The 49,087-nt window shown below is 44.5% G+C and carries 45 protein-coding genes and 1 other RNA gene; 21 read left to right on the forward strand and 25 right to left on the reverse strand.

Annotated features, from left to right (window positions below):
* Nucleotides 1-215 (forward strand): hypothetical protein (locus JHD45_RS20590; protein WP_233407972.1); only part of this gene is annotated, 215 nt, incomplete at its 5' end.
* Nucleotides 216-822: 607 nt separating this feature from the next.
* Here JHD45_RS20590 and JHD45_RS20595 read toward each other — a convergent pair.
* Nucleotides 823-2,316 (reverse strand): acetyl-CoA hydrolase/transferase family protein, encoded by a 1,494-nt coding sequence (locus JHD45_RS20595; RefSeq protein WP_199478396.1) that lies wholly within the window; start codon nt 2,314-2,316, stop codon nt 823-825.
* A 728-nt stretch (nt 2,317-3,044) separates the two neighbouring features.
* Between JHD45_RS20595 and JHD45_RS20600 the strand changes: the two genes are divergently transcribed.
* From JHD45_RS20600 to JHD45_RS20610, 3 genes are all read left to right on the forward strand, one after another.
* Nucleotides 3,045-3,602 (forward strand): hypothetical protein, encoded by a 558-nt coding sequence (locus JHD45_RS20600; RefSeq protein WP_199478397.1) that lies wholly within the window; start codon nt 3,045-3,047, stop codon nt 3,600-3,602.
* 138 nt (nt 3,603-3,740) lie between these two features.
* Nucleotides 3,741-4,430: a hypothetical protein gene (locus JHD45_RS20605; protein ID WP_199478399.1), complete on the forward strand. Its 690-nt coding sequence runs from the start codon at nt 3,741-3,743 to the stop codon at nt 4,428-4,430.
* 92 nt (nt 4,431-4,522) lie between these two features.
* Nucleotides 4,523-4,978, forward strand: coding sequence for a hypothetical protein (locus JHD45_RS20610; protein WP_199478401.1), 456 nt, complete (start codon nt 4,523-4,525; stop codon nt 4,976-4,978).
* Nucleotides 4,979-5,066: 88 nt separating this feature from the next.
* On the opposite strand, the gene trxC is transcribed toward JHD45_RS20610, so the two are convergent.
* From trxC to JHD45_RS20630, 4 genes are all read right to left on the reverse strand, one after another.
* Nucleotides 5,067-5,486, reverse strand: a complete 420-nt coding sequence (gene trxC / locus JHD45_RS20615; RefSeq protein ID WP_199478403.1) for a thioredoxin TrxC — start codon at nt 5,484-5,486, stop codon at nt 5,067-5,069.
* Nucleotides 5,487-5,617: 131 nt separating this feature from the next.
* Nucleotides 5,618-7,834, reverse strand: a complete 2,217-nt coding sequence (ppk1, locus tag JHD45_RS20620; protein WP_199478404.1) for a polyphosphate kinase 1 — start codon at nt 7,832-7,834, stop codon at nt 5,618-5,620.
* Between the two features lie 202 nt (nt 7,835-8,036).
* Entirely contained in the window at nt 8,037-9,026 is a 990-nt protein-coding gene (gene hemB / locus JHD45_RS20625) for a porphobilinogen synthase (protein ID WP_199478406.1), read from the reverse strand.
* Nucleotides 9,027-9,161: 135 nt separating this feature from the next.
* Entirely contained in the window at nt 9,162-11,087 is a 1,926-nt protein-coding gene (locus JHD45_RS20630; RefSeq protein WP_199478408.1) for an ATP-binding cassette domain-containing protein, read from the reverse strand.
* 246 nt (nt 11,088-11,333) lie between these two features.
* Here JHD45_RS20630 and hslO point away from each other — a divergent pair, with 246 nt between their 5' ends.
* On the forward strand, nt 11,334-12,209 hold the full coding sequence (hslO, locus tag JHD45_RS20635) for an Hsp33 family molecular chaperone HslO (RefSeq protein ID WP_199478410.1): 876 nt from the start codon (nt 11,334-11,336) through the stop codon (nt 12,207-12,209).
* Nucleotides 12,210-12,261: 52 nt separating this feature from the next.
* Here the strand turns inward: hslO and JHD45_RS20640 are convergent, their stop codons facing one another.
* Nucleotides 12,262-12,663 carry a CBS domain-containing protein gene (locus JHD45_RS20640; RefSeq protein ID WP_199478412.1) on the reverse strand — a complete coding sequence of 134 codons (402 nt, stop codon included), beginning with the start codon at nt 12,661-12,663 and terminating at the stop codon, nt 12,262-12,264.
* A gap of 454 nt (nt 12,664-13,117) precedes the next feature.
* Between JHD45_RS20640 and mqo the strand changes: the two genes are divergently transcribed.
* The gene (mqo, locus tag JHD45_RS20645; protein WP_199478413.1) at nt 13,118-14,596 is read left to right on the forward strand and encodes a malate dehydrogenase (quinone); all 1,479 of its coding nucleotides are present in this window, start codon (nt 13,118-13,120) and stop codon (nt 14,594-14,596) included.
* 164 nt (nt 14,597-14,760) lie between these two features.
* Nucleotides 14,761-15,030, forward strand: a complete 270-nt coding sequence (locus tag JHD45_RS20650; RefSeq protein WP_199478415.1) for a YfcL family protein — start codon at nt 14,761-14,763, stop codon at nt 15,028-15,030.
* A gap of 104 nt (nt 15,031-15,134) precedes the next feature.
* Here the strand turns inward: JHD45_RS20650 and JHD45_RS20655 are convergent, their stop codons facing one another.
* A complete protein-coding gene (locus tag JHD45_RS20655; protein ID WP_199478417.1) occupies nt 15,135-15,875 on the reverse strand; it encodes an NAD(P)H-flavin reductase in 741 nt (246 codons plus the stop codon).
* 137 nt (nt 15,876-16,012) lie between these two features.
* Complete coding sequence (gene rho, locus JHD45_RS20660; protein WP_067021009.1) at nt 16,013-17,278, reverse strand: transcription termination factor Rho; 1,266 nt, start codon at nt 17,276-17,278, stop codon at nt 16,013-16,015.
* A 499-nt stretch (nt 17,279-17,777) separates the two neighbouring features.
* Between rho and JHD45_RS20665 the strand changes: the two genes are divergently transcribed.
* Nucleotides 17,778-19,295: a Ppx/GppA phosphatase family protein gene (locus tag JHD45_RS20665; protein ID WP_199478419.1), complete on the forward strand. Its 1,518-nt coding sequence runs from the start codon at nt 17,778-17,780 to the stop codon at nt 19,293-19,295.
* Nucleotides 19,296-19,310: 15 nt separating this feature from the next.
* On the opposite strand, the gene JHD45_RS20670 is transcribed toward JHD45_RS20665, so the two are convergent.
* Nucleotides 19,311-19,607, reverse strand: coding sequence for a hypothetical protein (locus tag JHD45_RS20670; protein ID WP_199478422.1), 297 nt, complete (start codon nt 19,605-19,607; stop codon nt 19,311-19,313).
* Between the two features lie 259 nt (nt 19,608-19,866).
* Here JHD45_RS20670 and amt point away from each other — a divergent pair, with 259 nt between their 5' ends.
* Nucleotides 19,867-22,923, forward strand: coding sequence for an ammonium transporter (gene amt, locus JHD45_RS20675; RefSeq protein WP_199478423.1), 3,057 nt, complete (start codon nt 19,867-19,869; stop codon nt 22,921-22,923).
* Nucleotides 22,924-23,127: 204 nt separating this feature from the next.
* Nucleotides 23,128-25,152, forward strand: a complete 2,025-nt coding sequence (locus JHD45_RS20680) for a hypothetical protein (protein WP_199478425.1) — start codon at nt 23,128-23,130, stop codon at nt 25,150-25,152.
* Nucleotides 25,153-25,301: 149 nt separating this feature from the next.
* Here the strand turns inward: JHD45_RS20680 and JHD45_RS20685 are convergent, their stop codons facing one another.
* From JHD45_RS20685 to JHD45_RS20730, 10 genes are all read right to left on the reverse strand, one after another.
* A complete protein-coding gene (locus JHD45_RS20685; RefSeq protein WP_199478426.1) occupies nt 25,302-25,676 on the reverse strand; it encodes a Na+/H+ antiporter subunit G in 375 nt (124 codons plus the stop codon).
* A gap of 8 nt (nt 25,677-25,684) precedes the next feature.
* Entirely contained in the window at nt 25,685-25,954 is a 270-nt protein-coding gene (locus tag JHD45_RS20690; protein WP_067020951.1) for a K+/H+ antiporter subunit F, read from the reverse strand.
* Nucleotides 25,948-26,433, reverse strand: coding sequence for a Na+/H+ antiporter subunit E (locus JHD45_RS20695; RefSeq protein WP_199478428.1), 486 nt, complete (start codon nt 26,431-26,433; stop codon nt 25,948-25,950). Before JHD45_RS20695 ends, JHD45_RS20690 begins: the two co-directional genes overlap by 7 nt.
* Nucleotides 26,430-27,941, reverse strand: a complete 1,512-nt coding sequence (locus tag JHD45_RS20700; RefSeq protein ID WP_199478430.1) for a monovalent cation/H+ antiporter subunit D — start codon at nt 27,939-27,941, stop codon at nt 26,430-26,432. The genes JHD45_RS20695 and JHD45_RS20700 overlap by 4 nt, the downstream gene beginning before the upstream one ends.
* Nucleotides 27,942-28,325: a Na+/H+ antiporter subunit C gene (locus JHD45_RS20705; protein WP_199478432.1), complete on the reverse strand. Its 384-nt coding sequence runs from the start codon at nt 28,323-28,325 to the stop codon at nt 27,942-27,944.
* A gap of 2 nt (nt 28,326-28,327) precedes the next feature.
* A complete protein-coding gene (locus JHD45_RS20710) occupies nt 28,328-31,126 on the reverse strand; it encodes a monovalent cation/H+ antiporter subunit A (protein ID WP_199478434.1) in 2,799 nt (932 codons plus the stop codon).
* A 500-nt stretch (nt 31,127-31,626) separates the two neighbouring features.
* The gene (locus JHD45_RS20715) at nt 31,627-32,238 is read right to left on the reverse strand and encodes a Yip1 family protein (protein ID WP_199478435.1); all 612 of its coding nucleotides are present in this window, start codon (nt 32,236-32,238) and stop codon (nt 31,627-31,629) included.
* Nucleotides 32,239-32,585: 347 nt separating this feature from the next.
* Complete coding sequence (locus tag JHD45_RS20720) at nt 32,586-33,242, reverse strand: hypothetical protein (RefSeq protein WP_199478436.1); 657 nt, start codon at nt 33,240-33,242, stop codon at nt 32,586-32,588.
* Between the two features lie 261 nt (nt 33,243-33,503).
* Nucleotides 33,504-33,803 (reverse strand): hypothetical protein, encoded by a 300-nt coding sequence (locus JHD45_RS20725; RefSeq protein ID WP_199478437.1) that lies wholly within the window; start codon nt 33,801-33,803, stop codon nt 33,504-33,506.
* A gap of 131 nt (nt 33,804-33,934) precedes the next feature.
* Entirely contained in the window at nt 33,935-34,150 is a 216-nt protein-coding gene (locus tag JHD45_RS20730; RefSeq protein ID WP_199478438.1) for a hypothetical protein, read from the reverse strand.
* A gap of 43 nt (nt 34,151-34,193) precedes the next feature.
* Between JHD45_RS20730 and JHD45_RS20735 the strand changes: the two genes are divergently transcribed.
* On the forward strand, nt 34,194-34,646 hold the full coding sequence (locus JHD45_RS20735; RefSeq protein WP_199478439.1) for a helix-turn-helix domain-containing protein: 453 nt from the start codon (nt 34,194-34,196) through the stop codon (nt 34,644-34,646).
* Nucleotides 34,647-34,977: 331 nt separating this feature from the next.
* On the opposite strand, the gene ssrA is transcribed toward JHD45_RS20735, so the two are convergent.
* Both ssrA and smpB read right to left on the reverse strand, forming a co-directional pair.
* Nucleotides 34,978-35,339: a transfer-messenger RNA gene (gene ssrA, locus JHD45_RS20740) on the reverse strand.
* 116 nt (nt 35,340-35,455) lie between these two features.
* A complete protein-coding gene (gene smpB, locus JHD45_RS20745) occupies nt 35,456-35,935 on the reverse strand; it encodes an SsrA-binding protein SmpB (RefSeq protein WP_067020978.1) in 480 nt (159 codons plus the stop codon).
* A gap of 204 nt (nt 35,936-36,139) precedes the next feature.
* On the opposite strand from smpB, the gene JHD45_RS20750 reads away from it, so the two are divergent.
* Genes JHD45_RS20750 through JHD45_RS20760 form a run of 3 tightly spaced genes read left to right on the forward strand, consistent with a single transcriptional unit; the run spans nt 36,140 to nt 38,211 of the window.
* Nucleotides 36,140-37,498, forward strand: coding sequence for a sodium-dependent transporter (locus JHD45_RS20750; protein WP_199478440.1), 1,359 nt, complete (start codon nt 36,140-36,142; stop codon nt 37,496-37,498).
* Between the two features lies 1 nt (nt 37,499).
* Nucleotides 37,500-37,931: a type II toxin-antitoxin system RatA family toxin gene (locus JHD45_RS20755; RefSeq protein WP_199478441.1), complete on the forward strand. Its 432-nt coding sequence runs from the start codon at nt 37,500-37,502 to the stop codon at nt 37,929-37,931.
* Entirely contained in the window at nt 37,891-38,211 is a 321-nt protein-coding gene (locus JHD45_RS20760) for an RnfH family protein (protein WP_199478442.1), read from the forward strand. Before JHD45_RS20755 ends, JHD45_RS20760 begins: the two co-directional genes overlap by 41 nt.
* On the opposite strand, the gene JHD45_RS20765 is transcribed toward JHD45_RS20760, so the two are convergent.
* On the reverse strand, nt 38,208-38,525 hold the full coding sequence (locus JHD45_RS20765) for an outer membrane protein assembly factor BamE (protein ID WP_199478444.1): 318 nt from the start codon (nt 38,523-38,525) through the stop codon (nt 38,208-38,210). The two genes, JHD45_RS20760 and JHD45_RS20765, sit on opposite strands and share 4 nt — an antisense overlap.
* A gap of 69 nt (nt 38,526-38,594) precedes the next feature.
* Here JHD45_RS20765 and fur point away from each other — a divergent pair, with 69 nt between their 5' ends.
* Complete coding sequence (fur, locus tag JHD45_RS20770) at nt 38,595-39,005, forward strand: ferric iron uptake transcriptional regulator (protein WP_199478446.1); 411 nt, start codon at nt 38,595-38,597, stop codon at nt 39,003-39,005.
* A gap of 147 nt (nt 39,006-39,152) precedes the next feature.
* Here fur and recN read toward each other — a convergent pair whose 3' ends face one another.
* On the reverse strand, nt 39,153-40,823 hold the full coding sequence (gene recN, locus JHD45_RS20775) for a DNA repair protein RecN (RefSeq protein WP_199478448.1): 1,671 nt from the start codon (nt 40,821-40,823) through the stop codon (nt 39,153-39,155).
* 441 nt (nt 40,824-41,264) lie between these two features.
* On the reverse strand, nt 41,265-42,209 hold the full coding sequence (locus JHD45_RS20780; protein WP_199478450.1) for a LysR family transcriptional regulator: 945 nt from the start codon (nt 42,207-42,209) through the stop codon (nt 41,265-41,267).
* Between the two features lie 186 nt (nt 42,210-42,395).
* Here JHD45_RS20780 and JHD45_RS20785 point away from each other — a divergent pair, with 186 nt between their 5' ends.
* Both JHD45_RS20785 and JHD45_RS20790 read left to right on the forward strand, forming a co-directional pair.
* Nucleotides 42,396-42,731 carry a hypothetical protein gene (locus JHD45_RS20785; RefSeq protein WP_199478452.1) on the forward strand — a complete coding sequence of 112 codons (336 nt, stop codon included), beginning with the start codon at nt 42,396-42,398 and terminating at the stop codon, nt 42,729-42,731.
* Nucleotides 42,732-42,743: 12 nt separating this feature from the next.
* Nucleotides 42,744-43,715, forward strand: a complete 972-nt coding sequence (locus JHD45_RS20790; protein ID WP_199478454.1) for an esterase — start codon at nt 42,744-42,746, stop codon at nt 43,713-43,715.
* Nucleotides 43,716-43,841: 126 nt separating this feature from the next.
* On the opposite strand, the gene JHD45_RS20795 is transcribed toward JHD45_RS20790, so the two are convergent.
* Nucleotides 43,842-44,198, reverse strand: a complete 357-nt coding sequence (locus tag JHD45_RS20795; RefSeq protein WP_199478456.1) for a hypothetical protein — start codon at nt 44,196-44,198, stop codon at nt 43,842-43,844.
* A 692-nt stretch (nt 44,199-44,890) separates the two neighbouring features.
* On the opposite strand from JHD45_RS20795, the gene JHD45_RS20800 reads away from it, so the two are divergent.
* From JHD45_RS20800 to JHD45_RS20815, 4 genes are all read left to right on the forward strand, one after another.
* Nucleotides 44,891-45,817 (forward strand): LysR substrate-binding domain-containing protein, encoded by a 927-nt coding sequence (locus JHD45_RS20800; RefSeq protein WP_199478458.1) that lies wholly within the window; start codon nt 44,891-44,893, stop codon nt 45,815-45,817.
* Between the two features lie 127 nt (nt 45,818-45,944).
* Nucleotides 45,945-47,369, forward strand: a complete 1,425-nt coding sequence (gene tcuA, locus JHD45_RS20805; RefSeq protein ID WP_199478460.1) for an FAD-dependent tricarballylate dehydrogenase TcuA — start codon at nt 45,945-45,947, stop codon at nt 47,367-47,369.
* 42 nt (nt 47,370-47,411) lie between these two features.
* Entirely contained in the window at nt 47,412-48,545 is a 1,134-nt protein-coding gene (tcuB, locus tag JHD45_RS20810) for a tricarballylate utilization 4Fe-4S protein TcuB (protein WP_199478461.1), read from the forward strand.
* A gap of 233 nt (nt 48,546-48,778) precedes the next feature.
* Nucleotides 48,779-49,087, forward strand: a 309-nt coding sequence (locus JHD45_RS20815; RefSeq protein WP_199478462.1) for a hypothetical protein, incomplete at its 3' end; no start/stop codon positions are given.

The raw sequence follows: 49,087 nt of genomic DNA on the forward strand, positions 1-49,087 counted from the left end.
ACCTGATCCCATCTCGGAACTCAGAAGTGGCACTTTATTCGCCGCAGGCGCTTGCCATCGCCGATGGTAGTGTGGGCTTGATTGAATTAGAAAGTCATGTGAGAGTAGGTCGTTATCAAGATTTAATTAAGAGAAGCCCCATCCTGCTCAGCAGGGTGGGGTTTTTTCGTTCTGGAGCATCACCATTACCGATGGTCGTGTGGTGCTCTCTATGACAGACAAGCATGTGAAAGTAGGTCGTATCAAGATTTTAATAGGAAGGCCCTGATAGCTTATGCTGTTGGGCTTTTTTTCGTCTACAGAAAATCAAAAAAAATAAAAAGGGGAGTCAACCTCCCTAAAAAATTGGGTTCGGGTCCGTGAGAGCGTCTCTTGCCATTCCTACAGCTCCCGCATTCACAACGTCATTACCGCGAAGGCGGTAATCTATTGTTTTGCAGCCTTAGATTATCACCTTGCCATCGTATTCGCTTGCGCCTGTTTCGCAGGCTCAACGCGTCTGCGCGAATCCAATAGCAAGGTGACGATTGATCTGAGTTAATCTTTTCAAAGATAGAGAGTGAGATCAAGGGTTGTCATTCCTACAGCACCTGTATTCACAACGCCATTACCGCGAAGGTGGTAAATCCATGGCCTTACAGCCTTTGCAGATTGCCACCTCGCCATTCAATTCGCTTGCGCCTGTTTCGCAGGCTCAACGCGTCAGAGCGAATCCAATCGCAAGGTGGCCGTTAGTTTCCTCAATGTATTCCTATTTATCTTTTCAAATCATGAGGAGAGTATACTTCCATGAAGTCGCCACTTCGGGTTCTGCTGTTTTAGTTAAAGCAACTTCATGGTGCCATTTTTCTCTAGGTTGATGTGCCAGCTGAAAGCCTCATCTAGAAGGTGTGGTGTATGTCCACCGCGAGCACAAGCACGCTCGAAGTAGTCGAGCATTTGGTTGCGATAGTCTGGATGTACACAGTGTTTGATGATTTGCACCGCACGTTCACGAGGAGCTAAACCACGAAGGTCAGCAAGGCCTTGTTCGGTCACTAGAATATCCACATCATGTTCGTTGTGATCCACGTGGCTGGCCATGGGGACAACGCTTGAGATGGCGCCGTCTTTGGCGATGGATTTTGTGACGAAGATAGCCATGTTGGCGTTGCGGGCAAAGTCGCCAGAGCCACCGATGCCGTTCATCATTCGAGTGCCGCAGACATGTGTGGAGTTCACGTTACCATAGATATCAAACTCCAGCGCGGTATTGATAGCAATGATACCGAGGCGACGCACGATTTCAGGGTGGTTAGAAATCTCTTGTGGGCGCAGAATCAGTTTGTCTTTGTAATGTTCAAGGTTATCAAAGACTTTTGAGTTCATACGTTCTGATAAGATGACAGAACAGCCTGAGGCAAACTTCATTTTGCCCGCATCAATCAGATCAAATGTCGAATCCTGTAGAACTTCAGAGTACATGGTAAGGTCGGTAAAGTCCGAATCCAATAAGCCCATCATCACCGCATTGGCGATATTGCCGATGCCCGCTTGTAGCGGTCCTAGGTTTGGCGCTAGACGTTTTTCAGCGACTTCGTTTTCTAAAAAGGTAACGAGGTGTTTGGCGATGGCGGCCGTGTCTACATCTGGCGCCCCAACGGTTGAGTAAGAGTCGTGTTGGCTAGTGAAAACAATTGCCGCAATTTTCTCCGGTGGAATTGGAATCGCTGTGCTGCCAATTCGGTCATCCACTTTAACCAGTGGTACTGGCGTGCGTGTTGGGCGATAGGATGGTATGTAGATGTCGTGCAAGCCTTCAAGTTCTGGTTTATGCGACGTGTTGATTTCGACAATTACCTGCTTAGCAAAAATCGAGAAGCTTGCTGAGTTGCCCACGGATGTTGTTGGCACAATGTGGCCTTCTTCTGTAATGGCAACGGCTTCAATAATGGCAATGTCTGGCAGTTTTAATTGATGGTTGCGCAGCTGTTCTACGGTTTCAGAAAGGTGTTGGTCAATAAACATGACTTCGCCATTGTTGATGGCTTTTCGTAATGTGGTATCCACTTGAAAAGGCATACGACGCGCGAGACTGCCGGATTCGGTTAGAATTTTGTCAAGGTCATTCCCCAGCGATGCACCGGTCATTAAATTGATTTTTAGTGGGTGTTCTTTCACTCGCTCAGCCAGTGCTTTAGGAACGGCCTTGGCTTCCCCTGCACGGGTAAAACCACTCATGCCCACGGTCATACCGTCTTTGATAAATTCACTTGCTTGCTCAGCTGACATGACTTTTTCATGTAAGCCTGCATGTCTAATTCGCTCTAATTGCATCCTGAAACCTTTATGCTGTTTTTATTAATTAGGATCTACTTTAGATAATATAAATCGCTCTGTAGCCAGTTCTCTGGACTAGAGCACGGAGCCTATTTCCTAGGCCTCAGTTTTGGCGAAATTTATATTACGGATAAAAATGAAGAGGTGACTTACTATAAGGCTTCTGTCTTAGCGAGTAAGTTAGACATAAGTCTGAGATTCGGGAAGTGAATGTTGACTATATGCTTAGATAGCGCAATCAATGGGGACATTGATGGCTCTTTACGCAAAATTCTTAACATCAATGAGACTGATCCTATTGGTATTCAGGAATCAATCTCGGATCACGATTAGCCTATACCAGTCCACCTTGCCATTCAATTCGCTTGCGCCTGTTTCGCAAGCTACGCGTCAGCGCGAATCAAACCGCCAAGGTGACTAAAAAAGCCTGCTATTGCTATAAATCACAGCCGATGGATCGATTTGTCGATAAAACTTTCTCGTTTTTCTTAGCGAAAATTGAAAATATGCTCTAAGATCAATCATTAAGCAAATCCATAGCCGAAATAACGCGCTGCGGATAAACGGGATAATGCGCATGCTCGTTTTTCTAATTTTAGTCTTTGTTGATATCTCTATTAATGGCTTCAGAGTCAGTGGCTTATAGTTAAATTAAGAAGATTTGAATGATGTGTAAATGCGCATATGCACTATTAAACTATTAGCCATCTCGAAGGAATCGAGTGTTGAATAAATTCGATGAACGTTTCAAACAAATATTTGAACGACTTTGTGCTGAAGATTTTGGTACTGCTTTAACCTTGATTTGTCCGTTAATAGATGGCGCGGGGAAAAAGCTATACGGAATCAAAAAGCCCGGAGAACGCTTCAAAAAAGTTATGTCTGATAACAATGCATTTCTGTACTGGATGCTTACAGGTGGTATGTTTGTAATGGCAGAAGGTGCAGATCTTGTGTTCGCTCGTGAAAACAAAGGAAATATCAATTTAGGGCAGTCAATTTACAAGCTGGTTCGAAATAGTTTACTTCATGAAGCTGAGCTTTCAGATGAAATTGAATTTGTTGATGAGGGGCGTTTCGGCCCTGAAGGCAATAAAATCATATTTCCTAAAAGTTTAATTTGGGGTTTGGCTTTTATGCTGTCTTACCTTGAATGTTATAAAGATGATTGTCCTAAAAATTATCAGTTATCAATATCTGGTGTTCCAATGCCATTAAATAAAACTTGGGGCAGTAAAGAAAAGACTATGGGCTTTTTTAAAGAAAACCTATTTAAAAGATAGGTGGTAAAGCTGGCTAACAAGCCAATTAAGACGGGACTGCTAACAGCTTGCTCGGTTCTGCTTCGCTTCACATTTTAGCAAGCTATTATCAGCTCCTTATTGGGGCGTTGAACCTCAAAGGAGTCCTAAGAAAATCCAATGTCGATAATTATAAAAGGTGATAGGACCTTACCAATCTGGGACATATCCCATTATTTGGATCAGACATCTTCGCACTATCACAAGCTGGTTACCATTTGCAAAATGTGTGAATTAACTGCTGAAGGTGTAGAGCAATCTGATTTTGTTATATCTGCAAAATCTATTGATGTATTTCAAGAGGAAGGTATTTCTTACGGTGTCTTTAAAGAGCATTTAGCACTTGATATACAGCGCAAAGGAGAAGACGCTGAGAAATTTTGGAAGATTCTTAGGAATTACAAACGACCTGTTGTTTATTACAAGAAAGACAGCAATTATGTACCAGTATTCGATCCAAGTGGCGATGAAGAGTTTAAAGTCACAAAAATGGAAGTTAATTCACCACCAATATTCGATATAGGTGGAATATTTAGCGCATTATCTGAGTTATTTTCTGCCGGTCGACAAGATCAACGAGAGCAAATCCGATTGCGACAAGACACCTTAGAGCACCAAAACCGTTTGCTTGAACAACGCGCTAGAAATTTGACTGAGTTATCTAGAGCTTCCGAGGTACTTAATCGGGAAGGCGTTCATCCAGGCATTAGGCATTACGCAGAACAAGAAATTAATCAAATTATGGAAAGCCAAAAAAGATTAAATAGCCGTGCTTCAATCTCTGGAGGCCAAATTGACCGTGAGGTTTAACAAGCGCATGTTATCGGACTGGTTTTCCGCTGTGCTTCAAATCAGCCGCAAATGCGGGCGTTGAAGGAGAGACATGGTTACGGCACCTTCATATGCCAAGTGATCTGGCGTGTGAGTTTCTGGCGGTGTTTGCTCGGATGGAGTATGCACTAAAAGCGACAAGATTCGCGCTTCGGAATCGAAACGATGTTTCTGCCTCGTGGGATCGATTTGCCAATGAGGCTCATGAACGGTTCCATGCTGAAACCAGTGAGGAGTTGAAAGCAGCCGTTGATTTTCTTTGGAACTTTCCTCCCCGTAAACAGTTCTTTGCTGACGATGAGCGAGTCCGCTTTCGAGATTTTGAAATTGATCCAGCACAATGCCAACTTCAGCAACTGATACTGATGGTTCGAACCGTTAGAAATAATCTATTTCACGGTGGCAAACACCTCCCAGATGGTGAATCGGAACCAGGGCGGAACGAAAGGCTAGTTCGCTCCCCGTTGGTTTTACTGCGGGAATGTGCCCAGTTGGTAGATGATGTACGAGAGGCCTATGGGCGATAGGCCTTCTAACAAGGCCAAGCAACGTGACATTGTGCAAAGGTCTCTCTATTAAATTACTTATCTAATCTGTTATTGCAGCGAAAAGTGTCTAGATATTCTGATTAATCCATTGTTCTAATTGGGCCTCTGGTAGCGCTCCGCTTAGACGGTTTATTTCTTTGCCGCCTTTAAAGACGATCAGTGTTGGGATGCTGCGGATGTTGAATTGCGCACTAATACGTTGGCATTGTTCAGTATCGACTTTGGCAAACAAAGCTTTTTCTGAGCGTTCCGCAAGGCGACTAAAAACTGGCCCCATCATTTTACATGGTCCACACCATTCGGCCCAAAAGTCGACCACGATTGGCAAATCGGTATTGGCAATGTATTGCTGGAAGTTTTGTTCTGTGAGGTTTACGGGGTGAGTGGTATGCAAAGCGCTTTTGCATTTACCGCATTTGCCTGCTTTATGGGATTTGCCCTCAGGGATGCGGTTGGTGGTGAAGCAGTGTGGACACGCGATATTCATAGTGTGCCTCCTATTAGAATATACTAATGTAAATGGGATGGGATTACCGAAATTCAAGGGTGAGACGCAAGTAAAAAAGGCTCTGATTGGGTCGATCAGAGCCTTATATGCCTAACAAGATAAAGATAGCGTTATCGTGTATTGTCGGCCAATTCGCTTAGCAAAGCCCGTTGCGCGCTGCGGTATTCGCCTTTGCGAGGTTTTGAGAGTTGATATGAACCATCGCTCTGTAGAATCCAGCTTTGAGTATTGTCCGATAAATATAATTCCAGCTCTTTTTTCACACGGCGAGATAAACTGACGTCTTGAAGAGGGAAGGCAACTTCTATTCGGTTATTCAAGTTGCGATCCATACCATCGGCACTGGATAAGTATACTTGTGGATTACGGTTGTTGTAGAAGTAGTAAACTCGGGTGTGCTCGAGAAAACGACCAATGATACTGCGTACGCGTATATTCGACGACACACCTTTGATACCAGGACGAAGTGTACAAATCCCACGAACGATCAAATCAATCTTCACGCCCGCTTGAGAGGCTTTATATAACGCTTGAACAAGCCGTTGTTCCGTCAAGGAGTTAACTTTGATGATAATGCGCGAGGGTTCGCCTTGGATGGCGTTTTCGGCCTCACGATTGATCATATCCAATAGACGATCACGTAAGGTAAAGGGCGCGTGTAGCAGTTTTTTGACCTTCAGCTCTTTGCTCATTCCGGTGAGCTGTTGGAAGACGCGATGTACATCGTCGCCAATCTCTTTATCACACGTCATGAAGCTGTAATCGGTATAAAGCCGTGCGTTCCCCGCGTGGTAGTTACCAGTTCCTAGATGAACGTAGCGGGTTAGTTCTGCACCTTCTCTACGAACGATGAGGATCATTTTCGCATGGGTTTTATGACGAACAACGCCATAAACAACAATCGCGCCAGCGTCTTGTAAGCGGCTAGCAAGGGCTAAGTTTTCTGCTTCATCAAATCGTGCCCGTAGCTCGATAACCACCGTTACTTCTTTGCCGTTCCTAGCCGCTTCTACTAACGCATTAGCAACAGGGGAACGAGCACCAGTACGATAAAGTGTTTGACGAATCGCTACAACATTAGGGTCTTTGGCAGCGTCGCTCAACAAATCGATAACCGGTGAGAAGCTTTCGAATGGGTGCATCAACAGGTAATCGCGTTGGCGAATGGCTTCAAAAATACCGCCTGAACTGGCTAATTTTCTAGGTAACCCTGGTGAAAATGGTGGGTACATTAGATCTGGACGATCGACCAATTCTAATACGGCCAATAAGCGGCTTAGGTTCACTGGGCCATCGATACGGTACAAATCTTGTTTTTCAAGATCGAATTGCTTGAGTAAGGAATCAATAATATGTGCTGGGCAGTTATTAGCGATTTCTAAACGTACTGAGCTACCATAGTGACGGCTTTGGAGTTCGGTTCTCAGTGCTCCAGCCAAGTCGACACCGATATCATCTGAATCCACTTCTAAGTCAGCATTACGAGTTAAGCGGAATTGATAACAGCCTTTTACCGTCATACCAGGAAACAACTGATCCGCATGGGCGTGAATGATAGACGATAGGAACACTAGATTGTTGCCACCCTCGCACACATCATCGGGCAATTTGACCAAACGAGGTAATGAACTAGGAGCAGGCACGATGGCTAAGCCATTCTCACGACCAAAGGCGTCCCGGCCTTCTAACTCCACCACAAAGTTAAAAGTCTTGTTAGCGAGCCTTGGGAATGGGTGAGCTGGGTCAAGCCCAATGGGGCTAATAATGGGCAGAACGTTATCTCTAAAATAGCGTTTTACCCATGCGGCTTGCTTCTCATTCCAGACAGAACGGCGAATAAATTTAACGTTTTCATTGGCCAGTTTGGGAAAAATAATATCATTAAGAATACGATATTGGCGACGAACCAGCTTGTGCGCATGATCACTGATTAAGCTAAGGACTTTTTTCGGGTGCATGCCGTCTGGACCATTTTTTTCACGGCTGTACTCAAGTTGACTTTTTAGGCCAGCAACACGTATTTCAAAGAATTCATCCATGTTCGAGCTAAAAATACACAAGAACATAAGACGATTAAAAATAGGGTGATTTTCATCCATGGCTTGTTCAAGCACACGGGCATTAAATTGCAGATGGCTGAGTTCACGGTTGAAGTACAACTCGGGATCGGCCAAGTCAATTTGTTCGGGTAAGCGTTCTTCTATGGCAACTTTATTAGGGTCTTGAGGCTGCTCCGGAATGGGTTCTAATACCAATTCTTCGGCCTCTACTAATGGCGTTGCAACCGCTTCCTGTTTTTCCATTTCGTTCACAGACTGTTCAGACATGCGCTTTCATAACTCCCAAATACCGTCTTCTCATATTATTGGTATCTTGCTTTAATGCCCATCTAAGAAAGAGTAGGCATTAACTAACAAATTACACTAACGCAGCCTAGAAGCCTATAGTTCTATGTTGCTTTGGGTAAATTTTCCTCATGTAAGCTGGCGGAATGTACCTATCGGAAACCAGATCAGGACGAGGGGGACATTATCCTTTCAGCAAACGGGCTGCGTCTTTTGCAAAATACGTTAAGATGCCATCGGCACCAGCACGTTTAAATGCCACTAAGGATTCCAAAATAACGGAATCTTTGTCTAACCAGCCATTTTGAAACGCAGCCATGTGCATTGCGTATTCACCACTGACTTGGTAAGCAAAAGTGGGTACTTCTAACTCGGTTTTGACGCGACGAACGATATCCAAATAGGGGAGGCCAGGTTTGACCATGACCATATCGGCGCCCTCGTCTATATCTAACATCACCTCACGAATGGCTTCGTTTGAGTTTGCCGGATCAATTTGATAGGTAAATTTGTTGCCTTTCCCTAAATTGCCGCTAGAACCGATGGCATCGCGAAATGGTCCATAGTAGGCGGATGCATATTTGGCTGCGTATGCCATAATCAGCGTATTAATAAAGCCTTCTGCTTCGAGTTCATCACGAATTTCACCAATGCGCCCATCCATCATATCTGAAGGGGCTACCACGTCAGCCCCTGCTTTAGCATGAGAAAGCGCTTGTTTGACAAGCGTTTCTACGGTGATGTCGTTTAATACGTAACCTTCGTCGTCGATGATGCCGTCTTGTCCATGAGTGGTGTAGGGATCCAACGCCACGTCCGTCAATACGCCCAATTCTGGAAACGCGTCTTTTAGGGCTTTTACTGCGCGTTGTACCAATCCATTGGGGTTATATGCCTCTTTCGCATCAAGGGATTTTTTATCACCAGAGATCACGGGAAACAGGGCAATCATAGGGATGCCCAGTGCTACAATTTCTTTGGCCTCTTCAAGCAAAACATCAATGGACACTCGTTCAATGTTTGGCATGGAAGGAACGGCCTCTCTCACCTTTTTTCCTTCTATGATGAACATGGGGTAGATGAGATCGTCAGCGGTTAAGCGATGCTCTCGCATGAGGCGTCGTGAAAAATCGTTTTTACGCATGCGACGCATACGGGTATATGGAAAGGTCATCCAATATCTCCTTTTCGCTTGTTAAGAATGTACTTGATTTATGTGACAATCTTAAGTCATTGTTGATATAACTGCTGTGTATTAACGCAATGTCTAACCACTTTCCCCAATTAAGTCTTTGTTTTGAGTCGGCGGCTAGCTTAGTTGCGCTTGAGCGTCTTCCAGTTCTTCCAGCGCTTCAAACCACGCCTCTTCGTTTTCTTCTAGGGTTTTTTTCCATTTGGCTTCCTCACTGAGGAGTGTCTGCAGCTTGTCTCGTTGCTCCGCTTCGTATAGGGTCGCATCCGTCATGGCGTCTGATATCTTGTCTAAATGGCTTTGAGCAGTCTGAACGGCTTTTTCATATTTTTCTATCTGCTTACGAAGAGGGCGTAATTTTTCGCGCATCTCCGCCGCTTTACGGCGCTCTTCTTTGCGGTCTACTTTCTCCATTTTATCTGGGTTCTGTTCATTTTTTTCGATCTGAGCCGCGTTAGCTTGTCTTGCTTGCAACCAAGCATGATAAGCCGCCAAGTCACCCTCAAAAGGTTGAATGTGATGATCAGCAACGAGATAAAACTCATCGACGGTACTGTTAAGCAGATGGCGATCATGGGATACCAACAGGATGGAACCTGGGAACTCTTGTAGTGCTTCGGTGAGCGCTTGGCGCATTTCGATGTCTAAGTGGTTAGTGGGTTCGTCAAGGACCAATAAGTTGGGTTTCGTCCAAGCGATTAATGACAGGGCGAGACGCGCTTTTTCGCCACCTGAGAAGCCTTTTACTGGGCGTAATGCATCGTCACCAGTAAAGCCAAAGCCACCCAAATATCGACGAATATCGCTTTCTAAGACCTTCGGGGTAAGACGCTGGATATGCAACAATGGCGAGGCTTCTAAATCTAGCGCGCTTAATTGATGCTGAGAGAAGTAGCCAATGTTTAAATTCTCCCCTGTAACGCGATCTCCTGCAAGAATCGGAATTTCGCCCACAATGGATTTAATCAACGTCGATTTACCCGCGCCATTAGGGCCTAGTAAGCCGACACGCTGACCGTCCCGCAGGGCAAAATTGCTGTTGCCAAGTTGAATCGATTGCACGCCCGATGGCGAGGTGTACCCTAAATCGGCTTGTGATAGGTTGATCAATAACTGAGAGGTTTTTTCGGCCACGGGGATAGAAAATGAAAATTGCGAATCGATGTGGGCAGGGCCAATCAGCTCCATCTTTTCCAGCATTTTGAGACGACTTTGAGCCTGCTTGGCTTTTGTGGCTTTGTAGCGGAAACGGTCCACATATTGTTGCAAGTGGGCACGTTTGGCCTGCTGGCGTTCGAAGTTAGACTGTTGCTGAGCCAAGTGTTCTGAGCGTTGGCGTTCGTAGTCGGAATAGTTGCCTTTGTAAAGGGTCAACTTTTTTTGGTAGAGATGGACAATGTGGCTGCAAATGCCATCGAGAAAGTCCCTATCGTGTGAAATCAGTAACAAAGTGCCTGGGTATTGGCGCAACCAGTTTTCTAACCACATTACGGCATCTAGGTCTAAGTGGTTGGTCGGTTCGTCCAATAGTAATACATCAGATGGACACATTAACGCCTTGGCAAGGTTTAAGCGAATTCGCCATCCCCCAGAAAAATCGGCGACGGGTTTATGCATGTCTGACATTTTAAAGCCGAGACCTTGCAAGAGCGTTTCCGCGCGAGATTGTGCAGTATAGCCATGGGCACTTTCATACTCGCCAAGCCAAAGCGCGTGATCGTGGTGATTGTCTTGTGCTTGCGCTTTGGCAATGTTGGCTTCGATGAGGCGAAGATGGTCATCACCGTCGAGGCAGTAATCCAAGGCACTGCGCTGCGTTTCTTCGACTTCTTGGGCCATAAAAGCAATACGTCGTTGGCCTGGGAGAATGATCTCGCCAGTATCGGCGCTGAGTTCACCGCGGATCATCGCGAAAAGAGAGGACTTACCTGCGCCATTTGCGCCAATCAACCCTACCTTTTGGCCCTCGAAAATGGTGAGGTCGGCTTCTTCCAAAAGAAATTGTGTGCCACGTTGTAAACTGACTTCGCTAAATTGGATCATAAAACAGGGAATCTCTAAACGTCGGTAAAATATCGCTATATTGGTATTAAGGCAAAGTCGTGCATTTGCGTCTTGGTATGCATTTTAGAGGGCGACACGGGGAAACGAAATAGCCGTCAGCAAGTTTTCCTGTTGAGATCATAATTACTTCATGTATTAAGGTAGATGATTCGTAGGCTCAAGGGTAAAATGCGCAGCAATATTATTTGAACTTTACTCACGTCCAAAGAGGCGTAAGGTGATTTTGTGAACAGTGGATTGATTAACGAGATTCAGCGATTTTCTTTTGATAAGACTAACGTCCGTGGCGAGCGTGTGTTATTGACCAGTGCCTATCAAGAAATTATTAAACGAAAAGTTTACCCGCTGGGTCTGGAAAAATTGTTAGGGGAATTTGTCGCCGCGATCGCACTGTTACGCGATATTATTAAAATTGACGGCGTGCTATCTATTCAAGCCAAAGGCAATGGTTATTTGTCTGCTTTGATGGCTGAGTGCGATGAAAGGCATAATCTACGGGGCATAGCGCAATGGGATGAGGCGCAAGACGTGCCTGATGTTATTTCGCTAAAAGAGGTGTTAGCTGGTGGTTATCTGGTTATCACCATTACTCCTCGTAATGGTCAGCGTTATCAAGGGATTGTCGAAATTGTCGGAGAGTCTTTATCTGAATGTTTAGAGCAGTACTTTCAACAGTCTGAACAATTGCCAAGCCGTATTTGGTTGGCGGCGAATGGCGCGCAATGCGGCGGATTGTTTTTGCAACGACTTCCTGCTGAGCAAGCACAAACTGGTGATGAGGATGCTTGGGCGCGCTTTACTCACTTGGCTTCCACAGTGAAAGACGAAGAGTTACTGGGGTTAGATACGTTAGAACTATTACATCGCTTATATCATGAAGAAGATGTTCGTTTGTACGATACAAAGCCCATGCAATTTGGTTGCTCTTGTTCTCGCCAGCGTACCTTGGAGGCTGTTATTTCGATCGGTACCGATGAGGTTCGACAATTGCTGATTGAGCAAGGCAGTATCAAAGTGGATTGTCAGTTCTGTGCCGAAAAATACGAATTTACTGAAGCGGATTTAGTGGATTTATTAGGTGACCAAGCACAAACCCACTAATTGAGTTTGTGTTTATCATCTGCTTAGCCAGTTAACACGCAGTATAAGATTATTAAAAAGTTGCATGATGAATCAAATCACGCCATGAAATAATACCAACGACATGGTTATCTGCATCCACCACGGGCATGCAAGAGATAGCGACTTTCCCCATCCATGAGATGACTTCCTCTATCGGCGAATGCTCTTTTACCGTTAGAGGTTGTCGTGTCATGACTTGGTGGGCGGCATGATTGAGAGTCTCCGTGTCTCGAGATTGCTCTGATACACTGCCGATAAAAGGGCTGATAATACGGAGTAAATCACGATCAGAAATGATGCCAACCAACACGCCATTTTCCAGAACGGGAAGATGGTGAAATCCTTTTTCATCCATGAGGCGGATAACTTCCGTTAAACGTGTATCCATATCGACGCAAACCACATCACGAACCATAATATCTTTTGCAAGCATGACACACCTCCACGCAGGTATGAGCAAGGCGCAAATCAGCGCCTTTGCGACGCTTCGTCATAACAGAATTGATTTTATTTATATTGAATATCGTTTTATAAGTATAGCGACCGTTTTTGAGAAATCTTTAATTAAATGTAGAGAAAAATCGTTATTTTTTGGCTAAAATCCTATAAAAGTGCGGATCTAGGAAAAAAGAGTAACACTTTTAGCGACGATCTTAATGTATGCTACCAAGACATTGCTGGTAAAATCCGTATAATTAAAGAATACCTGCTCAGAATCCTGGATAAGGTTGTGCGTCTCGAATTGTTATCAATCGATTAACAGTAAGAGTCGCTCTGAGGAGAGTGGCGCAAAGTATGACAGTATTCCTACATCAATTACTGTCGGCCAAAAGCTTTCTTTCGTATCACTCTCAAATTCATAATTGGCTACGACACGGCGAACCCATATGACCTCAAATTCTGTAGACGTTTTATTAGTCGGGGGCGGTGCAATGAGCTCCACCCTAGGAATGTTACTCAAGCAACTAGACCCAAACCTGGCCATCACCATGGTAGAACGCCTAGACGGTGTTGCCAAAGAAAGCACGGATGGCTGGAACAATGCCGGGACAGGTCACGCTGCGTATTGTGAGCTGAATTACACGCCTAAAAATGCAGATGGCAGTGTCAATATTGATAAGGCCATTAACATTAATGCGGCATTTGAAGTGAGCCTTCAATTTTGGTCCTATCTAGTAAAAGAAGGTAAGCTGCCAGCGCCTAATGAGTTTATTCACCGTGTGCCCCATCAAAGCTTTGTTTGGGGACAAGACAATGTGGATATGCTTAAAGCGCGTTACGAAGCCATGAGTGCTCACCCTGCTTTTAAAGAAATGCAGTTCACAGAAGATAGAGAAAAGTTGCGTGAGTGGATGCCTCTCATTATGAACAATCGTGATACGAAAGAGCCCCTTGCGGCGACACGTATTGAGCATGGTTCAGACGTTAACTTCGGGGCCATTGCTCGTAATATGGTTAACACGCTGCAAAGCATGGACAACTTCGAGCTACGAGTGAATGCGGAAGTGAATCGCATTGACAAAAATCCTGATGGAACCTGGAATGTGTTGGTTCACCAAAATGGTTCTACACAACGTTTCAATGCCAAGTTTGTTTTCCTAGGCGCTGGCGGTGGTGCATTACCATTGCTGCAGAACACTGGTGTCGAAGAAGGAAAGGGGTACGGTGGTTTCCCCGTTAGTGGTCAATGGCTTGTTTGCGAAAAGCCAGAGATCGTTAAACAGCACTTTGCGAAAGTGTATGGTGCGGCCCCGATCGGGGCGCCGCCAATGTCTGTTCCTCATTTGGATACTCGTATCATTGATGGTAAAAAAGCCATTTTGTTTGGACCGTTTGCCGGCTTTACGACTAAGTTTTTGAAAAAAGGCTCTGTTTTAGATTTTCCAATGAGCATGCGCTTTAATAACTTAGCACCTATCTTATCGGTGGGCAAAAACAACATGGATTTGACCAAGTACTTGATCAGCGAAGTACGCAAGAGCCATAAAGACCGCTGTGATTCCCTACGTGATTTCTTCCCTGATGCGAAAGATGAAGATTGGAAATTGGCTTATGCAGGTCAGCGCGTTCAGGTGATTAAAAAGGGTCAACATGGCGGTGGCGTATTGCAGTTCGGAACCGAAGCGGTTGTCACAAAAGATGGCTCGTTAGCAGCCCTATTGGGAGCGTCCCCAGGAGCATCCACAACCGTCAATACCATGGTCGGCATTTTGGAAAAATGCTTCCCTGAGCGGATGAAATCACCGCAATGGCAAGCAAGAATGAAAGAAATGATTCCGTCTTATGGTGAGTCTTTAGTCGAAAATACTGATCTGTTATTATCGATTCGTCAAAATACACTTGAAACCTTGAATCTTAAACCTTAAGAGCATCGTCTTACTGATTAAAAAAGCTGGACTCTATGTCCAGCTTTTTTTTCTATTTCTAGAGAGTAATTGCTAGAGATTAATGAGTAGAGAATCTTACTCAGCGAGGTGTTTCATCGGGGATTACCAACACTTATAACGGAAAAAACAACGGGAAATATCATATGACAATGACCTTTTCTGAGCGTGCTGATCAGCTTTGTGATGCGCTGCGCGAGATAGAACACCAGGCAGAAGAAGGCGATGAACTTTTTTACTGTGCTTACCTATTAGGACTATTAGGGCTGCATAGCAGCGCAGAGGGTGAGGGACAGGCTGAGTTCGATGAAGCATTTGAAGGAACATTAAGGGATACTTTAGAGGCGGAAAACGTCAGCGAAGCCGATCAAACGTTAATTTTGAATTTGTGGCATAAGACTCGCGAAACGGTTTAAGCTTTTCTTATTTAGATTTTCCAATCTGCTTGAGATAAACAACGACTGTTAATGACTTAGCGGTCATTGTTTATCTTTGTGACATATAGCAAGTAAGTGAAGCTTTACAACACTGGTTTGTTTGGATGGGGGGCAAAAGCAAACACATCTGATAGACAGTTTTCTGTTTTTAAATAGTGGTTTTCGAGTTGGTCCAGCGTGCCGTAAACCATGTTCACCGAGCCGCTGAAGATGGCTAGACTGTCGCTTAAATCTGGGTGGTCTTCTAATATGGCTTCGTATAGCCACCCTGTTCTGCCTTGCCAATCCATATTGGCTTCATTGACGACCACATTAAAAGAAGCAGTCGTATGTTGATGTTGGGCTTGCTGAATCCAGTCCGTCATAAACACATCCTCTGGTGTTCTCACGCCCCAATAAAAAGAGATGTTTCCTTGGTAGTTTTGTGCCTGCAAGCTTTCGTAGATGCTCTTCATCTGCGCAAAACCAGTTCCCCCCGCGATCAATAGAACGGGTTTTGCTTGTTGAGCGTGTTGTTGAAAAGCATCGCACGCTATATGGCAATCGCCCCCTGGTATTTTAAGCTGAATCGTCACTTGGTTCTTAATGTGCTCAATGACTTTTTGTGCCAATGAATCGGGCTCTGAGACCAAAATATACAGAGAAAGCTTAGGCAGTTCATGGGGAGCGCTACCGATGGAGTAGGGAACCTTTTCACCGGAGGGAAGAGCAATCATCAAATATTGGCCCGCTATAAAGGTCATCTCCTCGACCTGTAACGTGACTTCATAAACGTTATGGTTTATTAATGCTACTGAGTTGACTGTTGCGATGACGTCTTTCAATGTGTTGCTCCATGGCCTAACTCAATTGTCAAAATTGAGTCATATTATCGTTATAATCTCGTTTTATACCGCGTGTGAAGGTAAAAAAAAACCACTTCATAAAAGTGGTTTTTCCGATAGTCCCGAATATGTCGAGCCTATTTGTTTTTACCTTTCATGGATTCAAAGAACTCGTCGTTCGTTTTCGTCACACGCAAACGATCGATGAGGAATTCCGTGGCGGCAACATCTTCCATTGGATTCAGCAGCTTGCGCAGAATCCACATGCGTTGCAGTTCGTCTTCAGACGTCAGAAGGTCTTCGCGACGGGTACCAGAACGACGGATGTTGATAGCAGGGAAGGTGCGTTTTTCCGCGATCTTACGATCAAGGTGTAACTCAGAGTTACCTGTTCCTTTAAATTCTTCGAAGATGACCTCGTCCATTTTGGAACCAGTATCCACCAACGCGGTTGCGATGATTGTTAAACTGCCACCTTCTTCGATGTTACGAGCAGCCCCGAAGAAGCGTTTTGGTCGTTCTAGGGCATTGGCATCGACACCACCGGTTAAGACTTTGCCGGAAGACGGGATAACGGTGTTGTAAGCACGAGCAAGACGGGTAATGGAGTCCAGTAGGATGACCACATCACGCTTGTGTTCAACAAGACGTTTGGCTTTTTCGATGACCATTTCTGCCACTTGAACGTGACGGCTTGGTGGCTCATCAAACGTAGAGGCAACCACTTCGCCACGAACAGTACGCGACATTTCGGTTACTTCCTCAGGACGCTCGTCAATCAGCAGAACGATCATATGACATTCTGGATTGTTGCGAGTAATCGCATTGGCAATGTTTTGTAGCATGAAGGTTTTACCCGCCTTTGGTGGCGAGACAACCAAGGCACGCTGCCCTTTACCCATCGGTGCAACCAAATCAATGATACGTGAAGTAACGTCTTCAGTGGAGCCATTACCCGCTTCCATGACAAGGCGTTCATCGGGAAAAAGAGGGGTAAGGTTTTCAAAAAGGATTTTATTGCGGACGCTTTCAGGCTTATCGAAGTTAATTTCGTTAACTTTTAACAGGGCAAAATACCGTTCGCCATCTTTTGGTGGTCGGATCTTGCCGGCAATAGTATCGCCTGTGCGAAGGTTAAAGCGACGAATTTGGCTTGGTGATACGTAGATGTCATCTGGTCCTGCCAAGTAAGAGCTGTCCGGAGAACGTAGGAAGCCAAAGCCGTCTTGCAGAATCTCTAGTATACCGTCACCGTAAATGTCTTCCCCGCCTTTCGCATGTCGCTTAAGTATGGAGAAAATGACATCTTGTTTGCGCGAGCGGGCCATGTTATCCAAGCCCATTTCTGCGGCGATATCTAAGAGTTCGTGTACTGATTTCTGTTTTAATTCGGTAAGGTTCATAAACGGGTTTTGCATTAGCTCATCTTGAAGGACAATTGACGGGACTAGCCTCTAAACAATGCTAATCTATGTCTGAAGTATTTAACAAAGTATCAGTATTAGTCCGCACAAAACATCAGCCAGTTAAATTATCCTAGCTAGTGCTTTTGTTAACCCGAAACAGGGGTAAGGCCAATACTGCGCGAAACGATTTGATTGGAGTCTTAATGCCCAAGAGCGACAGCTTTTTGCATTAAGACAGTAACTACTATAGTTCGACTTAAACGTAAGGTCTATAGGAAATCATGCGAAAAAAAGGTTTTTTTGGTAATTTTTTGATCAAAACGCCTTAAAACTAACTTTTTTTCGCAAACAATACAAAAGATTTATAGGACTATATCATTCTTTTTGGCGATTTAGTGTGCTTTTTTGGTTGGGATGTTCGTCTCTTCTATTAAGAGGACACAAACAACTGATATACTTTCTTTTAACAAGATTTTTACTGAAAAAAGGCTATCGGATGCAGTCCCTCTTTTTGCAACAGTCACATGATTTTCCGTTTGAAAAAATTGCCGCTATTGATTTAGGTTCAAACAGTTTTCACATGGTTATCGCTCAGGTTACGCACGGACAGTTGCGAATTACGGGTGAATTTGGTGAAAAAGTACAGTTAGCCGCCGGTTTAAACAATGACATATTGGATGACGAGTCACAGCAACGAGGTCTGGACTGTTTGTCCCAATTTGCTCAAGTGATAGAGGGAATGCCGCCAGGCTCTGTTCGGGTTGTGGGCACCAATGCGTTACGTGTTGCAAAAAATCGCTACGATTTCATTGGTAAGGCGATGGATATCATGAGCCATCCCGTTGAAATCATTGCGGGCCGAGAAGAAGCACGTTTGATTTACGTCGGCGTGTCAAAAACCATGGATCATGGGGATTTGAAACGCTTGGTGGTGGATATTGGCGGAGGGAGCACTGAGTTTATTATCGGTCATCAATTAGAGCCCTTTCTCACCGAAAGTTTGCACATGGGCTGCGTTAGCTTTCGACAGCGATTTTTCCCCGACGGCACCATCACCAAATCAAATTTTCAAAAAGCGGTTACCGCTGCGCGACTAGAGTTGTTAAGCATCCAAGATGATTACCTAGAGGAAAAGTGGGATGTGGCCATTGGTTCCTCAGGTACGATAAAAGCGGTTTTTAATATCGTCAAAGAAAATAACTGGAGTAAAAAAGGCATCACCCCTAAATGTCTTAAGCAAATTCAAAAAGCGCTCTTTAGTGCGGGTCATGCCGACAAAATTGACCTTCCAGGCTTAAAGCCAGAACGAAAAACCACTTTTGCTGCAGGGATGGCCATTCTCACAGCGGTGTTTGAATGTTTTGATATTAAGCTGATGGACTTCTCTACAGGGGCATTAAGGGAAGGGGTACTCTATGACATCATGGGACGCTACGCGGAATCGGATATTCGTGAACGTACTGTGAACTATATGTTGAGCCAATATCATATAGATACTGAGCAAGCGAAATTAGTCACCCACACTGCCTTATCAGCCTTGGCCCAAGTCAAGGATGATTGGGGGTTGAACAGTATTTCCAGTGAGGACTTGCTGCGTTGGGCGGGGTTGTTGCATGAAGTCGGATTAGGCATTTCCCATAGCCGTTATCATAAGCATGGTGCCTATATCATCAGCGAGTCTGATATGCCTGGCTTTTCTCAACAAGAACAGCAAGCCTTGGCGAACTTGATTTTACGTCATCGCCGTAAATTCACCCAATCTCTTGATTTTCGATTCACGAAAAGCGATCAACAGGATTTGGATCGTTTATCTATCTTATTGCGCTTAGCGATCTTGCTGCATAATGATCGCAAAGAAGGCGACATGCCTATTTTTACCTTAAAAGCTGACGATAAACATTTGCATGCGGATTTTCTTCCCGGCTGGTTGGATGGCCGACCTCTCACTTTAGCGAACCTGCAGAGTGAGGCCGATTACTTGTCCGCCGTTAACTACACTCTGACTTTCAGCTAACCCGATGAACGAGCGTTAAAGAATGGACTCAATGGAGCGATACACGGCAATCGCTTCATTGCGAGTCAGCCCGGTAGCGGTTGCCGATTTGCCAATACTGGATGTCACTTGGATGGACTCGGTTTTTGGCTCTTCTTTGTCTGGTTTCGCTTGTAACTGCTGATTGATTAGTTGTGCTTTTGTCGATAACTGGAGGCTTTCTCGTGACTGGGCGAGATTTTGCCCAGACGAGTCATTTGCCAACGTTGCAGAGGTTGGCGTTGTGGGTAATATTTTTGACCAGTCATTGTAAGACACTGAGGAGACGCTCATAAGAAGCTCCCAAATGTTAGTTTGTTTAATTATTGTTCAGTTTTTGTCGAAAAACAACTATTCAGGTTTTTCAAAACGTATCTATTCCTATTTATTTTCGCATTCTAAAGTCCATTGATGTGGATGGCGTAAAAGCCTTTTTATCTTGTTTTGTAAACCAAAAAGACAAAGTTGGCGTGAGTATTGAATACGCTTTCAAAGTCATTGAGTTATGTTGTACTTTTTCTTTTGCTTATCCTAGTTGTAATAGGAATGTCTTATGCCCGAATTTGCTTGGCTTCTTATCACTGCTGCGTTGGTTTTTACGATGCAAGCAGGATTTTTGTGTCTAGAGAGTGGTCGTATTCGCAGCAAAAACAGTATTAATGTGGCCGCGAAGAATATTTCAGACTTTATTATTTCAGCCATTATTTTCTGGCTTTTTGGCTTCGGCCTCATGTTTGGTCATTCTGCATTTGGGATCATTGGTACCAGCGAATTTGTGTTTGGAAACCATAGCACTCCTTGGCAAGTCAGTTTTTTTCTTTTCCAACTTATGTTTTGTGGAACCGCCGCTACCCTAACTTCTGGTGCGGTAGCAGAGCGCATGAGCTTCGTGGGGTATTTAGCGGTCACAGCGATTTTGATGGCTTTTATTTACCCTGTGACAGGGCATTGGGCTTGGTCTGGAGCCTTTGATCCGACGGGGCAAAAAGGCTGGCTGCAAGCAATGGGGTTTGTGGACTTTGCAGGATCCACTGTCGTCCATTCCGTCGGCGGCTGGATTGCCTTAGCCGCGATTATGATCATTGGCCCAAGAAGGGGACGATTCGAGCAAGGTACTCACTTGCCCCCTGGTAATAATTTACCGCTTTCCGCATTAGGAGTTCTGTTGATCTGGTTTGGTTGGATTGGCTTTAATGGGGGAAGCACCTTAGCATTAAACAATGATGTCCCCATTATTATTTTGAATACATTTTTGTCGGCCGTCTGGGGGGCGCTAACGGCTTCACTGATAAATTATCTACGGGATGGCTATTTTGAGGTGGGCTTTATTCTTAACGGCACCATTGCTGGTTTGGTAGGGATTACTGCATCCTGTCATGTGGTGACGCCGCTGTCGGCTTCGATCATTGGTATTGGCTCTGGTGTGGTAGTCTACTTCGGCAGTTTATTAATGGAAAAGTGGCGTTTAGATGATGCCCTTGATGTGGTGCCCGCTCACTTATTTGCGGGCATTTGGGGAACTTTAAGTGTGGCTTTCTTTGGTGATCCCGAAAAACTACATACAGGCTTAGGGTTTTATCAACAGCTTGGGGTACAAGCATTAGGTATTGTTGTCATTGGTTTATACAGCTTTGTCGTCTCCTATGTGTGTATGGTATGGCTGAATAAAGTCATGCCTCTAAGGGTTAGTAAACAAGATGAAGAAGACGGTTTGAACGTTGCAGAGCATAGAGCGACAACAGAACTGTTTGATCTTCTGACCTCGATGCAGTATCAACAAAATAATGCCGATTTCTCATCCTCCGTTCCTGAGGAGCCTTTTACCGAGGTAGGGCAAATTGCTCGTAAGTACAACCAAGTTATTGATCGAGTAAATCAGGAAATCGCCCAGCGGGACGAAGCATTATGGCGCTTTCAAGAAAGTGAAATGCGTAAAACGGCGATTCTTAACTCCTCTATGGATTGTATTGTGACGATTGATCATCAAGGCGATGTAATCGAGTTTAACCCTGCCGCTGAACGCACATTTGGCTGCCTTAAAAAACAAGTAATGGGCACCAGCTTTATCAATACCTTTGTTCTGGAAGAAGACCGTCCTGCTATTTTAGAAAGTTTAAAAATGGGGTTTTCCTCATCAGGTGGTTTGGTATTAAACCGACGTAACTCGTTTCGTTTACAGCGTGATCTTCATAATCATTTTCCTGCTGAAATCACCATTACCAAAACAAAAACCGAGTCGTCCATACGGCAGGAAGAGTTCACTTTGCATATTCGTGATGTGACGCGTCAGCATAAGTTACAAGAAAGGCTGCGTTTTTTAGCTTACAGCGACCCATTAACCAGTTTGCATAATCGAACTTATTTAATGGAGCGGCTGGTATCCGCCTTATCGTTTGCTGCAAAACATCACACTCGAGTGGCCTTGCTCTTTTTAGATCTGGATAAATTCAAAAACATTAATGACACCCTAGGACATAAAGCCGGTGATGAGTTGCTTTGTGAAGTGGCAGGACGGCTCACCTTAGTGTGTGATGAATCCGATATCATTGCTCGTTGGGGGGGGGATGAATTTATTCTGATGATGACAGAAAAGGTTACAGAAGACGCTACGCTTCAGCGCGCCCAGCAAATACTTCAGTCGATGCGTGAGCCTTTCATGCTAAAGGGGCAACTGTTTAATATTCCGACCAGCATCGGCATTACTTTGTCTGATGAGTTAACTATGGACGCGGATAAGTTGATTCAGCAAGCCGACATTGCCATGTACTGGGCAAAGGAAAATGGGCGGGATAATGCGCAAACGTTTGTGCCTGAAATGGCCAAGGTGGTGACCAATAAATTTAGACTAGAAAGAGAAATGCATGAAGCGCTTTCTATGGACCAATTCTACTTGGTCTATCAACCTAAAGTCGTTCTAAATACCCCCGATATTGTTGGGCTAGAAGCCTTGATTCGCTGGCGTCATCCTTCATCTGGCAATATTTCTCCCTCTGATTTTATTCCCATTGCTGAAGACTCGGTGCTTATTATTAAAATCGGCGAATGGGTGATTGAAAATGTGCTAAAGCAATTAGCCGAGTGGCGAACGCTGAAATTAGGTTTAGTCCCTGTCTCAGTCAATATTTCTGGGCGTCACCTGCTTAGTGAAGGCTTTGTTGGCTATATTTCTAAGCAGTTGGCATGTTATCAAGTGGATGGGCATTTATTGGAAATTGAAATCACCGAAGGGGTGTTGCTGAACGATATTGAAAGTTGCATCAAAGTAATGGCTGAGCTGAAAGCACTCAACATTAAAATCTCGGTAGACGATTTTGGAACCGGTTATTCCTCTTTGAGTTATCTGAAACGGCTGCCTTTGGATGTGTTGAAGATTGATCAAGTGTTCGTGGAAGAGTGTGAGCAGCATGGAGAAGATAAAACCATCTGTGAAACCATCCTTCATCTGGCGAGTAATTTAGGTTTGTCCTGTGTGGCTGAGGGGGTGGAAACCGAGCTGCAGGTTCAGCTATTGAAAAAAATGGGTTGTCAGGTTTACCAAGGGTATTACTTTTACCGACCTGCTTTAAAGGAAGATATTACGATTTTGCTTAGAGAGTTGTCGGCGTCTTAAGGCTTTTTACCTTTTGTTACAAATTGAGAAAATATCTATTTTTACTCATTGCTTACTTTGTATTTAAATAGTGCTATTGTCCTAAACAATGACAAGTGAGTAAAAACGACCACTGAGTAAGCGGTGCTTGCACTCATTATTCAAGATAAAAAAATTATAATGAACTAAGATTACAGAATACAGTGATCTTAATAGGGAAATTTTATGAACCGCGATAATCTACCCATAGAACATTTCTTTTTTACCGAGCCTAATTTAGAAAAAATCCTTGAAAACCTAGATGTTGTGCGCCAACAAATCCACCCTGTCATACCGGATGAAGAGTTAAATGTAGAACAGAATTTCCCTTCGGTATGTCTTGTTGGTCTTGGACGCTGTGGTTCTAATATTGCTTTGGAGGTTGCTACTTTAGTTTACAATGCAAGAACCAGCTACCTTCACGAAGTGGAATATCATGAGAAACAAACGCAAGAGAGTGATCTCAAGTCGCTCAATTGGATTCGTAAGAAGTTTTCCATCGATAAAAAATCCAGTTCAACACCACTTTTTTTGATTGAGCCTATTGTCATGCTAGGCGACTTGGATAAAGACATCGAAGGCCGTATTCGTTTTTCTAGTCAGACAGGACGAGCGCAATTCCTGGAAGCCTACCGCAAACTGCAGATTATGGATTTGTCCGAAGTGCACGCTGGTGGTGCGGGTAATGCGCCCATTTTGGGGCAATATCTCGCCAAGATCATTCTTAACAAAGATACATCCAGCTTCCGCAACGACAGTTGGCGTCACATGCATTCTTATCTAGTGGACTCTTGTGGCATCAAAGCGAATCAATCCCGTTTGTATTTTTATATCTTCAGTGCAGGTGGCGGAACCGGATCGGGGATGGCATCTGAGTTCGGTTTGGCGCAGCAGTTTTCCTATTTAAGTAAAACTTTTGATTATCGAGCAGAATTAAACAAAGCGGTGGATAAACGCCATAGCTTTGTATTTGAGCCGATTTTTACCTCAGGTATTTGTATTTTGCCGAATATCTCCGGTAAGGACATTGATATTTCTGAAGCATTACACATTAACGCTGGGCGTTTGTTGACGAAATATGTCTCAGAGGAATGGGATTTTTCCTATAACGAAGAACGAGATAACGACGAAGATCCTGAAAACGTCATGCAACGTATTCGTCCTTGGAACTCTATGATGCTGATATCGAACGATATTATGCGCTATGCCGAGGAAGAAGACGGCAACGATGTGGAAGATATTGACGTGAATACCATGGAGAAATACGCCAACCAGTATATTTCGCAACAAATCTTTAACATCCTAACCGCCCAAGCTGTTACCACAGATTACGATGAGGACTACTTCCGTCGTGCTGGCATCGACATCGCCGAAACCATCCGTTTGGATGCCAATGACCTGTTTATGAGTTTAGCTGGTCCTGTGGCCGTTGCTTATGCTGAGAGTGTGGTCAGAAAGAAAGGCCCCATGAGCGAGGTGGACATTGATGACCTGTTTTGTCGCTCCATTGAACTCCCGCACTTTAACGATGATACCTCGGCGATTGAGGGCATCAGTGTGCTGCCTGTGGAGTCTGACCGCTACCGTAACTGCATTCAGGATTTCCGTAAAAGCCAGTATGATTCCAGCAAATTAAACAATCTACACTTCTTTAAAAATTGTTCGTCCATTGTGTCGATTATTTCAGTACCAAGAGACTTTAAATTATCTTTCACGGCGATGAACCGTTTAAAAGTGCAGTTAAACCGCTTGTTCCCCAATACGACCTTGAAACGTTATGCCTTAGTGATTGGGGCGTCGGCGAATTTGTCATTAACCACCTTAATTGCCAAAAGTCCGTGTTTGAGTGATGACTTTTTAACCTTGATGGTGTCATACATGAAGCGTTGTTTTGCTCGTGATGAGTATCGCTATAACGATGATATTGATAAGGCCATCATCGGATTTATCCAGAGTGATGTGTTCAATGAAGAAGAGGTGGAAAAATACTTCCTTGAATACGAAAACCCCGCGAAAATTCTCGATACCAACTGGTACGCTATCAAGCCTATGTATGAGAAAAAATACCGTGAGTTGATCGAAGATAGCGAGCGCTTTGTTTCCATCAATGACATTCGCTTGGACATGAAAAACGTGAAAAATGCGATTAAATATCTGCGTGAAATTTACCGTCATCGCATCAGTAAAACCAATATGTTGTCGCTTAATTAGGGCTCTCATTATATCGAGAAGCCGTACTGGTGGTATAACAGTATAGTGGTATAGCAAGTGCCCTCAAATAAAAAACCACGGTGTCAGTGACAGCGTGGTTTTTTTTGGGTCTTAGAATAGTGCGATCAAGTCGTTGGCTTCAATCCCCGTTAGGCTTCATCGCTCTCTTTTGGGGCTTGTCGATCACGTATTTTGCTAACCAAATGGGCATTTTTCGTTTTATCTAACGGTGGTGTCTCATGATGAATGGCGGTTTTGGCAATCATATAAGCTGCGACCGGTGCGGTAATCAATAAGAACAGAGTAATGAGGAGTTCGTTGACCGAAAGGCTGCCATTTTGATAGCTGTGAAAGACCATAGAAGACAGTAAAACCCCTGTAATACCAAGCGTGCTGGCTTTCGTCGGGCTGTGTAAGCGAGTAAAAATATCGGGTAGTCGTGCTAAGCCATAGGAGCCAAGCAACAAAAACACACCACCAATCAGCAGCAAAACACAAATAATGATTTCGAGATATAACGGCATAATCAATCCTATTCTATGATGTCGCCACGAAGTAAGTACTTACACAAAGCAGCGGTACTGACAAACCCGAGCATGGCGATTAATAAGGCGGCTTCAAAATACAAACTAGTACCCACGTAGATGCCATACATTAAAATCAGTGCAATGGTGTTGATGTACATGGTATCTAACGCCAAGATCCGATCAGAAATGGTTGGCCCTTTAAACAGACGCCATAGGTTCAAAAATAAAGCGATACAAATGAAGACAGCGACAATAAACAGTGTCCAATTTAGCATCCGAAAATCTCCTTAAGAGGGGCTTCGTAGCGAGTTTTAATCAAATGGATCAAGTCGGCTTCTCCCTCTAAATGTAGAGCGTGAACATATAACCATTGCTTGTCTTTAGAGATTTCAGCGCTCACCGTGCCCGGTGTCAGGGAAACCGTACTGGCTAAAATGGTGATGCCTAGATCGGAGCGAATATTGATAGGAACCGCGACAAAACCAGGCTCTAAATGTTTGATAGGACGAATAACCAGCCAAGCAACTTCGACGTTTGCTACCAAAATATCGTACATCACCATGAAAACGTAGCGCAATGCGCGCCAAGGTTTGAGGATCTTAGGATGTTCATCGCGCATGCCATTGACGAACAACGGAATGGCGATGGCAAAAAACGCAGCGAGCACAATATGGCCAGCACTGACAGAATTATTTAAGAGCAGCCACACCACAAAGAGTAGCAGACTGTGAAAGGGCATAGGAAAGACTCTCATGGCGTCGCTCCTGGTAATAAATCATAAGCCGAGGCGTTAAAATCGTGTAAATAGTTCGCGGCGTTTTGCGTGTAATCCGTGATGTCGCCACCAAACACAACCATCAGCGGCAAAGTGATTAACAATAAGCCAATGGCAATAATCTCTAGGGGCTTTGCTGTATTCACATCGCTACTGGTGTTGCCATTGTGGCGCCAAAACATGGTTGTAGCAGCGCGAGAAAATGCCACTAAGGCCGCTAAACTGCTGACCAGAATCAACGGCCATACCCAAGCAGATTCTGCCGTCGTATGGGCGGATTGTAGAATCATGATTTTTCCAATGAAACCGGAGAGTGGCGGCATACCGATCATAGCCAAAGCACAAAATGCAAAGGCAAAACCAATCATTTTGGGCTGCATAAATGGACGTGAGCGCACAAAACGATCTTCCGCTTGACCACGTTGACGCGCGATGACATCTGCCAGTAAGAAGAGGGCTGAAGAGGCAATGGTACTGTGAACCAGATAATACAGAGCCGCAGAGGTGGCTGCTTCAGAATGAATGGCCGCACACACCAATAAACTGCCGCTGGAAACGATCACTAAGTTGGCGGTTAAGGTTTTCAGACCAGGGCTGGCGATTACCCCAATGGTGCCGATGGTGATGGTCAAAAGCGCCAGAGGCCATAACCAAGGTGTGGCGATGTTCGCCAACTCGCCTGCATGGTCGCCAAAGATCACCACATATACGCGAAAAATACTATAAATGCCGACTTTCGTCATAATCGCAAACAGGGCCGCAACGGGCGCGCTGGCACTGGCATAGGTACGAGGTAGCCAAAAATGCATCGGTAGCATAGCGGCTTTTAGCCCAAAGACGACCAATAAAAGCGCTGCACCGGTTTTCGCCAGCGTAGCATTTTCACCTTGTAGGGTGCCGACTTTGACCGCAAGGTCCGCCATATTCAGCGTGCCCAAGGTGCCATAAATAATTCCTAAGCCAAATAGGAATAAGCTGGAGCCAACCAAATTGAGAATCACATAGTGCAATGCCGATTGAGTTCTGGGTTTGCCACCGCCGTGAATCAACAGCGCATAGGAGGCAATCAATAAAACTTCGAAAAAGACAAAAAGGTTAAAGATATCTCCTGTCAAAAAGGCGCCGTTAATGCCCATCAACTGAAACATAAACAGAGGATGGAAGTACGCGCCTCCTTTGTCATGGTCATTCAACGCGTACAGCATGACCGCAAAGCCTAGAAAAGATGCCAAGGTCACTAGTAATGTCGAGACAGGGTCTGCCACTAACGCGATACCAAACGGTGGGCGCCAATCGCCCAGTGCGTATAAATGTATGCCTTTCATCATCACTTGATGCAGTAAAAAGGCCGACGATATCAGCAAGGCGAAGGTGCCAATGACAGATAGAATCCGCTGTCGCTGAAGGGTCTTCGAAAAGGGCGGTAGCAGCATCAAGGCGCCACACAGTAAAGGAATCAGAATAGGAAAAATGCTCAAATGCTGCATTTATTGACCGCCTCCGGTTTTATGAGAGGTATTGCCCTTTTGTAGGATCGGAGTTTTGGGTTTAGGTACTTGGCCATCAACATGGTCATTGCCCAAGTCTGCTCGGGCACGCATGGCCAAAATAACCACAAAAGCTGTCATGGCAAAGCCAATGACGATAGCCGTCAGAACCAAGGCTTGAGGTAATGGGTCACTGTACTGTTCAGAGCGTCCTAAGACCGCAGCGGCATTAAGCTTTAAACGGCCACTGGCGAACAGAAATAAGTTCACGGCATAGGACAATAAGGTTAAGCCTACGACCACAGAGAAACTGCGGCCTCGTAACGTCAAAAACACACCACAGGCGGTGAGTAGGCCAACGGAAAATGCGTAAATACCTTCCATAATTATTCATGCTCCTGTTGAGTAGGGCGCTCGCTAGTGGTCAACTTACCTAAATTTGCCAAGATCAGCATGGTGGCTCCCACCACGGTGAGGTACACACCAAGGTCAAATACCATGGCGCTGGCCAGTTCGAACTTACCAATGAGTGGTAAGGAGAAATAATCAAACCACGTGGTGAGGAAGGGCCGATTAAACAACCAGCTACCTAAGCCACTGAGGGTCGCAATGGCAATACCACTGCCGATCATGATCTGATAATCCAGCTTGATACGTGTTTTTACCCACTCCACACCGTGGGCTACATATTGTTGAATAATGGCCACCGATGTGATCAGGCCCGCGATAAAGCCACCGCCTGGTAAATTGTGACCCCGCAAGAAAATGTAAGCGGAGACCAACAAGGCCAATGGCAGCAAGCTTTGAGAAATGACCGCCAACAGTATGGGGTGCTTGTCTTCCGCCCAGGGGCGGCCTTGATAATCTCCTGATGGCATATAAAGTCGCATTCTGGCGATGAGTTTATAAATACCCAGTGCCGCAATGCCCAGTACCGTAATTTCTCCCAAGGTATCAAAGCCACGGAAGTCCACTAAGATGACGTTCACCACGTTCGTGCCACCGCCGCCAGTTTTACTGTTTTCGGTAAAAAAGGTCGAAATGGTGTCCAGCGGACGCGTCATCAAGGCATAACAAATGGTGCCGACGGTACCACCGACAAAGGCCGCTAGACTTAAATCACGAACCACACGGCGTGGAGAAGACTCTTTGGGCGTTTTTTGCGGTAAGAAGAAGAGTGCTAGGATCAGCAAAATCACGGTGACAACTTCTACAGACAACTGAGTCAATGCCAAATCGGGGGCTGAGAATTTTGCAAAAGCCAATGACACGATCAATCCCACTACCGATAGGGTCAATAGAGAGAGCAAGCGACGTCGATGCCAAATAACCGTTGCTAAACCAGATAAACACAATAGAACCGCTGCCGTAATGGATAACGCATCGACGGGAATTTCAGGGCGCAGTCCTGCCGTTGCATTCAACCTCATCAGCGGAATGGTGGTCATCACCACGGCTAATAACAAGGTCAAAAACGCGTAACGCTGTAATGAACCATTTTCAGTGAGCGCAATAAACTGACTCGCCCGTTGGTTAATAGACTGGATAACGCTTTCAAACACCAGTTTAGGGTCGCTAGTAGGGAACTGTGCTTGGAACTTGAAAAGGTGCTGGCGATTTGCATAAACAATCAACCCACCGCACATCGCGATAATACTCATGAGTAAAGGGAAATTGACACCATGCCAAATCGCTAAACTGTAACTGGGGACAGAGCCATTGAGCGTCGCAGACGCCGCAGCATAGAGCAAGTTCCCGACCATCACACTTGGGAAAATCCCCACGAGTAAACACAAGGCGACTAAAATCTCCACTGGTACTCTCATATAACGAGGGGGTTCATGGGGCGTTTTAGGCAAATTAATGGGGTTGCCGTTAAAAAAGACATCGTGAATAAAGCGCATGGAGTAAGCGACAGAAAATATTCCGCCGAGCGTGGCTAATACAGGGACCATCCAAGATAAAGAGCCTAACGATGCTTGGTGCAAGGTCTCAGTAAAAAACATCTCTTTAGATAAAAAGCCATTCATCAAAGGAACCCCAGCCATGGATGCCGATGCGACCATGGCCAGTGTTGCCGTATAAGGCATAAACTTCCACAAACCATTGAGTTGGCGCATATCACGTGAGCCAGATTCGTGATCGATGATGCCCGCCGCCATAAACAAAGAAGCTTTAAAAATGGCATGGTTAATCACATGGAAAAGTGCCGCTACGGCAGCTAAATCCGTTCCCATGCCCAATAAAAGCGTCATTAATCCTAAATGACTGATGGTAGAGTAGGCCAGCAAGCCTTTTAAATCGTGCTGAAATAAAGCGATGTAGGCGCCTGTTAAGAAGGTCGCCAAGCCCGTTAAACTGACCAACATAAACCACAAATCGGTATCGGCAAGCGCGGGATAAAAACGTGCCATCAAGAAAATACCAGCTTTTACCATGGTGGCCGAGTGTAAGTAAGCACTGACTGGCGTAGGGGCCGCCATGGCATTTGGTAGCCAAAAATGAAAAGGAAACTGGGCCGATTTGGTAAAGGCCCCTAGCAGCACTAAAACTAGAATAATGGGGTAGGCCGAGCTGGCTTTAATCATATCGCCGCTGTTTAATACCGTTTGTAAGCTGTAGCTACCGACTGTATGACCGAGCAAGATCAGCCCCGCCAGTAAGGCCAAACCGCCTGCTCCCGTCACCGTCAACGCCATGCGAGCCCCTTTACGAGCCTCGGATTTGTCTCCCCAGAAGCTGATCAGCAAGAACGAGCTGATACTGGTTAATTCCCAAAAGAACCAGAGCTGGATCAAATTATCCGATAGCACCACTCCTAGCATGGCAAACATAAAGAGGATGAGGTAGGCGTAAAATTTGCCGATGGAATCCTTCGCCGACAAATAGTAACGCGCGTACAGGATAACCAGCAGACCAATGCCTAAAATCAAAATGGAAAACAACAGAGCCAAACCATCTAGTCGGAAGGCCAGTTGTAAACCAATGGCGGGCACCCAAGGGATGGACGCAAAAAAACGTTCCCCATGAAAAATTGCCTCGGTATGTGACAGCACCAAAAACAAGGTTAAGGCTGGCAAAACGGCGGTTAAAAACGCACAGGCGGTACGGCTAAGTCGCGACGTAATAAGTGGAATCAAGGTGCCAAGTAAAGGCAAAAAAGGTAACCAGATTAAAGACTTCACTGTTCAACACCTTTATAAACGTGACGGTAGTAAAGGGAGTAATCCATAAGCAACATAATGATTCTCGTTTCTATAAAATGCATGGTCGTACTATATCGAAGCCAAACTACGGCGGCTAGTTATCGGTCATATTCATGATTAAAACGCCTATCCAATATAAAAATGGCTAATGACCGATAAAGTGTTGAGAGTCGAGAAAATACGCTCTCCCAGCACCTTGTTGTTAATGTGCCGCCGCCAGCTAATCTCTATAGATGGCGATGTCTTATGAACTATTATCTATCAAAGAAAGCGGCAGGACTGTTACATAACGTAAACGCTTCCCAATCTCGAGAAGAGGATAACGCTGGTAACGTTGAAATGACGTGCGATAAGAGCGGATAGAAAAAAAGAACAGCTAGTAAAAAGCGCTTCTCAGGAGGAGCTGAAAAGCGCTTTTTCTTTTTAGTGAGTGATTATTTAGTGATGTCATTACATGGTGTTATGGAAAAGCGGACGCATTATTGAAAGAAATACCAAACCACACTGTGCTCCGAGCCCATGCTCCACAAGAGTACAATACCCGCTAATACAGCTTCTAACACCAAAATACCAACGCCTAACGTTGTGCTGGAAAGAATAAAACCATTTTCATGGCTGATGCCCAAGAAACTGGGAGTCCCTTTGTATAGTAAGTAAGCTGTATAGCAAATGCCCACCACACAGGCGAGGGTACATAGCCAAATAATCGGATAAACCGCGAAAATCCCACTTAAAAATAGCGGTGTCGCAATGTAGCCAGCAAAGACAATGCACTCATGGCGACTAGGTCGACTCGGATATTGCCTCGCCATCCTATGAATAAGACTGCCCACAACGGCCACCGCCGCTAAAATAAGAAAATAGAACAGGACACCGAGACTTAAACCATTGAGCATAGAAACCTTGATGGTATCGTTACCACCAAATGTCCAGCCAAACTGAGTGGTACCAATAAACGTGCTCACCACAGGTATGGCTGCCAATAGTAGTACATGGTGTAAATATAAATGGCTGACACTTTCATGTTCTTTGTTAATGCTTCGCCATTCTTTTTCTGGATGATGAATTAAACCCCAAACGTGATTGATCATAGATTTCCCCTCGTGTTTTTCAAAAAAACAATTGAATTTGGAAACAATGTATCGACACTGTTTGACACGGAACCACAGCTCAGCTTTTCGCGTGTTCTATTACACAGTATAGATGTCTACGAGCGTACGGCAGCGTTGGGTCATACCGTTTTTTTATAAAAAGTGCGTCCTTAACTGCTCAATGTGATTAAAAAATGCACAAAAAAGGCAAACTTTATTTAAATCAATGAGCTATAAATAAGGCTTATATTTAGAAGGGAAGTGCAAAAGAAGCATAGAAAAATGCGCTCTAGAGCCAATGTATAAAATTAACATCGGCTCTAGATGAATGAAAGCGGGCCGGACTTTTAGTTGTCATCCGCCTTACATTGGTAGTTTTCTGGCATTTTAACCGTAAAACCCTGGTCCATCGGATTGGTAAAACTGGTTTTTGCCACTGCCTCTTTGGCTAAAAAGGCAAACACCTTCCATTTTGAGCAGGTTTCATTTTCTAGTGAGCTACTAGAGACCAGTACAGGTGCGCCTTTGTTATCTTTGATATTAAAATCAAAAGTATAAACGCTGACCATTGCCGTGACTGTTCGGTAGCCCGTCACACGGGTGACGGTTCGTTCGGTCCTGACGCAGTTGACTTCCTGATTGGTCCCTTTGGGTTTGCTACAGGTTGTGTAGTAACCATCATTGACATCATTAAAAATGGGGACAGACAGATCCTTCTTCTTCTCAGACGAGTGGAAATTGATGGTTAAAATATAATCGGGGTGCTTGTAGTCCGTAGAAACGTTTTTATAGCCCAGTGCGTTGAAAGAGGCGATTACATTGGGAATATAGCGCTTATTGGTCAACTCATCGCCTTTTGGGCTTCCTTGAATTTTGATTTTAGCGGTTTTGGCAATGCGTACGTCGGGGTCAACATTGCTCACATGATGACCTTGCATGAGCTCAGAAGTGGAGCAGCCTGCCAGCAAGACACTGAGCAAAACCGTAGTGATAAACAATCTCACATTTACATCCTCTATAAAGTCGTTATTTCGATTCGCCACTGTTTTATGAGAGCATAATTCAGCCACAAAGCCGAGTAATAGTTACCCTCTTACAATGTTATGACTGATTATTGAAAGTAGATGACTGATTATTGTCAAAATAATGGTGATTGTATAACACCCAAAGAGGTCATATCGGTCGTGACGCTGCGCCATACTCTGTTCTCATTTATATGGATACGCCCAGGCGCAGCGCAATCCCCTAGTGTTTGGCGTTGGTTGCTAGGATACTTCTTCGTCAAGAGCCTGCATAGGACTGATCGGCTGTTTCGTAATGATGGTGCCACAGCCATTTTGAAATGTCACAAAGGCGTGTATCAGTCGGTGAGAGTCAGGTTCTTCAATCATCGGAGTAAGTGAAATAAGGGCATTGGCGACTTTGCCAAAGGTTTCTAAGTCAATACCAAAGCGTTCTTTGAGCGGTGTGTCATAATCTTCGCCATTATCGATCAGAGCATCAGTCTGATCCGGTGTGAGTCCAAGAGCGTACTCGGCGAGGCGTTGTATTCCTAACGTATCCATTTTTGTGTCCTTTCATTGTATTAAGGTTGTTAGCCTTCTAGAGTCCTTCATCATTACAGGTGTATTCAGGCCCTAACCTTATTGTATTCGGCAGTTTGAGTCGATGTTTTAGACGATCCTGTCGGGAGGTTTTATTCGATTATCTGGTTCCCGCGTACGATGACGCCGTAACGGGCTTTTAACCCCTCATTAAAGATCTGGCGAGCGATCTCTGCAATGCCAAGGTTCTCTTCTAACGAAAGCTCCATAAGCTTGGTTTTCACCGATTCACTGTGACGAAAACTGATTTGTTCGGAGACGCGATTTTGTCTTTTTTGTAGCACTCGTTTCGTTGCTGGTTCTTGCATCCTCTTTCTCCTGATATACTTTGGTTTCAAATGAGGTCAAACAATGACAAAGCAAATTTTAACACCTAAAAAATGGATAGGAAAGAAAAAAGAAGGTGAAATCTATCGGTTTCAATTGCTTCTGGCCGAGTTAAATTTAAAACCTGAGGATATTCAAAAAGATACAGGCGTAACAGTAAGAACGATCACAAACAGTATTTATGAAAAAAAACCATTAGGTGCGAAACTACTGCGTGAAATCCACGCAAAATATGGTGTTTCGATTGATTGGTTGCTCAGCGGAAAAGGGCAAATGTTCGCGCCTGCTGATGACTCAGCTGTGCGCGAGCCGAATGGCGAATACGGCAGTGACCCACGCTTTGAACGTATCATGACATTGGTTCGCGACTTTATGATAAATGCTGATGACGACGAAAAAGCCTGGTTGGAAACACAAGTCAAACTCAACATCGCACAGTACCAACAACACCTTAAAAGCGTACCTGACGAAAGCTAAAACACCTTCTAAAAGGTGTTTTAGCCTCCCATCCCAAAAATTCTTATCTTCTAAACTGAATCAACCAACTGCTTTTGCTTTGAAGCGAATTATAAAACTATGGGACGACATACTCAGCTACTTCTTACGAGACGGTAAGCGCCTTAGAAAGCAAGCTGTTGGTGATTGCTGAGCGATAGAAGATACCACCTCAAAAAAGATAGCTTTAAATTTTTCAGAGCAATAAAAAAGCCACCCGAAGGTAGCTTTTTTATTGACTCACAAGCAGTGAGTCGTTTGTGTGCCAGTTGAGTTTAAAAAGTGCAAACCCTTTTAAACACAACCACTTAAGTGGTGGAGGTGGGGGGGATCGAACCCCCGTCCGCCAGTCCTCTGCCATCGGCTCTACATGTTTAGTCGCTTCTATTATTTGACCACAAACCGCCCGAAGGACAGGGTGTTTATGGCGAGCCTACTTGATCTTAGAACCTTATCCCTAGGCGGGGCATCGGTTAGCATCTTGTAGTTTATGATACTGCGGAATCTCGGGCTACAAGCAACCTGAGGGCAGCACACTAGCAGGGGTTTAGGCTGCTAAAGCGTAGTTTTTGTCGTTTGCGACTATTAAATTGATACGGGGGATTTACGAGATCACGTATCACTCTCGACATGCACCTCAGGGTTTGCAACCGGCGTCGAAACCATGTCACCCCCTAAAGTTGACGCCATTCTAACTGAAACCGTTCCCCACGGCTAGGGGGGAGAGGGAATCTGCGTATTTAAAGTGGCCTTTATAACGCATTTCCACCTCATTCGATTCGTCATTATGGTTAGACACTGTGTTTCATTAAGCGCTCTTTATCACGGGCCCAATCACGATCACGTTCTGTGTCGCGTTTGTCGTGGTCTTTTTTACCTGTCACAAGGGCCACTTCGCATTTGATTTTATTGCCTTTCCAATAGAGCGCCATGGCCGCACAGGTTTTGCCTTTTTGTTCGGTCACTTGGATAATACGATCAATTTCGTTGCGATTCAGGAGCAGTTTCCTTTGACGCAAGGGTTCGCATACCACGTGAGTCGAGGCGGCAAGTAATGGCGTAATGCGCGCACCAATAAGCCAGGCTTCGTTTTGGTGGATAATGACATAGGAGTCAACCAGTTGCGCTTTGCCTTCACGAAGACTTTTGACTTCCCAGCCAGCAAGGGCGAGGCCCGCTTCGAATTTTTGGTCTACGAAGTAGTCGTGCTTGGCTCGTTTGTTGAGCGCAATGGTTCCTGAACTGTTTGATTTTTTCTTTGCTTTACTCATAGTCGGAAATTATACGGTCGATAGACGTAAAAACCTATGCTTTTCTTGAGGTATGCGTCTTAATGTAAGAAAATTCGCTCTTAATAAACACTAGGGAGAGGTCAAAGACGTTCCCTAGCCATGACGGTTTGGCTTTTTGATGATTTTGCCAACTTCTGTCGTCCATTCATCTAGGCTACTTTGATGTAGCAAGAGCGTAAATTTATGCCTGAAAGTCGATGTTTACAAGGTATATGGTCAAGTCCTTGGATATTTATTTTTGCGGCAAGCGGATCTGCTGTGGGTTTGGGGAATATTTGGCGGTTTCCTTATTTACTAGGCGAAAACGGCGGCGGGGCGTTTTTGTTCGTGTATTGCGTCTGTTTGTTATTGGTTGGTTTGCCGATTTTAATGGCCGAGGTGGCCTTAGGACGCACAGTTCGTTCTAATCCGATTGATACGGTAAACGATTTAAGCGAGCGTCGTCTTATTCATTCTGCTTGGGTATTCGTACCTTGGCTCGCGGGGGTGACGGGGTTTCTTATTTTGACCTTTTACAGCGTGATCGCGGGTTGGTCAATGGCGTATATTGAGCGTGCGGTATCTGGGCAGTTTGTGGGGATTTCAGAATTAGGCGCTCAGAGTATGTATAACTCGCTTTTGTCCTCCCCTAGAGAAATGTTGTTGTGGCATACTTTGTTTATGCTGTTGGTCGTGCTCGTCGTAGGACAGTCGGTGACGCGTGGCTTAGCGGCCTTAGTGCGTATTTTATTGCCTGTGCTGATCGTGGTATTGCTCATGTTGGCAGGTTTTGCTTTGTATAAAGGCAATGCGTGGGAGGCGGCTCAGTTCTTATTCCGCTGGTCGTGGCAAGATATGACGCTAAAAGTTGTGACGGCGGCGATTGGACAGGCGCTGTTTAGCTTAAGTGTGGGGATGGGGGCTATGTTTGCTTATGGCGCGTACATGAGTAAACGTATGTCGATTGCCAGTGCGTGTTCGACGGTGGCGCTGATTGATCTGGCGGTCTCTCTGTTGGCGGGGCTGATCATTTTTCCATTGGCATTTGCCTTTCATATTAATGTGCAATCTGGGCCGAGTTTGACCTTTGTGTCTTTGCCGATCATTTTTGGCAGTTTGCCTGCGGGTCGCGAAGTGGGAGGCTTTTTCTTCCTGCTGTTGACAATTGCGGCTTTAACCTCAGCGATTTCCATGCTGGAATTATTCGTCGCTTGGTTGCATGAGAAGTATTATATCGCTCGTATGAAGGCGGCATTTTTGTTGGGGTTTTTTGTTTGGTTGATCGGCATTGTGGTTTTGTTGTCGTTTAATCATTGGGACAGCAAGCTACTGTTCCATTTAAATTTTTTCGAGATGCTCGATAAGCTGACCTCCCATATTTTGCTGCCTTTGGGGGCAATGTTATTGTCAGTGTTAGTCGCATGGTTTTTGCCCCGTTCGGTTCTGCAGAACGAAATGGTGGCGAAGAAAAGTATGTGTTTCCAATGGTGGTACTACACCTTGAAGTACGTCAGTATTCCTGTATTGGTGTTGGTCACTTTTGCGGGTTGGATAGGAGTCTGATTTGAGTCGTATAGAGCGCTTTGCGCATGTTGAGTACAGTTGCAAGCAAATGTTTGATTTGGTGAATGATATTAATGGTTATCCGGAGTTTTTGCCGGGGTGTATGAATTCGACCCTGATTTCAAAAACACCGACTGAAATCGTCGCTTCGTTGGAAGTCGGCAAAGGGCCTGTTCGTCAGTCTTTTACGACGAAAAATCGTTTGCATGAGCCAAATGAAATCGTGATGGGGTTGGTGAAAGGACCATTCAAAAAGTTACATGGGGTGTGGTCATTTACAGAATTGTCACCCACAAGTTGTAAAATTGCCTTGAGTATCGATTTTGAATTGAGCGGTATGCTTAAGTTTGCCTTTGGTGGTGTTTTCAGTCAGATTGCCAACACCATGGTGGATGCGTTTAGTAAGCGAGCGAAGGTTGTCTACGGTGAATAAAATTCATGTTGAGGTGGCGTACGCGCTGCCAGAGAAACAAAAAATTATTGCTTTGGACGTTGAAGAGGGGTGTTCCGTTAGAGAGGCGGTGCGTCGTTCAAATATCACGAGCTTCTTTCCTGACTTGGATATTGAGAACGCAAAGCTGGGTATTTTTGGCAAAGCGGTTCGTAATGCCGATGAGCAGGCACTAAAAGAAGGGGAACGTGTGGAGATTTATCGCGAACTCAAAGTTGACCCTAAACAAGCTAGAGCCAACCGAGCCGCGAAAAACAGTTAGTCGTTTTGAATCTTTGTTAACGTGCCATCTTTAAAAATGAGCGTTAGCTTAGGCGCAGCACTTTTGGGTGTATCCGGTGTTGCGTATTTTGTAGTGTACAAGTAATGCCATATATCGGGTTTGAACGTATCGCGAAGTAATGGTGTACCAAGCAAGTAAAGCACTTGGGACTGTGTCATGCCAACTTTGAGTTGGGCTAGTTGATCCTTTGTGACTATGTTGCCTTGCGATACTGGCACTTTATATGGCGGTGGAAATAAACTGCATGCGCTGAGCGAAAATAAGGCGCATATAACTAAAATTGATTTTTTCATTGATAACATCCTAATTCGGGTGTGCTAATGATAAAGTAATTATTAACAAGATCGAATAGAGAATGCCTCATGACCAGTGAAAATCAAGAACTAAAAAAAGTTGGACTCAAAGTAACCCTGCCTAGAGTCAAAATTTTACAAATTTTAGAGAACGCAGGAGAGCATCATTTAAGTGCTGATGATGTTTACCGTACCCTGCTTGATCATGGTGAAGATGTGGGCCTTGCCACGGTGTACCGTGTATTAACACAATTTGAAACCGCAGGTTTGGTGATGCGCCATCACTTTGAAGCGGGCACGGCTGTGTTTGAATTGGCAAAAGGGGATCATCACGACCATATGATTTGCCTAGAAACGGGCAAAGTCATTGAGTTTGTTGACCCTGTGATTGAGAAGCGTCAGCACGAAATTGCGGAAGAATATGGCTTTGACATCGAAGATCACAGCTTGATCATGTACGTTCGCCCTAAGAAAAAATAAACGATACCTTCGTTTTCTGGCTTGTCTATGGTTGGGATATGAGGGTGCGGTAAGACAATGTGGAAATGGGCTGTTTTTAAACGTGTATTTCGATATTAAAAGGCCGACCAAGGCAGTATTCATTACTGCACTGGTGGGCCTTTTTTGTTATTGCAGTTGCACGTTCCCCAACATTTCTCTTGCATGAGCAAGGGTTTGCTCGGTCAGTTCTATGCCGCCTAACAAACGGGCGATTTCTTGAGTACGGTCCTGATCTTTCAATTGTGAAACTTGTGATGAGGTCGCATCGTCAGCCACTTTTTTGCTAACACGTAGGTGTTGGTTGCCTTGTGCTGCTACTTGCGCTAAGTGGGTGACGCAGAAAACTTGTCCGCGTTGTCCAACAGAACGCAACATGCGACCGACCACTTCGGCAATGCCACCACTGATCCCCACATCGACTTCGTCAAAGACCAGTGTCGGAATGATGGACGTATGGGCGGTAACGACTTGAATCCCCAAACTAATACGTGACAGCTCACCGCCTGACGCGACTTTACGTAGTGGCTGAGCGGGTTGTCCTGGGTTAGAGGCAATCATGTATTCGATTTCTTCAAAGCCATGGGCCGTCACTTGATTTAGTGGCTGACAATCAATAAAGAAACGCGCATGGGGCATGCCAAGGCCGTGTATTTGCTCTTCCACTTGCTTGGCTAACTTGTCTTTGGCTGCAATGCGTTTTTCGGTCAGCGTGGTTGCCAGCGCGGTGAGTGACTCATAAGCGCGCTCTTCTTTTTCTTTAAGATGGTCAAGGCTTTCTTCTCCGCCTTGCAATGTTGCAAGTTCGGCGTCTACAGACGTTCGTAGTGCGATCAAGGCCTCAGGTAATACCCGATGCTTGCGTGCCGTGTCATATATATCAGACAAGCGCTGTTCTATGTCACTGAGTCGTTCAGGGTCTTGTTCTAAGGTGTCTTGGTAGTGATGGAGGCTATCTGCGGCTTCTTGAGCTTGAATTAAGGCCGCGTTCATCATCTCCAACGCATCTTCTAGCGCTTTTGTGGACGGACGAATTTGGCCAGCACTGTTGAGTGCCTGGTTCAGCAAAGAGCAAACGTTACCTTCGTCGCTGTCCACCAAAATCCCGCTGGCTTGATAAGCCTTGTATTGGGAGTCGGCGATATTCGACAGAAACGCCTGCTCGTTTTCCAACGCCTCGATCTCGCCTTCTTTTAAATCCAGTTGTTCCAGCTCTTGAGACTGATAAGACAATAACTGAATTTTCGCATCCTGCTCAGCCGAGCGGTTTTGTAATAAAGAAAGCTCCTCTTTAAGTTGGCGCCATGTGCTGTATTGCTGGCTCACTTGCTTAGCAAGCTCGGTAAGCTGACCGTACTCGTCTAACTGCTTGCGCTGTGCGCTTTTCTTTAATAACGATTGATGCTCATGCTGACCATGAATATCGACCAAATAACTGCCGACCTCTTTTAAATCGCCAAGGGTGCAAGGACGACCATTGATGTAGGCTTTAGAGCGACCTTCTTTGCTGATCACACGGCGTAGAATACAGTGTTGATCGTGCTCTAAATCTCTTTCTTCCAGCCATTCATAAACATGTGGGTATTCTGTAATGTCAAAGGTTGCGGAAATATCCGCTTTCTTTTCCCCGTGGCGCACGACGGCGGCATCGGTCCTATCGCCCAAACACAACGACAACGCATCCACCATGATGGATTTCCCAGCACCTGTTTCGCCAGAAATCACCGTCATGCCTTTTTTAAACTCCAACTCAAGAGACTCAACAATAGCAAAATTGGAAATAGCGATGCTTGTTAGCATAGTCGGCTCCACAAAAGGAAAATATTTATATGGTTATTTATACAGTATTTGTTTGTTTTTTGACAAGTAGGCTGGGATTTAATTTTTGTAATGATTTAATGAAATTAAAACGAAGACAGAAATTTTAGAGCGAAGACAAAACACGGCTGTGCGCTGCTAAAACGTTGATTTTAGGCGTTTAAAGCGCTTTGTCTTCGGTAGCAAAATTTGAAGGTGACTAAACAGGGAGGTGTTAAAACTTTTTTAACTTAAAAGAGCCAAAAGCACGCCTGAACTCTTGGCTCTTTTGTATTTTATCTCCAGCTATCCGATAGCGCTTCGGCTATAAAAATATTTAGCCTTAGTATTGCCATCTTAGTTTTCTTAATATAACTGATGGATCTAGGCATCTGGTGCACTTGGATGTCTATAATTTCAGCTTCAGAGTCCATAAAAGTTCAATTAGGAGTGAATAATTTTCTCTCCAAGCCACTGTTCCGACGCAATTAATTCACCAACTACTTCTAGTATAACTTCTTTGACGCGGTTGAGTAGAAATGAGTCCGATTTTTGCTGCATTACAGCTAGGGATACAGTTCGAGTAAATTTGGGTTTTATGATTGGTTTGGCTACTAGAATTCCAGATTCTAGTTCAGACATAACCGATGAACGAGCTAACACAGCGACACCTACACCTAGCTCTATTTGCTTAATTAGCTGATGCCCAGCATCAATTTCAAGAACAACGTTTAGTTCAACACCTTGGCGTACCGCTTCACTCTGAACCTCAGTCCTTAGGCCATGTCTTCGACTAGGAGCAACAAATGGAATACCTTCTAAATCTCTGATCTCAAGTTCCCGAGGCATATCCTTTGCTAACGCAGTATTACTGATCAAATAAAGATCTTCATAAAGTATATCTGTTAGGCTAAGTTGGTCATTTCTTACCTGATTAAACAGGAAAGCAAAATCGATTTCGTTATTCTGAAGCCAGCCTTCTAAGTACCCAGAAAAAGCTTCTGCAACCGTTAGCTCAACCCCTGGTAGCCTCTCTTTGACGGCTGAAATCAGTGGGCTTATCAAAACTGACGACACCGATGGTGGGAGTCCTATGGAGACTGCACCAACAGGAGAACCTTCCCATGCTGAGATTTCGGCAACAGCATCTTCTATAAGCGAATTTACCCTAGCTGCGTAACGAAGAAGAATTTTCCCCTGTTCAGTTGGAATGATTCCCCTAGAGTGTCTTTTAACGAGCTTTGTTTTGAGTGCTGATTCTAATCGTTGCACACGTTGAGTGATAGCTGATTGAGTTGTATTTAAGGTTTGAGCAGCTCGAGTCATGTTCCCAGCTTCACATACCGCAACGAAGTCGTGCAGAAGTGCGATATCTTTTGATCTAAACATAGGTATCACCAATTATAATGTCTACTAGCATAAAAGATTATTTTTAATAATACATTAGTGAAATTAGAATTAAATGACATATCGAATAAATATAAAAACAAGAGATAAATATGAAACGTTTTTTTTGCTGGGTTACTTGCTGCAAGTATCTTAACCACGGCATTAGTTTATGGGTAGGAGATAGGTATGCCTGTTATTAAAATTTTTTATGCAGAAACGCTTGATGGAACTATTCGAGAAAATCAGGAATTTATTCAGGAAGGGCTAGAGAGAATGATGCGAGAAGTTTTGCATGCTAATCCTGCTAAATGTCAGATAGTGCTCTTGAGTTCTACTTTTGTAAGTCCTCTACCTGTTTATGTAGATATGCAATTTAGGGCAACTGAATATCGACAATCCATTGTTGTAGAAGAAGCGATGGATCAAGTTGTCAGTGTATTTAGGCAGGTCTCTCCAACTGGGATTAGAATCCGCGCGTTTTCAATTGATCAAACAACACTTTACGCTCGTGATGTTGAGTGAAGGGGAAATATTATGGGTAACACTGAGTTAAATTCTCTCAATCTAGCTGAAATTGGTAGTTTTTTTTCAGGTGGCAAAATAGTTACACTGGCTGGGCAGCCAGCTCGTAAAGTACAGGTCGCAAGAAATGCGGAAGCTCGCTTAGTCGATCTTAACGGCGACTATGTGACGGGGCAAATTTATGTCCAATATGTTCGTCAAGTTCAGCCGAAATGTAATAGTCCAATTATGTTTTGGCATGGTGGAGCGATGACAGGAGTGACTTGGGAGACTACTCCAGACGGTCGACCTGGCTGGCAAATGTATTTTTTGCGTAGAGGGTTTGATACATATGTATGTGATGCAGTTGAACGAGGGCGAGCGGGGTGGTCTCCTTATCCAGAAATATACGATACAGCCCCCATTTTCAGAACGCGAAATGAAGCATGGGAACTATTTAGATTCGGTAAAAGTGATCACTACTCAAGTGATGCAGATCCAAGTCAAGGATATGAGGGACTAAAATTCCCGTTAAATAGTCTCGACCTTTTCTGTTCACAATTTGTGCCGCGCTGGACGGATCATGCATCTATTACATTAGAGGCATATTACTCAGCATTAGAGAAAATAGGTCCTGTGTGGCTAGTAGCTCATAGCCAAGGCGGAAATTTTGCACTTGAAGCTGTTGCCAAACGTCCTGATCTATTTCTAGGAGTGGTCGTTGTTGAACCTGCATCAGCACCTGACAAGTTAGGACTTGCCAATCAGGTACCTCATTTGTTTGTGTGGGGAGATTACATTGATAGATCGGTTACTTGGCAAGGGTATAGGAAACAAGTTGACCAATACGTAGCGGAGCTGAAAGGCACTGGTGGTAATGTAAAAGTCATTGATCTCCCTAAACTGGGAATCTATGGTAATTCACATGTGCCAATGATGGATACCAATTCTGACGAAGTTGCTCATCACATCTATCATTGGATCCAATCCTGTATGTCTTGTTAGGTCAATGAATTAAATTTTTCTTCTGATTTTGGATGGAACTGGACTTTTCTTACTTGACTAGATGCCTATTAGCATTTGAGTATAGTTAAAAAAGTGTCTTATGAAGTCCAGTAATTTTTACCATTCCTATCCAATCAAGATTTTAATAGCTTCCCATAGGTCTGCGCCTTTCTTTGTCAGGATTATTCGTTTGTTTTTGCCTTGATTCAAGAAGGAGAGGAGATCTAAGCCGTCTCTATCTCGACTTTTTGAACCTGATGAGAGTTTCAAAAAAATGGATTGAACTCGCTTATACTCTGGATCGTATCCATCATCTGAATGAGAAAGTTGCATTAAGGTTGGACGATCTGCTTGGGATTCAATGAGCATGGCTACATCGATAAAAAAATGCAGTTGTTTTACGCTGTGAATGCCGTAAAGCGCTGCGTTATCAAGAATGGTTAGTAGCTGTGATGCGTTTAATTTTGAATTCTCTTTATGCATTCAGTTTGCTTAGCCAAAACCAGAAGTATGCTATCTAACTTTAGCTGGTAATTGCTTATTGCGCTATAGCCACACCAACTGTGGTTACATATCCTTCAAATAGTCTGATAACCTGAAGAAGATTATTTATCTATAAATTTTTTTAGCATGCTCGAATGTTAGGCTGCGCTTTTTTTAAAGGTAGGCGTTTATCAGCAGAACGGTTTACCACTATGTTTTAGTAAGTTTTATTTCCATTAAGTTATTGATATTTAAAATTATTTTTTTTATTCGTTTGAATTTCATTTTTTCCGTGTTTTTAGCCCCCATTTGTAGCGGGTTACAGCAGCGTTTTGTCTTCGCTAAAATTTCACCGAGTCAGTAATCTAATGCAATCAGAGCGAAGGTAAGTGGTGTGGAGGCGAAGACAAAACCCAATGACTTACCTCTAACTTGTTGACTTTAGTGTGGTAAAATTGTCTGTCTTCAGTTGCTAAAGCTGAAAGTAGCTGAAAGGTCGACTTTAAAGTGTTTTCATGTTCAATTGCAGCGAATGGTGAAAAAATATGCTGGAAAGTCTTACGTTCAGCGGATAGGCGTTTTCTAAGTGCTTTGAAGTAGTTGATTGTTGATCCTGCAAGAGAAGAAAACTTTCTCCGAACGATAGAAGGAATAAACAAGCTTCAAAGCATAAAAACAAAGGTGAAAGAGCGATGGAACTTCGGCAGATTAGGTACTTTTTAAAGGTCGTTGAATGCGGCAGTTTAGGTAAGGCCGCCCTTGAGTTAGACGTCGGTACTTCTGCGTTAAGTCAGCAAATATCAAAATTGGAAAATGAACTATCCACACGGCTACTTAACAGGACATCAACGGGGGCTCTTCCGACGAGTGCAGGCATTGCATTTATGCATCATGCTCAACTTGCCATAAGGCAAGCAGAGCAGGCAGCCATGGCGGCTCAAAAAGAGCGAACCAGTGGCTATGTCAGTATCGGCATGCCACCGACGACGGCTACCGTTCTTGCTCTCCCTCTAATTCGCGCAATGCGAGAGAACTATCCTCATATCCATCTTCATATAATAGAGATGCTATCTGGACATTTAGAAAATATGCTGAATACGCGACAGCTAGATTTGGCAATATTATTTCATAAAGAGACGGTTCATCGTTGGAGTACAAAAGCGTTGCTCGATGAAGAGTTATTTCTCATCTCTTCACCAGAAGACTTGAATGCATCTGGCGCCTTGTCTCCCGTACATATCAAAAATTTAGCGGATATAAAGCTGATCATGCCAAGTGGGCAACATGGATTGCGGACTAGTTTGATGGCTGCTTTTGAGCGATATAATATTCATCCCAATATCATTATGGAAATTGATGGTCTTACGCTTCTAATGGACACGGTTCACCAAGGCTTTGGGGCAACCATTCAACCCGGAGCGGCTGCCGCTCGCTTTGGTAAAAACGGATTATCTATCCGTCGCATTGAAGATAACCAATTAATTCGTCGAAACTATCTGGTCAGTTTACCAGATGATGACCTTTCTCCAAGTGCGCTGGCGGCTCGTGCAACCATTATCAAGGTGACCAAAGATTTAGTGAATAGCGGTATCTGGTCTGGGGCAAACTGGATCGGCTAGCATGAAAATGGGGTTTAATTTTTCTAAATACCTACCTGCAAAACCGCACTGTCGATGACGGCTTTCGCACAATAGTATTTCTCCGATACTGAAAAGCTATGCTGCTTCTCATGTAATAGGAGAGCTTATGATCGATGTTCTGGTTATTGGCGGTGGTAACGCCGCTTTGTGCGCCGCCCTGATGGCTCGTGAAGCGGGGGCTAGCGTCTTGTTGCTTGAGGCTTCACCACGTGAGTGGCGGGGTGGTAACTCACAGCACACCCGAAACCTAAGGTGCATGCACGATGCCCCCCAAGATGTACTGGTTGACGCCTATCCAGAAGAAGAATTCTGGCAAGACCTGCTGAAGGTGACAGACGGCAAGACCAACGAAGAGCTGGCTCGATTGGTGATCCGAGAATCGTCCACCTGTCGGGATTGGATGCGTCAACACGGTGTTCATTTTCAACCGCCTCTTTCCGGTGCTCTGCATGTCGCACGTACCAATGCGTTTTTTATGGGGGGCGGAAAAGCTCTGGTCAACGCCTACTATCGAAGCGCTGAGCGGTTAGGTGTGCAAATCCGATATGAAACCCCTGTTGAAGATTTAGAAATCCAAGATGGACGGTTTGTCGCCGCACTCATTCCTGAGCGCCAAGTAAATGGTGTTCACTTTGCGGCGGAACGTATCGAAGCCAAAAGCTGCGTGTTAGCCGCTGGTGGATTCGAATCCAATCGAGATTGGTTACGCGAAGCTTGGGGGCAAAATGAACGAGGAGAATACCCGTCCGATAACTTTTTGATTCGTGGTACTCGGTTCAATACCGGAACATTACTCAAACGCATGCTCAGCCTCGGCGCTGACCGCATAGGAGACCCAACGCAAGCTCATATGGTCGCCATTGATGCTCGTGCTCCTTTATACGATGGCGGCATCTGTACACGTATCGACTGTGTATCCCTCGGTGTTGTGGTGAATAAAGAGGGTGAGCGTTTCTACGACGAGGGAGAAGATTTCTGGCCTAAGCGTTATGCCATATGGGGGCGCCTAGTGGCCCAACAGCCAGAGCAAATAGGTTTCTCTATCATAGACAGTAAAGCGGTTGGTCACTTCATGCCACCAGTGTTTCCCGGCAGTAAAGCCGATTCATTAGAACAACTCGCTGATCAACTAGAGCTTCCCCGCGAGACCTTCTTGCGCACTCTTCAACGCTACAATAAAGCCTGTCGCTCCGGTTCTTTCGATCATACGAAATTGGATGATTGTGCGACAGAAGGAATCTCACCTGCCAAAACTCATTGGGCTCGTCCTATCGATACGCCACCGTTTTATGGCTATGCCCTCAGGCCGGGAGTGACGTTCACTTATCTAGGGCTCAAGACCGATGCAACCGCAGCCGTACGTTTTGCTAATCAACCGAGCAAAAACTTGTTTGTCGCAGGGGAGATGATGGCTGGAAACGTACTTGGTAAGGGTTATACCGCAGGTGTTGGTATGTCGATTGGCACCGCTTTTGGCCGCATCGCAGGCCGCAATGCAGCCTTATCCTGCTTGGACAGACAGCCCGTTTAGATTGCCTGAATACATGACTAATAGAGAATAAGAGAATTTATCATGAGCGCCGAAAGTAACCTGATTCCGCTATTAAACACCGCCGAAGAAGACGTCAACCGACAGATGCAAATCTGTAATGCCTGTCGCTACTGTGAGGGCTTTTGTGCTGTTTTCCCTGCCATGACACAGCGCTTGGAGTTTAATAAAGCCGATATTCATTATCTAGCCAATTTGTGCCATAACTGCGGAGCTTGTTTGCATGCTTGCCAATACGCGGCACCACATGAATTTGATGTCAATATACCTCGAGCTATGGCCAAAGTACGTCTGCAAACCTATATAGACTTCGCTTGGCCCAAAAAACTAGGCGCGCTATATCAGCGCAATGGTGTGACTCTCGCCCTGTCCAGTGGGTTGGCACTCTGCCTTTTTCTGATTCTCACTTTGTTAATACAAGGCAATCTCTTCACAAAAATTGAAGAGGGAAATTTTTACCATATATTCTCACATAACACCTTAGTTGCCCTGTTTGGCTCAGTGTTTGTTTTTTCTATTCTGGCATTGTTAGTGGGAGTCGTTCATTTCTGGCGAAAAGTGGCGCCAAAAGAGGAGAAACGGCAGCAAGAACCTTTACCTGCCATGCTACAAGCTGGTAAAGCGGCCTTAACACTTAAGTACTTAGATGGAGGCCATGGACAAGGGTGTAATAATGAAGATGATGCCTACACATTATCTCGTCGCCGTTTCCATCACTTGACCTTTTATGGCTTCATGCTCTGCTTTGCAGCCACCTCAGTGGCGACTCTTTACCACTATATTGGGTGGGAAGCGCCATATCCTGTCTTCAGTTTACCCGCCATGCTGGGAATCATCGGTGGTTTAGGCTTGCTGGTGGGGCCTGCTGGACTACTTTATCTAAACTATAAGCGACATCCCGATCATGGGGACCAAGCTCAGCGTCCCATGGATCGTGCCTTTATCGTTCTGCTATTCATGATTAGCTTGACTGGCTTATTGCTGCTTTGCGTCAGAGAAACCACTTTGATGCCACTCATGCTTGCGCTGCATCTTGGCTTTGTCATGGCCTTCTTCCTGACAATGCCATACAGCAAATTCGCACATGGTTTCTATCGTAGTGCCGCACTTTTCAAGTCATATCTTGAGCGTTTTAAAGAGAAAAAAGCCAAACAATAAAAACTATAACTAAATAACAGTGATTATCGTACATAAAAGTAATGAAAAACTAATGCTGCACATAAAAAATGTCTGGAACTGTAATTTAAGAAATGTGTGGTATTTATAATAGAAGGTAATGGGATTATTAATAATGATATTCAAATTCTAATTAAAAACTCGGTGGTACTAATAATTAATTTAGTATGATCTGTTGCAATAAGCTAAAAGAAAATAATAAAAAGGAGTTCGCCATGATAAATAAATACCTTAAACTTTTATTAAGCATGTCTATTGCTGTAATATCTATTTTAGGATTGACTTCAACGAGTGCTTTCGCATCCGATTTAACCGTGCGGTTTGCATGGTATATGCCACCGCATACTGCTACGGCTAATCAAGCAGAAACCATTGCCAAAAACATCAAAGAAATGAGCCATGGTAGCATTAAAGTGCTTACCTATCCTTCTGGCTCTCTCCTCAAAGCCTCTAACATCGCCAATGGTTTAGCAAATAATACGGCTAATATGGGCATTAATGCCATGCACTGGTGGTCTAAATAC

This window comes from Marinomonas spartinae (genome assembly GCF_016461715.1).
Classification (GTDB): Bacteria; Pseudomonadota; Gammaproteobacteria; order Pseudomonadales; family Marinomonadaceae; genus Marinomonas; species Marinomonas spartinae_A.

Coding starts and splice junctions, on each gene's coding strand:
- JHD45_RS20695 (WP_199478428.1), bottom strand. CDS start 26,433: ATGAGAGTCTTTCCTATGCCCTTTCACAGTCTGCTACTCTTTGTGGTG.
- fur (WP_199478446.1), top strand. CDS start 38,595: ATGACCAGTGAAAATCAAGAACTAAAAAAAGTTGGACTCAAAGTAACC.
- rho (WP_067021009.1), bottom strand. CDS start 17,278: ATGAACCTTACCGAATTAAAACAGAAATCAGTACACGAACTCTTAGAT.
- smpB (WP_067020978.1), bottom strand. CDS start 35,935: ATGAGTAAAGCAAAGAAAAAATCAAACAGTTCAGGAACCATTGCGCTC.
- JHD45_RS20595 (WP_199478396.1), bottom strand. CDS start 2,316: ATGCAATTAGAGCGAATTAGACATGCAGGCTTACATGAAAAAGTCATG.
- JHD45_RS20715 (WP_199478435.1), bottom strand. CDS start 32,238: ATGATCAATCACGTTTGGGGTTTAATTCATCATCCAGAAAAAGAATGG.
- JHD45_RS20690 (WP_067020951.1), bottom strand. CDS start 25,954: ATGCTAAATTGGACACTGTTTATTGTCGCTGTCTTCATTTGTATCGCT.
- JHD45_RS20680 (WP_199478425.1), top strand. CDS start 23,128: ATGAACCGCGATAATCTACCCATAGAACATTTCTTTTTTACCGAGCCT.
- tcuA (WP_199478460.1), top strand. CDS start 45,945: ATGATCGATGTTCTGGTTATTGGCGGTGGTAACGCCGCTTTGTGCGCC.
- ppk1 (WP_199478404.1), bottom strand. CDS start 7,834: ATGTCTGAACAGTCTGTGAACGAAATGGAAAAACAGGAAGCGGTTGCA.
- recN (WP_199478448.1), bottom strand. CDS start 40,823: ATGCTAACAAGCATCGCTATTTCCAATTTTGCTATTGTTGAGTCTCTT.
- amt (WP_199478423.1), top strand. CDS start 19,867: ATGCCCGAATTTGCTTGGCTTCTTATCACTGCTGCGTTGGTTTTTACG.
- JHD45_RS20650 (WP_199478415.1), top strand. CDS start 14,761: ATGACAATGACCTTTTCTGAGCGTGCTGATCAGCTTTGTGATGCGCTG.
- JHD45_RS20640 (WP_199478412.1), bottom strand. CDS start 12,663: ATGCTTGCAAAAGATATTATGGTTCGTGATGTGGTTTGCGTCGATATG.
- JHD45_RS20630 (WP_199478408.1), bottom strand. CDS start 11,087: ATGATCCAATTTAGCGAAGTCAGTTTACAACGTGGCACACAATTTCTT.
- JHD45_RS20750 (WP_199478440.1), top strand. CDS start 36,140: ATGCCTGAAAGTCGATGTTTACAAGGTATATGGTCAAGTCCTTGGATA.
- JHD45_RS20760 (WP_199478442.1), top strand. CDS start 37,891: ATGCGTTTAGTAAGCGAGCGAAGGTTGTCTACGGTGAATAAAATTCAT.
- JHD45_RS20605 (WP_199478399.1), top strand. CDS start 3,741: ATGTCGATAATTATAAAAGGTGATAGGACCTTACCAATCTGGGACATA.
- JHD45_RS20670 (WP_199478422.1), bottom strand. CDS start 19,607: ATGAGCGTCTCCTCAGTGTCTTACAATGACTGGTCAAAAATATTACCC.
- tcuB (WP_199478461.1), top strand. CDS start 47,412: ATGAGCGCCGAAAGTAACCTGATTCCGCTATTAAACACCGCCGAAGAA.
- JHD45_RS20610 (WP_199478401.1), top strand. CDS start 4,523: ATGCCAAGTGATCTGGCGTGTGAGTTTCTGGCGGTGTTTGCTCGGATG.
- JHD45_RS20735 (WP_199478439.1), top strand. CDS start 34,194: ATGACAAAGCAAATTTTAACACCTAAAAAATGGATAGGAAAGAAAAAA.
- JHD45_RS20730 (WP_199478438.1), bottom strand. CDS start 34,150: ATGCAAGAACCAGCAACGAAACGAGTGCTACAAAAAAGACAAAATCGC.
- mqo (WP_199478413.1), top strand. CDS start 13,118: ATGACCTCAAATTCTGTAGACGTTTTATTAGTCGGGGGCGGTGCAATG.
- JHD45_RS20780 (WP_199478450.1), bottom strand. CDS start 42,209: ATGTTTAGATCAAAAGATATCGCACTTCTGCACGACTTCGTTGCGGTA.
- JHD45_RS20700 (WP_199478430.1), bottom strand. CDS start 27,941: ATGCAGCATTTGAGCATTTTTCCTATTCTGATTCCTTTACTGTGTGGC.
- JHD45_RS20665 (WP_199478419.1), top strand. CDS start 17,778: ATGCAGTCCCTCTTTTTGCAACAGTCACATGATTTTCCGTTTGAAAAA.
- JHD45_RS20685 (WP_199478426.1), bottom strand. CDS start 25,676: ATGCCGTTATATCTCGAAATCATTATTTGTGTTTTGCTGCTGATTGGT.
- trxC (WP_199478403.1), bottom strand. CDS start 5,486: ATGAATATCGCGTGTCCACACTGCTTCACCACCAACCGCATCCCTGAG.
- JHD45_RS20705 (WP_199478432.1), bottom strand. CDS start 28,325: ATGGAAGGTATTTACGCATTTTCCGTTGGCCTACTCACCGCCTGTGGT.
- JHD45_RS20765 (WP_199478444.1), bottom strand. CDS start 38,525: ATGAAAAAATCAATTTTAGTTATATGCGCCTTATTTTCGCTCAGCGCA.
- JHD45_RS20800 (WP_199478458.1), top strand. CDS start 44,891: ATGGAACTTCGGCAGATTAGGTACTTTTTAAAGGTCGTTGAATGCGGC.
- hemB (WP_199478406.1), bottom strand. CDS start 9,026: ATGACCTTTCCATATACCCGTATGCGTCGCATGCGTAAAAACGATTTT.
- JHD45_RS20790 (WP_199478454.1), top strand. CDS start 42,744: ATGGGTAACACTGAGTTAAATTCTCTCAATCTAGCTGAAATTGGTAGT.
- JHD45_RS20795 (WP_199478456.1), bottom strand. CDS start 44,198: ATGCATAAAGAGAATTCAAAATTAAACGCATCACAGCTACTAACCATT.
- JHD45_RS20785 (WP_199478452.1), top strand. CDS start 42,396: ATGCCTGTTATTAAAATTTTTTATGCAGAAACGCTTGATGGAACTATT.
- JHD45_RS20725 (WP_199478437.1), bottom strand. CDS start 33,803: ATGGATACGTTAGGAATACAACGCCTCGCCGAGTACGCTCTTGGACTC.